38 protein-coding genes (1 of these 38 only partly in view) are annotated in these 47288 nt (G+C 57.4%); 13 read left to right on the top strand and 25 right to left on the bottom strand.

Annotation, left to right across the window (positions count from 1 at the left end; genetic code table 11):
* Window positions 1-11 precede the first annotated feature (11 nt).
* From B347_RS0106095 to B347_RS0106055, 8 genes are all read right to left on the bottom strand, one after another.
* Complete coding sequence (locus B347_RS0106095) at window positions 12-2102, bottom strand: TonB-dependent copper receptor (RefSeq protein ID WP_019408817.1); 2091 nt, start codon at window positions 2100-2102, stop codon at window positions 12-14.
* Between the two features lie 104 nt (window positions 2103-2206).
* Entirely contained in the window at window positions 2207-2587 is a 381-nt protein-coding gene (locus B347_RS0106090) for a DUF2946 domain-containing protein (RefSeq protein WP_019408816.1), read from the bottom strand.
* Between the two features lie 48 nt (window positions 2588-2635).
* Window positions 2636-3130 carry a copper chaperone PCu(A)C gene (locus B347_RS0106085; protein WP_019408815.1) on the bottom strand — a complete coding sequence of 165 codons (495 nt, stop codon included), beginning with the start codon at window positions 3128-3130 and terminating at the stop codon, window positions 2636-2638.
* Between the two features lie 47 nt (window positions 3131-3177).
* Complete coding sequence (locus tag B347_RS0106080) at window positions 3178-3576, bottom strand: DUF2946 domain-containing protein (RefSeq protein ID WP_019408814.1); 399 nt, start codon at window positions 3574-3576, stop codon at window positions 3178-3180.
* A 110-nt stretch (window positions 3577-3686) separates the two neighbouring features.
* Window positions 3687-3977 carry an addiction module antidote protein gene (locus B347_RS0106075; protein WP_019408813.1) on the bottom strand — a complete coding sequence of 97 codons (291 nt, stop codon included), beginning with the start codon at window positions 3975-3977 and terminating at the stop codon, window positions 3687-3689.
* A gap of 176 nt (window positions 3978-4153) precedes the next feature.
* Window positions 4154-4882, bottom strand: coding sequence for a cobalt-precorrin-6A reductase (locus tag B347_RS0106065; RefSeq protein ID WP_019408811.1), 729 nt, complete (start codon window positions 4880-4882; stop codon window positions 4154-4156).
* Complete coding sequence (locus B347_RS0106060) at window positions 4879-5976, bottom strand: cobalt-precorrin-5B (C(1))-methyltransferase (RefSeq protein ID WP_019408810.1); 1098 nt, start codon at window positions 5974-5976, stop codon at window positions 4879-4881. The genes B347_RS0106065 and B347_RS0106060 overlap by 4 nt, the downstream gene beginning before the upstream one ends.
* Window positions 5969-7180: a bifunctional cobalt-precorrin-7 (C(5))-methyltransferase/cobalt-precorrin-6B (C(15))-methyltransferase gene (locus B347_RS0106055; protein ID WP_019408809.1), complete on the bottom strand. Its 1212-nt coding sequence runs from the start codon at window positions 7178-7180 to the stop codon at window positions 5969-5971. Before B347_RS0106055 ends, B347_RS0106060 begins: the two co-directional genes overlap by 8 nt.
* A gap of 231 nt (window positions 7181-7411) precedes the next feature.
* On the opposite strand from B347_RS0106055, the gene B347_RS0106050 reads away from it, so the two are divergent.
* The 8 genes from B347_RS0106050 to B347_RS0106015 all read left to right on the top strand — a co-directional run bounded on the left by B347_RS0106050 (window position 7412) and on the right by B347_RS0106015 (window position 19876).
* Window positions 7412-12676, top strand: a complete 5265-nt coding sequence (locus B347_RS0106050; RefSeq protein WP_019408808.1) for a dermonecrotic toxin domain-containing protein — start codon at window positions 7412-7414, stop codon at window positions 12674-12676.
* Between the two features lie 74 nt (window positions 12677-12750).
* Window positions 12751-14127: a precorrin-3B synthase gene (gene cobG / locus B347_RS0106045; RefSeq protein WP_019408807.1), complete on the top strand. Its 1377-nt coding sequence runs from the start codon at window positions 12751-12753 to the stop codon at window positions 14125-14127.
* Complete coding sequence (locus tag B347_RS0106040) at window positions 14120-14746, top strand: precorrin-8X methylmutase (protein WP_019408806.1); 627 nt, start codon at window positions 14120-14122, stop codon at window positions 14744-14746. Before cobG ends, B347_RS0106040 begins: the two co-directional genes overlap by 8 nt.
* Window positions 14746-15477 (top strand): precorrin-2 C(20)-methyltransferase, encoded by a 732-nt coding sequence (locus B347_RS0106035; RefSeq protein ID WP_019408805.1) that lies wholly within the window; start codon window positions 14746-14748, stop codon window positions 15475-15477. Before B347_RS0106040 ends, B347_RS0106035 begins: the two co-directional genes overlap by 1 nt.
* Window positions 15474-17141, top strand: coding sequence for a precorrin-3B C(17)-methyltransferase (gene cobJ, locus B347_RS0106030; protein ID WP_019408804.1), 1668 nt, complete (start codon window positions 15474-15476; stop codon window positions 17139-17141). Before B347_RS0106035 ends, cobJ begins: the two co-directional genes overlap by 4 nt.
* A gap of 316 nt (window positions 17142-17457) precedes the next feature.
* The gene (locus B347_RS0106025; protein WP_019408803.1) at window positions 17458-18240 is read left to right on the top strand and encodes a hypothetical protein; all 783 of its coding nucleotides are present in this window, start codon (window positions 17458-17460) and stop codon (window positions 18238-18240) included.
* Between the two features lie 124 nt (window positions 18241-18364).
* Window positions 18365-19081, top strand: coding sequence for a hypothetical protein (locus tag B347_RS0106020; protein ID WP_019408802.1), 717 nt, complete (start codon window positions 18365-18367; stop codon window positions 19079-19081).
* A 141-nt stretch (window positions 19082-19222) separates the two neighbouring features.
* Window positions 19223-19876 (top strand): hypothetical protein, encoded by a 654-nt coding sequence (locus B347_RS0106015; RefSeq protein WP_019408801.1) that lies wholly within the window; start codon window positions 19223-19225, stop codon window positions 19874-19876.
* Between the two features lie 42 nt (window positions 19877-19918).
* On the opposite strand, the gene B347_RS0106010 is transcribed toward B347_RS0106015, so the two are convergent.
* From B347_RS0106010 to prmA, 8 genes are all read right to left on the bottom strand, one after another.
* Window positions 19919-20515: a MarC family protein gene (locus B347_RS0106010; protein ID WP_019408800.1), complete on the bottom strand. Its 597-nt coding sequence runs from the start codon at window positions 20513-20515 to the stop codon at window positions 19919-19921.
* An 81-nt stretch (window positions 20516-20596) separates the two neighbouring features.
* A complete protein-coding gene (locus tag B347_RS0106005; protein ID WP_026014012.1) occupies window positions 20597-23374 on the bottom strand; it encodes a hybrid sensor histidine kinase/response regulator in 2778 nt (925 codons plus the stop codon).
* Window positions 23375-23475: 101 nt separating this feature from the next.
* Window positions 23476-24774 (bottom strand): phosphoribosylamine--glycine ligase, encoded by a 1299-nt coding sequence (purD, locus tag B347_RS0106000; protein ID WP_019408798.1) that lies wholly within the window; start codon window positions 24772-24774, stop codon window positions 23476-23478.
* Between the two features lie 168 nt (window positions 24775-24942).
* On the bottom strand, window positions 24943-26550 hold the full coding sequence (purH, locus tag B347_RS0105995; protein WP_019408797.1) for a bifunctional phosphoribosylaminoimidazolecarboxamide formyltransferase/IMP cyclohydrolase: 1608 nt from the start codon (window positions 26548-26550) through the stop codon (window positions 24943-24945).
* 81 nt (window positions 26551-26631) lie between these two features.
* On the bottom strand, window positions 26632-26952 hold the full coding sequence (gene fis, locus B347_RS0105990; RefSeq protein ID WP_019408796.1) for a DNA-binding transcriptional regulator Fis: 321 nt from the start codon (window positions 26950-26952) through the stop codon (window positions 26632-26634).
* The gene (dusB, locus tag B347_RS0105985; RefSeq protein WP_019408795.1) at window positions 26949-27962 is read right to left on the bottom strand and encodes a tRNA dihydrouridine synthase DusB; all 1014 of its coding nucleotides are present in this window, start codon (window positions 27960-27962) and stop codon (window positions 26949-26951) included. The genes fis and dusB overlap by 4 nt, the downstream gene beginning before the upstream one ends.
* Window positions 27963-28190: 228 nt before the next feature.
* Window positions 28191-29459, bottom strand: coding sequence for a DUF3426 domain-containing protein (locus B347_RS0105980; RefSeq protein ID WP_026014011.1), 1269 nt, complete (start codon window positions 29457-29459; stop codon window positions 28191-28193).
* A gap of 30 nt (window positions 29460-29489) precedes the next feature.
* The gene (gene prmA / locus B347_RS0105975; protein WP_019408793.1) at window positions 29490-30368 is read right to left on the bottom strand and encodes a 50S ribosomal protein L11 methyltransferase; all 879 of its coding nucleotides are present in this window, start codon (window positions 30366-30368) and stop codon (window positions 29490-29492) included.
* Between the two features lie 417 nt (window positions 30369-30785).
* On the opposite strand from prmA, the gene B347_RS0105970 reads away from it, so the two are divergent.
* Window positions 30786-32894 (top strand): TonB-dependent receptor, encoded by a 2109-nt coding sequence (locus B347_RS0105970; RefSeq protein WP_019408792.1) that lies wholly within the window; start codon window positions 30786-30788, stop codon window positions 32892-32894.
* 99 nt (window positions 32895-32993) lie between these two features.
* On the opposite strand, the gene accC is transcribed toward B347_RS0105970, so the two are convergent.
* From accC to B347_RS0105935, 7 genes are all read right to left on the bottom strand, one after another.
* The gene (gene accC / locus B347_RS0105965) at window positions 32994-34352 is read right to left on the bottom strand and encodes an acetyl-CoA carboxylase biotin carboxylase subunit (RefSeq protein ID WP_019408791.1); all 1359 of its coding nucleotides are present in this window, start codon (window positions 34350-34352) and stop codon (window positions 32994-32996) included.
* 17 nt (window positions 34353-34369) lie between these two features.
* Entirely contained in the window at window positions 34370-34831 is a 462-nt protein-coding gene (gene accB, locus B347_RS0105960; RefSeq protein WP_019408790.1) for an acetyl-CoA carboxylase biotin carboxyl carrier protein, read from the bottom strand.
* 25 nt (window positions 34832-34856) lie between these two features.
* Complete coding sequence (gene aroQ, locus B347_RS0105955) at window positions 34857-35312, bottom strand: type II 3-dehydroquinate dehydratase (protein ID WP_019408789.1); 456 nt, start codon at window positions 35310-35312, stop codon at window positions 34857-34859.
* 130 nt (window positions 35313-35442) lie between these two features.
* Window positions 35443-37218 (bottom strand): protein-disulfide reductase DsbD, encoded by a 1776-nt coding sequence (locus tag B347_RS0105950; RefSeq protein WP_019408788.1) that lies wholly within the window; start codon window positions 37216-37218, stop codon window positions 35443-35445.
* A 105-nt stretch (window positions 37219-37323) separates the two neighbouring features.
* The gene (locus tag B347_RS0105945; RefSeq protein WP_019408787.1) at window positions 37324-37833 is read right to left on the bottom strand and encodes a hypothetical protein; all 510 of its coding nucleotides are present in this window, start codon (window positions 37831-37833) and stop codon (window positions 37324-37326) included.
* A 112-nt stretch (window positions 37834-37945) separates the two neighbouring features.
* A complete protein-coding gene (locus B347_RS27130) occupies window positions 37946-38989 on the bottom strand; it encodes a methyl-accepting chemotaxis protein (RefSeq protein WP_423812771.1) in 1044 nt (347 codons plus the stop codon).
* A gap of 970 nt (window positions 38990-39959) precedes the next feature.
* Complete coding sequence (locus B347_RS0105935) at window positions 39960-41630, bottom strand: GGDEF domain-containing response regulator (RefSeq protein WP_019408785.1); 1671 nt, start codon at window positions 41628-41630, stop codon at window positions 39960-39962.
* Between the two features lie 362 nt (window positions 41631-41992).
* Here B347_RS0105935 and B347_RS0105930 point away from each other — a divergent pair, with 362 nt between their 5' ends.
* The 4 genes from B347_RS0105930 to speA all read left to right on the top strand — a co-directional run bounded on the left by B347_RS0105930 (window position 41993) and on the right by speA (window position 46382).
* Window positions 41993-43063 (top strand): DUF2333 family protein, encoded by a 1071-nt coding sequence (locus B347_RS0105930; protein ID WP_019408784.1) that lies wholly within the window; start codon window positions 41993-41995, stop codon window positions 43061-43063.
* 3 nt (window positions 43064-43066) lie between these two features.
* Window positions 43067-43600 carry an NUDIX hydrolase gene (locus tag B347_RS0105925; protein ID WP_019408783.1) on the top strand — a complete coding sequence of 178 codons (534 nt, stop codon included), beginning with the start codon at window positions 43067-43069 and terminating at the stop codon, window positions 43598-43600.
* Between the two features lie 298 nt (window positions 43601-43898).
* Window positions 43899-44270 (top strand): translation initiation factor Sui1, encoded by a 372-nt coding sequence (locus tag B347_RS0105920; RefSeq protein WP_019408782.1) that lies wholly within the window; start codon window positions 43899-43901, stop codon window positions 44268-44270.
* A gap of 195 nt (window positions 44271-44465) precedes the next feature.
* Window positions 44466-46382 (top strand): arginine decarboxylase, encoded by a 1917-nt coding sequence (gene speA / locus B347_RS0105915; protein WP_019408781.1) that lies wholly within the window; start codon window positions 44466-44468, stop codon window positions 46380-46382.
* On the opposite strand, the gene B347_RS26540 is transcribed toward speA, so the two are convergent.
* Together B347_RS26540 and B347_RS0105905 are read right to left on the bottom strand one after the other, a co-directional pair.
* Entirely contained in the window at window positions 46376-46555 is a 180-nt protein-coding gene (locus B347_RS26540) for a hypothetical protein (RefSeq protein WP_157786880.1), read from the bottom strand. The genes speA and B347_RS26540 overlap by 7 nt on opposite strands.
* Window positions 46531-47288: the 3' portion of an MATE family efflux transporter gene (locus tag B347_RS0105905; protein ID WP_019408779.1), read on the bottom strand. It continues 592 nt past the right edge of the window; 758 of the gene's 1350 nt are visible here — the last part of the coding sequence; its start codon lies beyond the right edge, outside the window; it ends in the stop codon at window positions 46531-46533. The genes B347_RS26540 and B347_RS0105905 overlap by 25 nt, the downstream gene beginning before the upstream one ends.

Genomic DNA, 47288 nt, shown 5'->3' with positions numbered 1-47288 from the left:
CAAGCGGTGTATCAGAAACTCACATCAACCTTGGTCCATAACGTACGGCCCGGTTCGTTGATGGCGGTCGGGTCGTTCGATGGGTAGCCGTACCCCGCGTTGCCCGCCATGTTCAGGTGCTCGCTGTAGTTTTTGTCGAGGAGGTTGTCGACCCCGGCGCTGACCTTGAGGTTTTTGTTAATGCGGTACGCGCCGTTCAATGAGAACACGCCAAAACCTGCGCTCTTGCCGTAGTCCTTGCCGACCACGTTGCCTGCGTTACGGTCGATTCGGTCCTGACGCGCAACCACCCGCCATAAGGCGCCAGCGCTCCAGTCGTCTTCGCTGTACGTGAGGCCGAGGCGAGTGTCCAGCGGTGGCATTTGTGGCAGGGCTTTGCCATGCGTGGTGTTTTTGCCCCAGGCGTAGGCCAAGGTCGCGTCGGCTTTCCAACGGGAAGTCAGCTGATACGCCGCCCCCAACTCGCCGCCCATGATGCGGGCATTGATGTTTTGCGCCTGGGACGAGGTTTGGGTGTAGTCAAACAAGATGTAGTCGTGCACCACGCCTGCGTAGGCCGATACCCAGGCTTCGAGGTCTTGGGTTTTGTATTGCAGGCCGACGTCGAGCTGGGTGGTTTTTTCGGGCTTGATCGCGTCGAACGCGTTCACCGAACCCGCCGGGCCGGAGTTGGGCGAAAACAGCTCCCAGTAATCCGGGAAACGCTGCACATGGCCTAAACCGGCGTAGAACGTGGCCGGGCTGTCTGCCAGATCATGCTCATAGCGTACAAAGCCGCTGGGCAGCGTGTCGGCGCGGGTTTTGTCTTGGGTGGGATTGGGTTTGCTCATCATCCCCGAGCCCAGTCGGGCACGAAAATCTTTGGCTGACGCGCGATCCAGGCGGGCGCCGGTAATCACCCGATCACGCTCGGCGGCGTACCAGGTCAGTTCGCCAAAGGCACCGTAGTTGTGGAAGTCGGCGTCCTTGCTCCAGTTCTGGTCCTTGTAGGTGTTGATGCCCATGCCTGAGCGGGTGCGGTGCTCGTTGGTCTGTGCATCAATGCCGCTGATCAATTGCACATCCGCCCAGCGCCAAGTCGCCTTGATGCGGGCGCCGAGGGTGCGGCGGTCGACGTTGGCTGCCATGGGGCCTGCCATCATGCCGGTGCCGGACGGGGTGCGCAGGGTGTAGTTGTCCATCACGTGGTCGGCGTAGTTGTAGTAAACCTGTGCTTGGAGCGTGTCGAGCACCTCGCCGATATTGGATTTTTCAAAGCGCAGGCCAAGGCTTTCGCGCTTGTATTGGCTGCCGTCCATGCCGCGTCCGGCCGAGCGGGCTTCGCCATCGCCTTTGCCAGCGGTGAGTTCGAGCAGGGTGTCGGCATCTGGGGTCCAGCCGAGGGCCACGTCGCCGTTCCATTTGTCGTAGCGCGAGGGCACGGTGTCGCCATTGCCGTCTTTGTAATCATCAGAATGGGCGGTGTTACCAATCACTCGTACGTAACCCAGCGGGCCACCGGCAGCGGCATCGAGGGTCTTGTCGAAGCGCCCGTTGGAGCCTGCCAGCACGCTGGCATTGACCCGAGTGCCCAGTTCACCAAAGTGCTCGGGCTCGCGTTCAAACAGCACCGTACCTGCCGAAGCACCCGGGCCCCATAGCACGGTTTGCGGGCCTTTGATCACGGTGAGTTTGTCGTAAGTTTCGGGGGCGATGTAGGACGTCGGTGTGTCCATGCGGCCAGGGCAGGCGCCCAGCATCTGGCCGCCGTTGGTGAGGATGTTGAGCCGCGAGCCAAACATGCCGCGCAAGATCGGCTCGCCGTTGGTACCGCCATTACGAATCAGGGCGAAGCCGGGAATGGTTTTCAAGTAATCGCCGCCATCGCTGGCGGGTACAGGCTGACGCGGGTCTTTAGGGTTAGTGACGAGGGTTAGTGGCGAGCTGGGGGCGACTGCGGTGATCACCAGCGGGCTGATTTCATTGGCGTGCGCTGCGTGCTCGTCAACCGTCTCGGCAGCTAGGGCTGCGGGTGCCAGTAAGGCACAGCACAGTGTACTCAGGGCAAATGGGAACACCGCTTGGGCGTGAGGCAAACGGGAGGCAGCAGTAAAGCGGGACATAAGCATTCCATTATTTAAGCGAAAACAACACGGCCAACGCCCTGCGGCTGTCTAAAGCAGCGCCTGCAGGTCGGCCGGGGTTAGGGTTGTTTGTGGGGGAGGGCTTAAACGAATGCGGGTGGGGCGCGGGAGCGGGCGCCAGGGAAGATCGGTTGTTGTGCATGGCCCAGCCGCGTGTGCAGCGACAAATACCTTTTGGGGCGTGGCGCATTCAGCAGGGTGATATCCGCGGTATGGGGCAGCGCCGGGCAACTGAACAGCAAGGTGCAGTAGCCGCATTTTTCCCACAGGGCGTGGTGGTCGGCAGTCGGCTTTTGATGGTCCGCATGTTCGCCGTGCGCGGGCATGTCCATGCTCATGTCCATTGGCATAGACATGGACATGGAGCCGTGATGATCCATCGGCACCGCTTGAGAAATCAGCGGGCCGATAAAAATCATCAGCATGGCAAACAGGCTCAACCAACTGCCGCGAGTCTGCGACATGGAGTGCCTGGCGCGAGGGGCGCGCACCGGGTTCAAAAACCGTGGTCGTTAATGCGCGTGCTGGTGTTCCATGCTGTCTTCAGGCGCCTGTTTTTGCACCGAGACTTCAACCGGTACCGCGCCAGCTTTCTCAAAGTGCAGGGTCAGCGGGAAGCGTTTGCCATCTTGCAACAGGCTGCGGTCTTTAATGTCGACCAGCATCACGTGGTACGCCATCGGCCCGAAGGTCACCGTGGCACCGGGCGCCACGACGACGTCGGTGACCGGTTGCATCTTCATCAGATCGCCCTGCATCACGTGTTGGTGCAGCTCGGCGCCCCCGGCAATCGGGGTGTCGGCGCTGAGCAGGCGGTCAGTGGTACTGCCTGTGTTGTGGATCACAAAATACGCGGCCACGGTCGGCGCGTTGGGCGGTAGCTCTTGCGACCATGGGTGAGTGATTTGCAGGTCGCCGCTTTTGTATTCATGGGCGTTGGCAAAGCAGGCAAGCAACAACAAAGCCGCCGCAATAACGGCGTGCTTGAACAGTGACAGGTTCAACATGGTCATTCTCCGAAAAGATTCAGGCGCAAAAAGGTTGCGAGGATGAATCAGGCCAGAGGCGAAGCGCGGGGGTTAAGGCTCGGCCATTGCTGGCGCGGGGTGGGCCGTTTGAGGTGATCGGGGACCTGACTGTGGCCACGTTCGATGGCCGCAAAATACAACGAAGGGATATGCGCCGGTAATGCCACCAGCGGAGCCGCCCCCGAACAGCACCAGCAGTGCTGCATGGCGGAGTGATCGTCGGGTTGCGTGTCGCTCGCTTCAAACTTGCCCAGCGACACTGCCACCATCTTGGTGCCTGTCGAGGTGCAAAAGCTGCTCATCATGAACTGCTCGACGGGGCCTTCACTCGATTGCGCCATTGCCCCGGAAAACGACATGGCGAGCATGTTGAACAGCACTGCAAAGCAGGCGATCCAAGCAAATGCAAACCGTTGTCGGGACATGATTAATTCCGTAGTGGAGCGATCAAGGCGGCTATTTAGCCTGAATCAACGGTGTAAGTAAAAAGGCCGTGCGTGTGGCGAAATGTCGCGCTGTATCAGTGGTGATGGTGTCACGCCGCTGTGGCGTGGAGTTTAAGCCCCAATGCTTTCATGACTTTGATGATAGTTGTGAACTCAGGGTTGCCTGTGCTGCCTAGTGCTTTGTAGAGACTCTCGCGTCCCAGCCCTGAGTTACGTGCAACTTGGCTCATGCCTTGGGCACGGGCAATATCGTTGAGCGCTGCGCGGATCAAGCTACCATCACCTTGATCCTCCTCAAAACAAGCGTCCAGGTAAGCCGCCATGTCTTCAGGTGTTTTAAGGTAATCAGCAGTATCAAAGCGGATATTTTTTTCGGTCATGGTTTAGTCCTCACTGCCCAGTGTCTGCACCATATTTTTTGCGCGTTTTATGTCTCGCGCTTGGCCAATTTTGTCTTTCAGTGTGCTTAGCCACTGAGCGAACTCATGTGTTTGTTCGAAATTAATCATGTGGTGAACGTATCTCGAAGGATACATTATTGCCAGCGGTTACACATTCACAAATATCTTTGCCTGTTAATTGCCGCCAACACCTCTCCAACCGTCCCAAAAGTCCGATCAACCTCAGGCAACGCCGGTCGTTTGAGAATCAGCACCGGCACCCCGCGCTCACGGGCGACTTGCAGTTTGGGTTCGGTGGCGCTGCTGCCGCTGTTTTTGCTGATTAGGACGTCGATGTTGCGTTGGTCAAAAAGTGTACGTTCTTCTTCGATCAGGAAGGGACCGCGGGCGCCAATAACCTCGCAACGCGCATTGCCGGGGTACATGTCCAAGGCGCGCAAGGTCCAGAACTGGCTCTCGGGGATTTCATCCAGGTGCTCCAGCGGTTCTCGCCCAAGCGTGAACAGCGGGCGGCGAAATGCTTGCAGGGCGTCGACCAGTTCGCTCCAGTTAGCCACTTCGCGCCAGTCATCGTCCGCCTGCGCGACCCACGCCGGGCGGCGCAACGCCCAGCACGGGACGCCGCTGAGGGTTGCTGCACGGGCTGCGTTCTGGCTGATTTGCGCGGCGTAGGGGTGAGTGGCGTCGAGCACCAGGTCGATGCGCTGTTCGTGGATGTACTGCGCCAGCCCTTCGGCGCCACCATAACCGCCGACCCGTACTTCGCAGTGTAAGTCGGTGGGTACGCGGCCCACGCCGGCCAAACTGTAGACGTGTTGCGGGCCCAGCGTGCGGGCGATGGCCAGGGCTTCGGTGACGCCGCCCAGCAGTAAAATTCGCTTCATGCAAACTCTCCGGCATGGCCGACAACCGCGCCTTGGCGGTCAATGGCAAAGACTTCAACCTGCACCGACGCGGGGACCACGCTGCGTGCGAAATTCAGGGCGTGCTGGCACACCGCGTCACCCAAGGCGACACCTTGTGCGCTGCACATCGCCAAGGCCTGCTGGCTGGTGTTGGCCTCACGGATGGCCTGTTGTAACGCGGCATCGGCGCCGAGAGCAGCGGCCCAATCGGCCAACTGCGGCAAGTCGATGCTGGAATGGCGACTGTGTAAATCCATGTGCCCAGCCGCCAACTTGCTAATTTTTCCAAAGCCGCCGCAGATGCTCAACGTCTCTACAGGAACTTTGCGCAGGTGCTTGAGCACGGCGCCGACAAAGTCGCCCATTTCGATCAGGGCGATTTCCGGCAGGCCGTAGACACGGCGCATGGTGTCTTCGCTGGCATTGCCGGTGCAGGCGGCAATGTGCAGGTAGCCGTTGGTTTTGGCCACGTCGATGCCCTGGTGGATCGAGGCGATGTAGGCCGCGCAGGAAAACGGGCGGACGATGCCGCTGGTGCCCAGAATCGACAGTCCACCGAGAATCCCTAAACGCGGGTTCATGGTTTTCAACGCCAGCGCTGCGCCGTCCTGCACATTCACGGTCACTTCAAATCCGCCGTTGTAGTGGTGTTCGGCAGCCAGTTGCAGCAAGTGTTCGGTCATCATTTTGCGCGGTACCGGGTTGATCGCCGGTTCGCCCACGGGCAACACCAGGCCGGGACGGGTCACAGTGCCAACGCCTTGGCCTGCGACGAACACGATGCCCGCGTCGGGCAGCAGGCGAACACGCGAGTACAGCAGCGCGCCATGGGTCACGTCCGGGTCGTCGCCCGCGTCCTTGAGGGTGCCTGCCTCGGCGCCATCGGCCTGCGTGCGGCAGAATTCGAGGCGCATGGTCACCACTTTGCCCTTGGGCAAGGTGATTTCCACGGCGTCATGGCTGACACCGCTGAGCAAAAGGCGAGCGGCAGCCAAGCTGGTGGCCGTAGCGCAACTGCCGGTGGTGAGGCCGCTGCGCAAGGGCGCGGGTTGTTCGGCGGTTTCGTCACGCATCGAAGGGTTTGGTCATATCGAGAAGAGTAATGGGCAACGCCTGACGCCAGGTGTCGAATTCGCCCAGCGGCTGAGCCTGGGCTATATGGACGCGTGTGAGCTCGCCGCCGTGGCGGTCCCGCCAGTTCATCAACAGCATTTCGCTTTGCAGGGTCACGGCATTGGCAACCAGCCGTCCGCCGGGCTTGAGTTGCTGCCAGCAGGTGTCGAGCACGCCTTCGCGGGTGACGCCGCCGCCGATAAAAATGGCGTCCGGGCGCTCTAGACCTTCCAGCGCGTGCGGTGCCTTGCCGCGGATCAATTGCAGGCCCGGCACGCCCAGCGTGTCACGGTTGTGTTCGATCAATTGCTGGCGGCCTTCGTCAGCTTCAATGGCCAAGGTGCGGCAGCTTGGGTAGGTACGCATCCATTCAATGCCAATCGAGCCGCTGCCCGCGCCCACGTCCCACAGCAGTTGCCCCGGCAAGGGCGCGAGGCGGGCGAGGGTGATGGCGCGTACATCGCGTTTGGTCAGTTGACCGTCGTGCTTGAAGGCGCTGTCCGGCAAGCCGCCGACGCGGGACAACGGCTGTGCATGGGCGGTGGCGATACATTCAATGGCAATTAGGTTCAAGGCTGCGATGGGCGGGTCGCTCCAGTCATCGGCACTGGCGTCGACGCGTCGTTCAGCCGGGCCGCCCAAATGTTCGAGGACACCCATACGGCTCGGGCCAAAGCCGCGTTGGCGTAAAAGCGCCGCGACGGCAGCCGGGCTGCTGCCGTCATTACTCAGCACCAGCAAGCGTGCGCCGCTGTGCAGATGAGCATTGAGCGCAGCAACAGGGCGGGCGACAACTGACAGCGTGGTCACGTCTTGCAGGGCCCAGCCCAAACGCGCAGCGGCCAGTGAGAAGGATGAGGGCGAGGGCAACACGTGCATCTCGGCGTTCTCGACGATGCGCGCCAGGCTTGCGCCGACGCCGAACAGCATCGGGTCGCCGCTGGCCAGCACGCACACCGGCTTACCGCGCAACGCCAGCACGGGAGCCAAAGAAAAGGGGCTTGGCCATGCTAGACGTTCGGCACGGATACACACGGGCAGCAAATCCAGTTGGCGTTTCCCGCCAAACACACAGGTCGCGTTCAACAAGGCGTGCCGGGCAGTTTTGCCCAAGCCGCTGAAGCCGTCTTCACCGATTCCCACAATTGTTAGCCAGGGCGACATGCCAGTCCTCTTTAAATACAGCGGGGTGTCCATCCGGGAGGGGGTATGAGCCGGAGCGGATAAAGGCCGCATGATAGCGCGCCTTGACCCGCATAGGCCCTGCGCCTGGGGCCTGATTGATAGATGGCATGACCCTAACTATGTAGCTCCTTGCAATAAAACAGATGGCGTAGCGTTCAACCCATCGGCGGGTGGCCGCAATGGGTGCCCATTACCTTTTGCGAGATCAACATGAATGCGACTGCTTTAGCGTTTTATGTCGCCCAGGCCTTGCACGACACCTACATCAAACGCTTGAGCCAAGCGCAATCTGCTGGTGTCATCACTGGCGAGGAGCAACGCCGTCTACTTACGGTTTTAGAGCCTGATCGACGCAGGGCAGAGCTTCACGTCTATCACCCGCTCTTGTCTCGTCAACAGGGGCGGTCAGTACCCTGTGTCGGGGCTTTGATCGTGGGTCAAAACCAGCAACTGGACGGTGTGGTCTACGTTTTCACTCTCTGGGGCATGTTTGAGCGTTACCCCACCCAGCGGGATCTGCGCTTCGCACTGCAAACGCAAATGGATGATCCGGCTCTCAATAACGAGTGGCTACGGTTTTGCCCCGTTCAATGGCGCCCTCTTTTAACTGAAGCAGGGTTATTGACGCTTAGCCTCAGTGAGGTTTCAACCCCTGTCATGGCGAGTGCCAGTCAGGCGCTGGAGAACTTCTTACGCGTTTGTCAGGAGCAGGTCCTGGAACGCTTGAGTAACCTAACGACGCTGCGTTCGGACATTGATATTTACTTGATGACTGCGATGCTGCGCGAGTTGCCAGGGCCACAGGTGCCAGTTGCGAACATTCAGGTGCGCAGTACTCGGTTGGGCCAACACCCTTTGCGTGAAGGGGATGTGATGACTAGCAGTTTGAGCGCAACAGCGATGGATTATTTTCTTAAGGGCAGGTTCCCGGCGCAGTACAGTCGCGAATACCTCGGGGTATCGAGCGAGGCCGTGGCTCTCCCCGCCAGCGAGCTTGAACAGTGCTTTACGCGTGTGATGGCTAATGCCACTGAAAACTTACCCGAGCGCTTGCAAGCTTCTTTGCAGAGCCAATGGCTTGTGCTCCCATTTGCGCAGTTAGAACTTCAGGGCTACTGCGCTACCCGGCAAAGGGATATTTTTTTCCACGACATGCTTCAGGCTCGCCATGACGAGCAAATAACCCAACAGCAGTTCAGTCAATTGCAGCAGGTGCTCTGGGGCACTAATAGCGATAACCAGATGAAGGCCACCCGGCTGGCAGTATTTGATCCCTATCGCGGACCGGTGGATTTGTGTGGTTTGTTCTGCCTGTTTTTGCCGGGGCAGAATGCTCCGGTTTTCTTGTTTGGCGGGGCAGAGGGGCTTGTGCAGTACGAGACGCGGGCACGGTTAAAATCGGCAGTGTTGTCAGCACTTAGATCACCCACAGCCTACGGTTTCATCGCGCGCCACGCACCCTTGGACCAGCACGAGTTATTGGCTGGCATGCTCGAATTGCGGTTGAGCGTCGAGCTGATTGATACGAATCCGTTTGACGATGTGTTGCAATCGATTGCTAAAAAACAAATCAGTGATTTCGGGTTTTTACTGAGGCAATTCAAGGCAGGGCGCATTGGGCTGGCGGCTGTGGATCATGCGCTGGATGTGCGCGAGCTGGTTGATCGTAACCTGTTGACCCTCAGCAACCAGAGTCGCTGGAGCACTCGCTTTGTCCCCACCGACCATGGGCTAACTTTGTCACCGCGCAGCAGCGCAGATCAGGCCGACTTGTTGAGCCTAAAACTGCCCCAGATCGACGCCCAATTGAAGAGTCTGTTACGTCAGTGGCCCACGGTGCGAACCTTTGCGGCCGCTCGGCTGCACTCGGTGCTTGTTGCAAGTGGGCAGGTACAGCTGGACGCGTCACGTCTGAGGGTTCAAGTTTTTGATCGGGAACCTCAGCCAGAGTTAGCCCCTGTACGCACTCTGACGCTGGTAGATGCACTGCTCGAACGTGTGACAGGTTATTTACCGTTGCCGCTCAATCTCGCGCTGACTCAGGTGGCGGTGCAGTCCTTGAGCAATGATGAGCTCAAACCCCTCAGAAGCCTGGCGGGTACAAAATTGCTTAACGTCTTGGAGCAGGCTGCGCGCTCTTTTGAGCAACAGCTTGAACAGCATCAAAGGGCGTTTTTTTTCGCCCCGTTCTCATCCCTGAACCCCAGTGCATTGGTTGACCGGCTCAGCACGTTAAGAATGGTGATGTTGCGTGCCGAACTGCGGCTGATACGTCTTGAAGGCCGTCTCCAGACCGCTGATCGGGAGGTACTCAACAGGGTGTTGGATTACCCGGTTGGTGAACAACGCCCGGCGCTGGATCAATTTGTGCCTGATGTGTTTGGCGTGATTGTGTCGTTCGACGCGGGTATCAGTTCGCTGGATATTGCTAATTGTTTGCTGATTACTCAGCGCGGCGGGCTTGAGTCGGCCAACGCGGGCAGGGCGATATTCTGGAGCCCGGCGATGGGCTTCGAGAGCTTTGCCTCGCTGGATGAATGCAAGACTCAGTTGGAAGCCCGCATAATCAGCAAGGTATTGCGCTGGGACGTGTTGGCGCAGACCAAAGCTGGCGACCAGGCGCCTATCAGCCTTTATCTGGACGGTGGTGGTCAACGTAAGCCGGGCGGGCAAAATGGCTGGCTGTATTTTGAGCGCCTAGAGCAAGACTTCACACGGCTGAGCCAGAGCACCGTGCTGAACATGGGGCTCGCGGATGCCCTGACTTTGTGTCGCACTGCGAAACGAATACCGTTGTCGGCGCAGGGTTTCGAAAACAGTTTTCGCAGCGCGTTACTGGTTAGAGAGGCTGGAGTGAATCTGGCTCGAGTCATTGAGATGGCACATCTTCAACTGTTTAACGCTTCTCTACCGGATTGGTTGAGGTCGGCAAGCCCGGCCGAACAAATGACCTACGCGCACGTGTTGCAGCGTTATCAGCAAGCCGCACAGCCGCAGCACAACTACCTGCATGACATCCCAGAAATGGCGGTCTATGCCAACGCCGTGCTCACCGCACGCCTGGACCTCGATTATCCGGGGCAGGGGTTGGACCCTGATCTCATTGAGATTGTGGTCGACACTTACCTCGCCGCGCCTGTTCCGGTGGGCAGTGTGCCGTCTTTTATACCGGCGGCGGCCACCCACAGTGTTCAATCATTGAGTGAGTTCGTGTTGAACGGACTTCATCTTTTAAACGAGGGCGTGATGTTCGTGCGTCTGCGCGACAACGGTTCGTTACCCGTTGCCTTGAATGCGGTGTATGTGCGCCGACTTACCCGTGAGCTTGATCTGGGCCAGCACTATCGCACGCTTCTGGAAACCAAACTGGCGCCCGGTAAAGAGGGCGTGGCCTTGCGCCAACAACAGTTTGCCGAGCAATTGGCGGTCCAAGTGATTGAGCAGGCATTGAAAGAGAAGCTGCAAAACCCGGGCTTTGAGACGGCCTATCACTGCTTGTGCCATGTGATGGACATGCCCGATGGCACGGCACGAGAAGCCTTGAACGGTGTCACTGTCATCGCCCGCCCGTTTCAATTGATTGCCGAGCCGGGCGTCGACCCAGACCCGGTGCAGGGGGTCTATATCATCGGCCCTGCGGACCCTTTGGCAGGGCCGCAGATTATGTGGATCAACTACAGCAAGCGTTTCACTTTTAAGTCTTATGCCAATGAAGCAGCCTTGCTTGGGGCTCTGCACACTGATGCGCAACTTGGGGTAGAAATACTGCAACGCATCGCGCCTTATGACCGTAAAACCTATGACCGTGGCGGCTTTGCAGAACCCCACCTAGCGCGTTACGTGGATGCTTCGTTGAACTGGTTTTTGCTCAAGCCGGCGCCCCCCACTCTGGCGCAGTCACCGATCATGGGTAACCTGTTTATTGAGATGTACAAAGACAACTACAAATCGCTGCTGGACATGGCTGCGGCGCAGGCCGAATCCACGGCGCAGGCCGATTGGGAGTCGTTCAAGTATCTGATGTCGCTAATCATCACCAGTGCCCTGATGCTTTTACCGGGCAGGCTGAGTATTCCACTGGCTGTCTGGCAGTCGCTCGGCTGGTTGCGTCAAGGGGTTGAGGCGGCAAAAAGAGGTGAGTGGGGAGAATCAGTGACCGAATTTGCAACGATGCTGATCTTGATCGCCAGCGGCGCCGGTGCTTTGCGTCCCGCTTCCAGCATTAAGTTGCTAGCGCCTCCTGTGGTTGAAAGCGGTATACGGGTGCGCCTGACCCCTGAACAAAGTGCTGGACTACAGCCCTTTCAAGCCCATGAAGTGAACCTGCAGGACTTGCATAAGGAACCTGGCACACAGTTGCATCGCGACCCGCGTTCCGGGCTGCGTTATGTCCATCTGGCGGGGCGGCTGTTTTCGGTTGAGCCGTGGCGCGAACGCTGGCGTATTTACATCGGCGCCGAGCGTGAAGGCCCGCTGGTTAAACTCAATGGGCAAAATGTTTGGGAGCTGGACCTCAAGGAACCGCTGCCCGGTGGCGGGCCGCTGCTCTCGGCCACTGCAGCATTGGGGGGGCGTATCTCCCATGACATACAGGCAACAGGAATGGAGAGCATCCAGCGGCACTTTCCGGAAAAAGCGCTGATTATTCGTGAGGCTCATGCCCACGCGCTGTCGTACCTGCAGCGGTGTCAGAACGCTCTGCACACCTTGAATGAGCCTAGTGCCGAAAGTGTGGGGCATCGTCACCTGCTGCAAACATTCTTTGAGGTAAGCAGTATTAATCAACCCCTGCTTGATCGCCTCAACCAAACCGTTGAGCCAATGTTGACCCGGTTTTTACACCCCGACCTGTCACCCCATACGTCAAACAAATACCTGGTGTGCCGCTCGCGCTTCAACGACAAATCCATTGCGTGGATACATCGTTGGGACTCGCAGCATCGCATCTACCTGAGTGATCGCTTTTTCAATACCTTGTTTGAATCACCAGAGGCCTTAAGCCAACCTTTTATCAAGCCCACGGTGCCGCCTTTTCCGGTCAATGCGCATTACCGATCATCTTTCCTGCTGCACGAAATCAGCCATCTGGTGCTCAATACCGAAGACATCAACTACTTAAACCCTGGCTTTCCCTATGATGATTTATTGGATGAAAATACCGCGTTCGGCGAACGGCTGAAGTCGTTCAACCAGATCGTCCAGGAATGCCATTCGCCCCACATCCTGCAAGACAATCTGTTTCAGCAATTAGATCCCGTTGACCTGACCTGGTCAGATATTGCCAGTGGCCCCGGTAAAGCTCGGATTAAACAGATCGCTGGCGTCCAGACCTTGGAACAAGCCAGGCCAATATTTGTAAACAACCCCGAAAAGCGGATCGAAATGATGTTGGCCAATGCCGATACGGTGGCGTTGTTGATCACTCAATTGGGCAGAGAACACCCGGTTGTGCCTGCGGTGCCCGACAAACCGTAGGCTGCCATGACGCATAAACGGCCCAGTGCATTCCGTCCGGCAAGCTTTTCATGCAATTGCCTAAAGCAGGCATAATGCGCGCCACGTGCAATAGCGCATTGCCTGCTCTGGATGAACCTTTGACCTTGCCTCCTGAACTTTCTGTCACAACGCCTGTGCGGCCTACGGCTTGCCCTGGGTTGCTGCGCATTGTGCAAGCGCTGGATGGCGGTATTTGTCGGATCAAACTGGACGGCGGTGTGATTACATCAACCCAAGCCCGTTCCGTGGCCGATGTTGCGCAGCGCTATGCCAGCGCAGTGATCGAGGCCACCAATCGTGGCAACCTGCAGATTCGTGGCGTAGGGCCGAATCATCGGGCATTGATTGAGCCGTTACTGGCGGCAGGCCTGGGGCCAGCGACTGCGGCAGGCGATGATGTGCGCAACCTGATGCTGAGCCCGAGTGCGGGCATCGACCCGCAGATGCAGATCGATACCCGTGATTTGGCGCGGCAAATACTCAGCAGTGTGCAAAGCGTTCCGCGTTTGGCTGAGTTGTCGGCGAAGTTCGCCGTGCAATTGGATGGCGGTGAGGCGCTGGCCATGCTGGAGCATCCGCACGATCTTTGGCTGTCGGCCTTTGACCATGCAGGTCAGGCATTTTTGGCGTTTGGCCTGGCGGGTTGTCCGGCTCATAACCGCGCGTTGGGTGCGGTGCCTGTCGCACAGGGGCATGAACTGGTGATGGCGGTTCTTACGCTGTTTCTGGATCTGGCCCGCCCCGAACACACCCGTATGCGGCACCTGCTGGGTGAAGTACCCGTCGAACGTTTTATTGAACAGTTGGCAGAGCGCCTGAGTGTGCCGCTGATGGCTTTACCCCAATGGCGGCGCAACGTGCCAGCCACTGCGATGCACATTGGTACGTATCCACAGCATAAGTCGGGCCGTGTGTACATTGGTGCAGTCCCGGCATTGGGGCGACTTGATGCCGCCACACTGGTTGGCTTGGCGCAGCTTGCCGATACGTTCGCCAGTGGCGTTGTGCGGTTTACGCCTTGGCAGAGTGTGTTGTTGCCCGATGTGCGACTTGAAGATGCGCCGCTTGTGACGCGGCAGTTGCAGGCGCTGGGATTGTTCTGTGATGTTCGCGAACCGCTGGCGCGATTGATTGCCTGTACCGGCGCCAGTGCTTGCGCCAAAGGGTTGGCAGATACCAAACAGGATGCGCGCCAACTGGCGACTCTTTTGTCACAACCACACACGATTCACCTGACGGGCTGCCAGCGTTCCTGCGCGGCAGCCCATGTGGCGCCGGTCACCTTGCTGGCCGTGGCGCCCGGTCATTACGACCTTTATTTACGCGCACCAGAACACGCCGGTTTCGGTGTTCTGCGCGAACGCAATCTTACTATTGAAGCGGCGGGTGCTTGGCTTGAAGCCCGCCAACGGAGCAACACCGATGATTGATTACATCCGCGACGGTCAAGAGATCTATCGCAATTCGTTCGCCATTATTCGTGCCGAGGCCAACCTTGAGCACATTCCGGCGGACCTTGAAAAACTGGCCGTTCGGGTGATTCATGCATGCGGCATGGTAGATGCCGTCCAAGACCTGTGCTTCTCGCCAGGTGCTGGCAAGGCCGGGCGCGATGCGCTGGCCGCTGGCGCGCCGATTCTGTGCGATGCACGCATGGTGCTCGAAGGTGTGACGCGCACGCGTTTGCCCGCCAACAATCAGGTGATCTGCACACTCAAGGAAGACGGCGTTGCCGAGTTGGCGCGCGAGGTGGGCAATACCCGTTCGGCAGTCGCTCTTGAACTGTGGCGTCCGTACCTGGAAGGCAGCGTGGTGGTGATCGGCAATGCGCCGACCGCGCTGTTTTACCTGCTAGAAATGATCGATGCCGGCGCACCAAAACCTGCGCTGATTCTCGGCTTTCCGGTGGGATTTGTCGGTGCCGCAGAATCCAAGGCCATGCTCGCAGCAGACAGCCGTGGCATACCGTTCGTGGTGATGCAGGGCCGTCGTGGCGGCAGTGCGATGGCCGCTGCTGCGGTCAACGCCTTGGCGACGGAGATCGAATAATGGCGCAACCAGGACGTTTGATCGGGCTGGGTGTAGGCCCCGGCGATCCAGAGTTGATCACCGTAAAAGCCTTGCGCCTGTTGCGTGAGTCGCCGGTGGTGGCGTACTTCGTGGCTAAAGGCAAAAAAGGTAACGCGTTCGGCATCATCGAAGCCCATCTGCAAGACGCCCAAAGCCTCATGCCGCTGGTGTACCCGGTGACCACAGAAGTGCTGCCAGCACCGTTGTCGTATGAGCAAATCATCAGCGACTTTTACGATCAAGCCGCTGACGATGTCGCTGAGCACCTGCAAGCTGGGCGTGACGTTGCGGTGATCTGTGAGGGCGACCCGTTTTTCTACGGCTCCTACATGTACCTGCACGACCGCTTGGCACAGCGTTTTGAGGCGCAGGTGGTGCCGGGCGTGTGTTCAATGCTGGGTGGCGCTTCGGTGTTGGGCGTGCCGCTGGTGTATCGCAATCAAAGTCTGAGTGTGCTGTCGGGCGTGTTGCCCCACGACGAACTCAAGCGCCGCCTGGCCGATGCCGATGCGGCGGTGATCATGAAGCTGGGACGCAACTTCCATAAAGTCCGTGAAGTGCTGGACGAATTAGGCTTGGCCGAGCGTGCGCTGTACGTTGAGCGCGCGACCATGAGCAATCAGAAAATCGTCCCGCTCAATGAAGTGGAGCCGATGTCTTCGCCTTACTTCTCGCTGATTATCGTGCCCGGTGAACGGTGGCAAGGATGAGTCGCTCAGCTCCGGCCATTGTGATCCTGGGCAATGGCAGCCTGAACACGGCGCGGCGTATCCAGCAGTGCTACCCCCAGGCGAAGATTCACGGTCTGACCGAGCGTGTTGACGGCGCAGACCTGACGTACAGCGATTTTGGTGCCACAGTCCGTCAGTTGTATCAGCACGACACGCCGATTATTGTGCTCTGCGCGGCGGGCATTGTGATTCGCACGCTGGCGCCGTTATTGCTGGAAAAGGGCGCCGAGCCGCCAGTGCTGGCGGTGGCGGAAGATGCCAGCGCAGTGGTTCCGCTGCTCGGTGGTTTGGGCGGGGTGAATGACATGGCGCGGGAAATCGCTGCCTGCTTGAGCATCGAACCGGCCATCACCACCAGCGGCGAATTGCGTTTTGGCACCTGCTTGCTCAACCCGCCTGCGGGCTATGCCTTGGGCGACCTAGAGCTGGGCAAACGTTTCGTGTCGGATTTGTTGGCTGGTGAGTCAGTGCGTATCGAAGGCGATGCGCCGTGGCTGGCCAAGGCGCAATTGCCGGAAGACCAGCAAGCGCGTTTGGCCATTCACGTGAGCAGTGCTGCGCGTGAGCCTGCGGTTGACGAACTGCTGATCTACCCGCGTAACGTGCTGCTAAGGGTCGCCTACGAGGTCTCGGCGCATGCTATGCGTGACGCGTTGCAGGAGGCGAAACTGGCCTGGCAATCGCTGGCTTGCGTGGTCGCAGATGACAGCTTGCTGGCCAGTGCTGGGCTGCGTGACGCGGCCCGTGAACTGGGTGTGCCACTGCGTTTTGTCAGCGCGGATGCCCCTGAAGTATCTGCTGTGTGGCGTCAGCTCAGCAACGGCTTAACGCTAGGCGTAGCCGCCGCTCCCGTAGACCCGCAGCAGATTGGCCGCCCACGTGGCCGCCTGGCAGTGATCGGGCTTGGTCCGGGCGCAGCTGACTTGATGGCGCCAGCCGTCAAAGCTGAACTGGCCAAAGCCAATGATGTATTGGGTTATGAAACCTACGTACGCATGGCCGGGCCGTTCCGTACCGATCAAGTGCTGCACTGCACGGACAACCGCGAAGAAATGCAGCGCGCACGGCATGCCTTCGAACTGGCGGTCCAAGGGCGTTCAGTGGTGGTGGTGTCGTCCGGCGACCCCGGTGTTTTTGCTATGGCGGCGGCCGTGCTTGAGGCGTTGCACGCGTCCACGGACCCGCTATGGCATAGCGTTGATCTGGAAATGCTGCCGGGGATTTCTGCTTCGCTGGCCACAGCGGCTCAGGCCGGTGCGCCGTTGGGGCATGACTTCTGCGTGATGTCGCTGTCCGACAACCTCAAACCCTGGAGCATCATCGAAAAGCGCCTGGATCTTGCTTCAGAGGCTGATCTGGCCCTGGCGTTCTACAATCCAATTTCCCGCTCGCGCCCTTGGCAACTGGGCCGAGCGCTGGAAATCGTCGCTCGTCATCGTGCACCGCATACGCCTGTGGTACTCGGGCGCGACATTGGTCGTCCGGGCCAGACCTTGCGCACCACTACCTTAGGCGAGGTGACGCCGGATCAAGTCGATATGCGCACGATGGTGTTGATCGGCTCGTCTACGACCTGCTCCTTTCCCCGTGCTGAAGGGGGGGATTGGGTATATACGCCACGCTGGTATGGTGAAAAGCCCTAACGACGCTTATAAGCACTGAACACAATGGCCCTGATGGGCCATTGTTGTTTGTGTTGTGGCAGTTAACAAAGCGCTTGTGAAATATAAAAAATTCAAGTGGGAAGTTTCAGGTGCGTGCCTTAGTTGCAGTGTCTGAATTAAACGTTTCGTGTGTGCGTACAAGGGTTGTTGTTTTAATTGTTAGAGCGGAAGGCAGTATTTAGGCCTTAGTAACATTTGGTATGGGCTTGTGTTTTGCATTGTTGTGGTGAGGAGGCTAAGTTTTATTTGCCCGGCAAGGAAAGTCCGGTTATTAAATTAAATGGAGTGTGTTGCTATGGAATTCGTTAAAAATCAGTTGCCAACCGATGAAGAAACACATCTTTTTTTTAAGGCTCTACCTGTTGTTCCTCAACCTCGATTTGCAAAACTAAGAGCTGAACCGTTGGTGCCTGAAACTACGGGTGAAGACGCTTTTATCGGGGCCAAGTCTCCTATTGTTGTTGCCTTTGCGGATGGTGTATCTCTCGAAAATCGCAAGGCAGTTATGTACAGCGTACAATTTGCAGAGAAATATTCGGATACAGTAGCGTCTCGTAAATATGAGCCTATAAAGTGGTATATGGCCTATGGGGTGGCCATAAATAACTGCGGTTGGTTTACCCCCAGTTTTATCTTTACTGATCACGATACGTCGAAAATAAATGTCACGATGGACAGCCTTGTACTGGATATTATTGCGCAGGTTGCGGGTATCAATGCAGCGGCGTTCTTGCCGTTGCTGAGCAAGGTGTTTGATACGATAAAAAAAGATAATGCACTCATTACACTGTTTGACAACAATAGTAAGGGCGATAACGTAGGTAGTTTTCAGCTAGTGCCATGCTTGGAATCCAAGGAGGGTATTCCCGTTGCTGTCTTTGCCGGCTTGGAGTGTGCGTTCAAGTCTGTAGAAGGTGGAGCATGGTTCTGGAAATGGAAAAGTTCAAACCTGAAAGTGCAAAAGGCATCGTCGATGATTAATATGAACTACGACAGTTACAAACGTGTCGAGCCTATGATTCTCGACTGGTTAGGTCAAGAGCAAGATGATTTCTTTAAATCGTTAAAAAAGCCCTAAGATAATTAATCTATACGGGGTTGACGATTATTTCAGGTCGATTGGGTTTTAATAATACTTATGTTGGCAGCGTTCGTTGAGCGCTGCTTCATATCAGGTGCGCTATGAAGGGAAGCCATAAGTGATGCGTGACTATGAAATGAAGGTTGTATCAGGTCAGTTAGTTCTATTGCATAAAACGTTAACCGATCAGATTAAAAAAGATGTTTTGAATAGCCAGTTATATGCGCAGTTATACGCCAGTGTTAAGGCTGATAAGTTTTCTGAAACAATAGCGTGGGACGCGCGGCTGACTCGCGCGAGAGCAGAGTTGAAATGGTCTGCACCTTTTACACTGGCTAGACGCCCGCAGCCTGCTGACAAAGCAAATATCAATGCGACCACGCTGATCATGGAGCAGTTTGCCCATGCTCCACATTTTGATCCATCTTCGATGGAGGAGGCGATTAGGAGTGGGTTGAACGCGTTGGCTAGCTCGCTAAATGCACAGAAAGTTTTTTTTGATTCGGTGCTGCGGGTGACGAAGTCTGATTCATCGTTGAAGACCGCTGAGCGTTCAGAGGTTCTTATGTACGTTAGCGTGGTCAACCCTGAAGCCCACATGATTGATGTTCAGGTCGGCTTTTCCGTGCATCAGTTATTGGACGAACATTTATTCGATCAATGGTTCGCAGGTAAGTTTGTTATCGGGTCAATGTTGTTATCAGTCTCGGAATTTGAACTGGATACGTCAGCGTTCAGCGACATGAGAGGCAGCGTCTTGGCCGGTCTTGACGGGGCTGAGGCGACCCTGATTGTGGATCTCGATTTGCCGCCGCCTTTAGTTGGTACTCTCCCTTAGACGTTTGAGTGCATTGGCAGCAAAAGCCATAGGATGGCATCAGCACAAGGAGTGCAACATGAGTCTTATAAATTGTTCTTTCAGTAACCAAGAATCTCCCTGCTTTCGGCCAAAACAGCCGGTACTCGGGAGAGCAATCCCATGAGTAGTCGAGCAATCATTGCAGGCGGCAGTGTTGTGTCGTTTGTAGACGGCATTGTGGATCAAGATCAAACCGACATCATGAACAGTATTGGTTATGCACAGCTCATGGCCGATCGGTACTGTGATCGTGTGACTCAACTGACCGATTGGTTTGAGGTTTTCACCAACGTATTGATGGATGTAGGGTGGGAAGTGGATGAGGAGATCATGGACGCCGATGTGGTGGTCCAAAATGCCTATGACAGCCTGGAAGAGGCTGCGCTGCTCAACCTGCAGGGGCTGAAACAAGCGTCGCTGAAAAAAGGGATAAGGGAATCAATTGAGGCGTTGCGGCTTGATTCCATCGCTCAACAGATCTTTGAGGGGCATAGTCGCTCCGGCAACATTGCTTATTATCAGTTTGTGCCTTGTGAGCCTCGTAAGGAATTAGGCAATTACATATATGTGAGTGGGTTACGAGTCACATCCCGTAGGAATGTAAAAAATATATTGTTCAATGGTCGAGTCCTTCGTGAAACCGATGTTCTCGACACGCAATTAATATGGGCCGGTTTTTATCTGAAGCGAGAACATTACGACAGTCACCGGGCTAATACAGTGAAGGAGCTGGCCTCTGTTCGAGAAAATTTTTTTAGGAAGCTGAAGCACTGAGCTAACTCGATTCGTTCCTGGAGCGGGAGTGGCACAGACCGCTCAAGGCACTAAATAGCCTTTTATCCCGGTAAAGATAATCTGTGCCGCCAAGGCGCACACGAATAGCCCCATTAGGCGACTAACAATTTGTAAGCCTTGATCGCCCAGAATGCGCTCGATTCTGTTGGACAGATAAAGCACCAGACCCACCGTCAGGCTGGCCATGATAATGCTCATAATCGCCATAAGCTTATCGTCCCAGTGGGGCTGGCTGATGCCCATGACCAACAGCGCACCAATGGTGCCGGGGCCAACAGTAAGCGGGATCGTCAACGGCACGATGGTGACGTCTTGCTGAACATTGTCGCTCTGCACCGCAGACTTGCCTTGGGCCATGCCCAGTGCCGAGATGAACAACACACTGCCGGCGCCAATGCGAAATGCATCTACTGTGATGCCAAAGACGCTAAAAATTACCCGTCCAAACAAGTACAGCAATACGCTTGAAATCAGTGTGGCCAGCGCCACTTTCCAAGCCAGGCGGCGCCGTTCCTTGTTTGAATAGCCGCGGGTCAGGCTGATAAAACAGGACAGAACGAAGAACGGGCTGTAGAGCACCAGCATCTTCAAATACACACTGAACAAAACATGCAGCATGGTCTGGGCTCACATCGCAGTAGGGGGCGCCGAAAGTCTATCAGGGGTTTTGCGGTCTGTCGGTACGGCCAAGCAAGGTAGTTAGGACGGTTGAGCCTGGGATTGACGCAGCTCACGTTGAGCAACCCAAAATTCGACCAGTTCGCGCAGTTGCGACAGTTCGACAGGCTTGGCCATGTGGCCGTCCATACCCGATTGGCGCGCACGTTCTTTGTGTTCGGCCAGAATGTGCGCGGTTAACGCTACCACTGGTGTGCGTACGCGCTGATGGCTGACTTCCCAGGCGCGCAATTGTTCGGTGGCTGAAAAACCATCCAACACCGGCATTTCACAATCCATGAGCACCAGGTCGTAGCGCTGGGTTTTCATGGCTTGCAGGGCTTCGGCACCGTTACTGGCCGTGTCGGGGTGCAAGTTGAGTTTGCTCAACATGCCGCGAATGACCTTGGTCGAGATGTTGTTGTCTTCGGCCACTAGAATGCGGAAGTTGCTGGGCACGGTAATTGGTGCAGCAGGGCCATTGCCCAAGGTATGTGCCACTGCATTCCCGTTGTTGCGTTGGGTCAGTTCGTCAGCCAAGGTGGTTTTCAGGGTGTAGCCGGCCACGGGTTTGGCCAGAATGCGCTTGATACCGCAATTGCGTGCAATGATCTTGCTCGGCGCGTTGCTGATGCCCGTGAGCATCACCAGTAGGATGTCGTGATTGAGACTTGGATCTTCTTTGATTTTGGCGGCCAGCTGCATGCCAGTCATGCCGGGCATGTTCTGGTCCAGCAAGACAATGTCGAAGTAATCACGCAGGTGCGCCTTGGTGCGCAGTAGGGCGAGTGCTTCTTTACCGGAGGCGGCGGCGCTGACATTCAACCCCCAAGCCGAACATTGCTGCACCAAGACTTTACGGCAGGTGTCGTTGTCATCGACGACCAGCACTCGGGCGCCTTTGAGCGGGCCGTCCAGATCTGAGGTCGGGTGCTCAAGAAGTTGCGGGTCTAGCGGCAGGGTCAGCCAGAAATTGGTGCCTTTGGTTTGCCCGGTCTTGATCCCGAACTCACCGCCCATCAAGGTGATCAGTTGGCGAGCAATCACCAGCCCCAAATGGCCGCCCAGGCGGGTGGCCGCGAGAAAGTTTTTGCTGTGCAGTTCAGCGTTTAACAGTGCGTCGCGCTCCTCATCGTTCATAGGCTGCCCCGAGTCCTGAACGGCAATACGTAGGCGTGGCGGGTCACTGCGTTCTTCTAGGGCGACCACGATCAGGATTTCGCCCTCGTCGGTCTTCTTCAGCGCGCTTTCGAGCAGGCTCAGCAAGGTTTGGCGCAAGCGTGTGGGGTCGCCGCTGATTACGCGTGGCACTTGCGGTTGGATAAAACTGATGAGTTCGACGTTTTGCTGTTCAGCCTTGGTGCGGAAGATGCTCAGGCAGTCATCAATGAGCGCGTTAAGGTCGAACTGCACATCGTCGAGTTCGATCTGCCCGGACTCCAGTTTGGAGATGTCGAGGATTTCGTTAATCAGTGTCAGCAGTTCGTTGCCCGCACTGTGGATGGTCTGCACGTAATCGCGTTGCTTAACAGATAACGGCGTACCGAGCAGCAATTCCGTCATGCCCAATACGCCGTTCATTGGCGTTCTAATCTCATGACTGATCTTGGCCAGAAACTCGGCTTTGGCATTCACTTCGGCATTACTGGCGGCTAGGTCGCAGCTGATGCTGAATTCGTCTTCCTTGATGCTCCGGGTACGCTCGCTCAAAGCGACGCTCATTAGCAAACCGCTGACACACACCACGCTCATCAGGGCCAGTACCAGCTCTTGCGGGGCAATCAGGGTCAAGCCCAGCAGAGACGGCAGAATCACGAGCGTGCCGGTATTGAATATCACCATCGCTACAACAAATAGGCGGGCCGGTCGGTAGCCTTGTTGCCAGTGGTAAACCCCCACCAGCAGGATGCTAAGGCTTGCCAGCCCGACCAGTGCGTAAGTAATCAGGTTAAGCGGGAGGCTGTCGAAGAACAGCAGCAACAGGCCGCAAATGCCGATGATAAGAATGTCGATCAGCAGCAGTTTGTGCAGCGGGTGCGGGCCTCGCGTGGAGAAAAAGCTGTAGGCGAACATCAGTCCGCAAGGCGCAGTCAGTACAAGCGCCAGATATGCGCCCGGGGTTTGCACGCTGTGCCACTCGGGAACCCAAGGCCCCAGCAAGTTTAAAAACAGCGCGGAGCTTGTCAGTAGCAAGGTTTCGCAGAGGGCAAGCCACAGGCTGCTGACCATGCGCGATAAGCTAAAGCGCATCAGGTTGTGCAGCACCAGCATCGCCAAGCAGCCGAGCAACAGCCCATAGAGCAAGGGCATGCCTTGGTCGGCAGCGAGCATGACGGCGGTACTGAGGGTAATGTGCGGGCGCAACTGGTGCTCAGACACCATGCGCAGATAAATATCCAGAGGCTGAGTGGCCTGAGGCAAGGGCAGCAGGTAGTCGCTGCTCGATAGCGGCTTCTCGGATTGAGGCAGGGTATTGCCGGTGGTCACTTCGGAAATCAGCCCATGGTCGTCTAGGGCATACAAATCCAGACGTGCCAGATCGGGGGCGAAGACTCGCAGGATCTGCTCATGTTTATCGGGCTGTAACCGGAATCGTACCCACAGCGCTTCGCCGGGCTCGGCGGGCACCATCTGCTCAAGTTCGATGGGCGTAAATTGGTTGTTGAATCGGGCTGAGCGTATATCGCTCAGTTGCAGGTCGCCTTGAGGGTCTGAAAGCACAGACCAATTACCGCCTGGTGCAGCGTAGGCAGGTGTCAGGCAGAGCAGAGTCGTCAGCAGAGTGACGGTGATTCCTATGGCGATCCTAAGCCAGCGCACGGTGAGATCCCTTCGTAGTTTGAAGCCAGAGGCGGTAACTATGCGCGGCGCTGGAATAGTTAGGCAAGGGCGATCCGCCCCTGCCTATCCATATGGGTTGCTTATTCCTGAGACTCACCGCGTTCGCGTGCAATGGCTCGGTAGCCAATATCATTGCGATAGAAACAGCCATCCCATTCGATGGCTTTGGCCAGTGCATAGGCCTGCTTTTGTGCCGCTTCAACGGTGTCGCCCATTGCCGTTGCACACAGTACGCGACCACCTGCGGTCACGACTTCGCCAGCGGCATTCAGTGCGGTACCTGCGTGGAACACTTTGCCTTGCAGTTGTGCTGCGGCGTCCAGTCCTTGGATGACAGCGCCTTTAGCGTAGTCGCCAGGGTAGCCGCCTGCTGCCAAAACAATCCCCAGGCTTGGACGTGGGTCCCATTGCGCTTCAACCTTGTCCAGCGCCTGAGCCAGCGCTGCCTCAACCAGCAATACCAGGCTCGACTGCAGACGCAGCATTACCGGTTGGGTTTCAGGGTCGCCGAAGCGGCAGTTGAACTCGATCACTTTAGGGTTGCCAGCTTTGTCGATCATCAGGCCTGCATACAGGAAACCGGTGTAGACGTTGCCTTCTTCGGCCATGCCGCGCACGGTTGGCCAGATCACCAGGTCCATCACGCGCTGGTGAACGTCGGCAGTGACCACAGGAGCGGGGGAGTAAGCACCCATGCCGCCTGTATTCGGGCCGGTGTCAGCGTCGCCGACGCGTTTGTGGTCCTGGCTGGTAGCCATTGGCAGTACGTTCTTGCCGTCGACCATGACGATGAAGCTGGCTTCTTCGCCGTCGAGGAACTCCTCGATCACTACGCGTGAACCGGCCTCGCCAAATGCATTGCCCGCGAGCATGTCACGCACGGCGTCTTCCGCTTCCGTCAGGGTCATGGCGACGATCACGCCTTTACCGGCTGCCAGGCCGTCAGCCTTGATCACGATCGGCGCGCCGACCTTTTGCAGGTAAGCCAGGGCCGGTTCGATCTCAGTGAAGTTCTGATAATCGGCGGTTGGGATCTTGTGACGTGCCAGGAAATCCTTGGTGAACGCTTTCGAGCCTTCCAACTGCGCGGCGCCAGCGGTTGGGCCGAAGCAGTCCAGGCCGCGTGCGCGGAACAGATCAACCACACCAGCAACCAGTGGGACTTCCGGGCCAACGATAGTCAGCGAAACGTTCTTCTCGGCAAAATCAGCCAATTGCTCAAGGGCCAGCACGTCGATAGCGACGTTCTCGCACTTGGCTTCAATGGCGGTACCAGCGTTGCCTGGGGCAACAAAAACTTTAGTGACACGCGGGTCCTGAGCTACTTTCCAGGCCAGTGCGTGTTCACGGCCACCGCTGCCAATGATGAGGACGTTCAAGTCAGACTCCTTCGGAGAAGTTATAAGCTGCAAGCTGCAAGTAAAAGCAAATGTGTGGTGCTCTTACTGACCCTTGAAGCTCTAAATTATTGAGGCTGCAAGTGCCAGGAAAAGCGACACATATCCGCTCCAACTTGCCGCTTGCAGCTAAACGCTTGCCGCTTTGTCTTAATGACGGAAATGACGCATGCCGGTGAACACCATGGCAATGCCTGCTTCATCGGCGGCGGCAATCACTTCGTTGTCGCGCATCGAACCACCAGGCTGGATCACCGCGGTGATACCGGCCTTGGCGGCGTTGTCGATGCCGTCACGGAACGGGAAGAACGCGTCCGATGCCATCACGGCACCCTGTACCTGCAAGCCTGCGTGTTCTGCTTTGATCGCGGCAATGCGAGCCGAGTTTACGCGGCTCATCTGGCCTGCACCGACACCGATGGTCTGACGGCCTTTGGCGTAGACGATGGCGTTGGACTTCACGTACTTGGCCACTTTCCAGGCGAAGATCAGGTCGTTGATCTCTTGTTCGGTCGGTGCGCGTTGGGTCACTACTTTGAGGTCTTCGCTGCCGATCATCTGGATGTCACGGCTCTGCACGAGCAGGCCGCCATTGACGCGTTTGAAGTCCCAGGCCGGTGCACGGTCTGCGCTCCACTCGCCGCAAGCCAGCAGGCGCACGTTGGCTTTGGCGGCCACGATGGCGCGCGCTTCTTCGCTGACGGACGGGGCGATGATCACTTCAACGAATTGACGCTCAACGATGGCCTTGGCGGTTTCAGCGTCCAGCTCACGGTTGAAGGCGATGATGCCGCCGAAAGCCGATTCGGTGTCAGTGGCGTAGGCCAGTTCGTAAGCCTGGCGGATGCCGCCTTCGGCGTCCGGGCTAACGGCCACGCCGCACGGGTTGGCGTGCTTGACGATCACGCAAGCCGGCTTAACGAAGCTCTTCACGCATTCCAGCGCGGCGTCGGTGTCGGCCACGTTGTTGAAGGACAGCTCTTTACCTTGCAATTGGGTCGCGGTAGCGATGCCAACTTCGGCAGGCTTGGCTTCAACGTAGAACGCTGCGCTTTGATGCGGGTTCTCGCCGTAACGCATTTCCTGCGCTTTGATGAACTGGCTGTTGAAGGTGCGCGGGAATTGGCTGCGACCTTCAGTGCTCAGGGTTTCAGCCGCCTGGTTAACGGTGCCCATGTAGTTGGCAATCATGCCGTCGTAGGCGGCGGTGTGTTCAAACGCCTTGAGCATCAGGTCGAAACGTTGTGCGTAGGTCAGGCCGCCAGCCTTGAGGCTTTCTAGGACGTTGGCGTAATCACCGGCATTGACCACGATGGCCACGTCTTTGTGGTTTTTGGCAGCGGAGCGGACCATTGTCGGGCCGCCGATATCGATGTTTTCGATAGCAGTCGGCAGGTCGCAGCCTGGCTTGTTGATGGTGGCTTCAAACGGGTAGAGGTTAACGGCTACCAAGTCGATCGGCTTGATGCCGTGCTCGTTCATGATGTCGTCGTCAATGCCGCGACGGCCAAGGATGCCGCCGTGGATTTTCGGGTGCAGGGTTTTCACCCGGCCGTCCATCATTTCCGCGAAGCCTGTGTAGTCCGCGACTTCCACTGCGGACACGCCGTTGTCTTGCAGCAGCTTGAACGTACCGCCAGTGGACAGAATCTCGACGCCGAGGGCTTCCAGTTCACGGGCGAAATCAAGGATTCCGGTTTTATCGGAAACGCTGATTAGAGCGCGGCGGATCGGCAGGCGGGTAGTCTGATCGGTCATCTTGATTTCCATCAAAAGCAAAGGAGTCAGCAAAAAAGGCGGCCTGTTTTATCAGGACGCCTTTCAGGTTTGATTGAATGCTTACAGCAGATCGTACTGTTTGAGTTTTTTGCGCAAGGTGCCGCGATTGAGTCCTAGCATCTCGGAGGCTTTGGTCTGGTTGCCCTTGACGTAGTTCATAACGCACTCGAGCAGAGGGGCCTCGACTTCGGAAAGCACCAGGTTGTACACGTCCGTGACTTCAGCGCCCTCCAGGTGGGCGAAATAGTTGTGCAGCGCCTTTTCGACACTCCCGCGAAGGGTCTGACCTTCTTCGCTTGGCGTATTAAGGTGCTGTTTCAAATTGACGTTGTCGCTCACGGGCGTTGTTCCACTCACTAATGTCTCGGTCATCATCGTCATGCGGCCACCCATCCTTCGTCCCCTGTTGCCAGGCTCTTGTGTCGTTCGGCGAAAAACGCCTGAACGTTGGCGCATTGTGCTTCCGTATCTTCTAAACGATTGAAGTGGGCGCGGAACTCCTTGGCGCCCGGCAAGGTTGCGAGATACCAACCGACATGCTTGCGGGCAATACGTACCCCCAATACCTCCCCATAGAAGGTGTGCAGTGCGGCCAGATGCTCTAGCAGAATACGTTCCACTTCGCTCATCTCCGGTGCCGGCAACAGCTGGCCGGTACGCAGAAAATGATCAACTTCGCGGAAAATCCAGGGCCGCCCTTGAGCCGCCCTGCCTATTAACAGCCCATCAGCGCCGGTGGCGTTGAGCACATGCCGGGCCTTGTGGGGTGAATCGATGTCGCCGTTGGCAAACACCGGGATCGACACCGCCTGCTTGATCGCGGCGATGGTGTCGTACTCGGCGTCCCCGGTGTACAAGTCGGCACGGGTTCTACCGTGAACCGCTAACGCTTGAATCCCGGCCTGTTCGGCGATTTTTGCCACCGTGAGGCCGTTCTTGTTGTCCCGGTCCCAGCCGGTTCGGATCTTCAGGGTGACCGGCACATCAACCGCAGCCACAACGGCCTGCAGGATCTCGTTCACCAAGACTTCGTCTTTCAGCAACGCGGAGCCGGCGGCCTTGTTGCAGACCTTTTTTGCCGGGCAGCCCATGTTGATATCAATAATCTGTGCACCCAGTTCCACGTTGGCCCTGGCGGCATCTGCCAGCATCTGTGCATCGCCGCCGGCGATCTGTACCGAGCGGGGCTCGGGATCACCGTCGTGAATCATGCGCAGGCGCGATTTACGACTGTTCCAGAGACTCATGTCACTGGTCACCATTTCCGAAACGACCAGACCTGCGCCCATCCGCCGACAAAGCTGACGAAAGGGCTGGTCGGTGACACCCGCCATAGGGGCGAGAATCAAACCGTTGTGCAATGTATATGGGCCGATGCGTACCGCCGACATAGGACTTCCCTGTTGTGGGGCCGGATCTTGGGAGTTCGAAAAAGGGTTGGCATGATACCCGCTCTCGATGACTGGATAAAGACGAAATTGGATGATTTTTGAACAATTGGGGCTGAAAGCTAGCTTTCAGCCAGCTGCAAGCTTCGAGCTTCGAGCTGCAAGAAGAAGCAAATCTGCTCTTAGCTTCTAACTTGCGGCTTGCCGCTTATCGCTAAAAGCGCAGCGCGCTCATTCCGGGGAATGAAAACTCAGGCTGTAATTCACCGCTTTCGGGCCAGGGTCAAGGATGTCTAAAGCAATGTGAATAGGCGTCTGAGGCGGCATTTCAGTCTTGCCGGTCAGGTCGCCACTCAGGTATTCGCCGGGCTTGAAGCGACGACTGGCGATCATTTTTCCGTTCAGGTCGGCAAAACGCAGTTCAAGCAGCGGAAAGGGCTGAGAAAACGGGGCGCGGTTGTAGAGGATCGCATCCACCACCAGCGCTCCGGCGAACTCAGGGTGGCTACGTACCACCAGGTTGCTGCTTTTAATGCGATCTATGTCGACCTTAGTGGGCACCGTGCAGCCAATTTGCGGGCACAGTTGCTGAAACAGTGGGCGATATTGGTCTTGGCGGGCCAGTTCGTCGAAGTGATTGGCAATGTATTGCCCGGCCAGTGCTGCAGCGGCCAGCAGCACCAATAACATCCAGAACAGACGCTTGCCCCACGGCGTGCGACGTTTTTGCCAGTCCAGGTGTAAAGGGTCGTCTACCAGATCCTGCAACATGTCCTCACGCACGCCCGGCTCGCTGCGTTTGTGTGTGTGTTTGACCAGCGATGGCGGGGCCAGTGGCTCATCGTCATCGTTGTCATCAATGGCCGACAGGTGTTCGACGCGACCCCCAAGCTCATCGTGATCCTCTTTGGATAACTTGAGCGGTGGTGTGTCATCGGGCTCGTCGAGGTCCAGGGACAGAGACGGTTCAGTGCGCCCTGTGTCAGCAGGCTCGATGTCTTGCTCGATGGCTTTTTCTGCGGCCTTGGCGGCGAGGGCCGACGTCTCGGCGCGTTCTGCCGCCGAGTCGCTGAAAAGGCTGTCAGACCACTGGCCTTCTTCTGCGTCGACCGTGTCACGACGTGCGCTCAGGGCGCTGTCTCTGCTCTTGTGCGGCTGGCCAAAACTTTTGCTGGGCTGAATTTCCAGCTCTTCAAGCTTGGCCAGTTCTTTGTCCAGATCCAGATGTTCGAGGTCCAGTTCGGCCGCTTCCCAGTGCGCAGGCTTGACTGCCTTGGGCACGACTGGCGGCTCGATTACCTCGGGCTCTGCCGCAAGTGGCGTCACAGTTGTGGGCAACTGCTCTTTTTCAGTGCCTTTATTCAGCAGTTGCTGTGCGGCATTGAACACTTGCAGGCAGGCACCACAGCGCACCACTCCGCGAGCCATGCTCAATTGAGAGTGGCTGACACGGAAGCTGGTTTGGCAATGTGGGCACTGTGTTACGAAGCTATCGCTCATGCGGCCATCCGGGTTAGGCAGGCGGTCATTCTAGCGCCGACGACCACTGATGCGCACCCAGCCATCGCGATTGGCAATGGGGTCCAGATCAAAGTCTTGAGCATAAGCTGCGGCGACATCTTCGCCTTGTTCGGCGAGGATGCCGGACAGTGCTAAACGGCCACCTGGCTTGACCAGGCTCGACAGTTGTGGTGCCAGCGAGACCAGCGGGCCGGCCAGAATGTTGGCAACCAGTACATCGGCCTGAACCTGAGGCAGGTCTTCTGGCAAGTACAGCGGGAACAGCTCGGGAGCGATGTGGTTGCGCCCGGCGTTATCGCGCGAAGCTTCCAGTGCTTGCACGTCGATATCGGTGCCGACCGCTTCTTTGGCGCCCAGCAGCAGCGCGGCGATGGCCAAAATGCCCGAGCCGCAGCCGAAGTCCAGCACGTTGCAGTCTTTGAGGTCCTGACCGTCCAGCCATTCGAGGCACAGCGCGGTGGTGGGGTGGGTGCCGGTGCCGAAGGCCAGGCCCGGATCGAGCAGCAGGTTGACGGCTTCAGGCTCAGGAGCGGCGTGCCAGCTTGGGACGATCCACAAGCGCTGGCCAAAACGCATCGGCTCGAAATTATCCATCCAGCTGCGTTCCCAGTCTTGGTCTTCGATGACTTCGGCGTGGTGCTCAGGCAGCGGCGAGCCGGTCAGCAGTTCTAGATGAGACAGCACGAGCTCAGCTTCGGTGTCGCCTTCGAACAGTGCCAGCAAATGGGTGTGCGACCACAGCGGGGTGGTGTTGAGTTCTGGCTCGAAGATCGGTTGGTCTTCGGCATCCATAAACGTGACAGAAACGGCGCCGACTTCGAGGAACGCGTCTTCGTAGGTTTCGGCTTGTTCTGGGCTGATGGCGAGGCGTACTTGCAGCCAAGGCATGGCGGGCACCTTTGAAAAATAAGAGTGTGCAGCCAGAAGGGCTGCGAGAAACGCGCCAGTTTACGCGAGCGTGGGCTTGGGTGGTATGCAAAAAGAGCGCAACTAGCCGTTGTGAGACGAAGGTGATGTCAGCTGTCGCATTGATGGGAAATCTCAAGGTAACAAAGCCCGTAGGAAGCTTAAAAGCCGACCTCAAATAGCACTGATTACCATTTGATAATAATTTTCAGGCCGCGTACTCTCGCCCCGTTTTCTGTCTGGATAAGGAGATCCATCGTCAGCCTAAGGAGTTGGACGTCATGTTTTGGCCCTGGAATTAGCACAACACTTGTTGCTGCGTCATTGGGGCCGCGGGGCTTCAACGGTATCTCACGCTTTATCGACTGCTAACCACAATAACTAACCAGAGCTCAGATCATGACTCGAAGCAAACTCCCTTTTCTGATGGCAGCGTTCAGTTCCTTGAGCCTCACGGCATGGGCCGAAGACGATACTTCACCCGGTGCACTGAACATGCAGGCCACTGTGGTTTCGGCCACGCGAACTGAAGCCACTATTGCGTCGATTCCGGGCTCGGTGCAGGTCATTGACGAGCAACAAATACGCGAGCAGAGCGGAGCGGGGCGTCGGGTATCCGACATTCTTGGTCAACTGGTGCCAGGTATTGCGCCGTCGTCCGGCGGGATGAGCAACTTCGGACAGACCCTGCGCGGGCGAAGCATCCTGGTGCTGATTGACGGCGTTTCGCAAAACTCCACGCGAGACAACTTTCGCCAACTCAATAGCATTTCGCCCTCCAGTATCGAACGCATTGAGGTGGTATCGGGGGCCAGTAGTGTTTATGGCGCCGGAGCTTCGGGCGGGATCATCAACATCATTACCAAGCGCAATCAGGGGCAGGACCTCGCTTTTAGTAGCCGTCTGGGGCTGACGACGGGCACAAACCTCAACTCCAAAGGTTTTGCCTACGAGCTTTTTCAAAGTGCCACCGGGCGTAAAGATGCGTTGGACTGGTATGTTTCGGCAGGTGGGGTGCAGCGTAACGATCTGTTCGATGGTGACGGCAAGCGCATACCCCAGGACACTTCGCAGGGCAGCAACATGGACACCGAAACCTATGACCTTCAAGGTCGTTTCGGTTATGAACTGGATGCCGACAAAAAGCTGAGCTTGTCTTTGCAGGACTACAAGGATCAGCAAGACACCGGCTACACCAAAGATCCGAGTAACAAGCAGCAGGCCGTGGCGATTAAAGGTTTAGTGCTGGATGACCAGCCATACACCCACACCCAGGCCGTCAATCTTAACTACAGCGACGCGGATTTCTATGGGCAAGGCTTGCAGATAGAAAGCTATTGGCGGCGTGCCGACGCGCTGTTCTTTCCTGATTTGGCACGCGGCAAGGCCGGAATTTCGAACAACAACAGCGTGCAGGATGTGTATGGCTTGCGGGCGGCCATCGACAGCGCGCTCCCGTCCATCGGCAAGGCGACCGGCAACCTGGTGTGGGGCGCTGACTATGACAATGAGCACTCCCGCCAACGTGGCGATCAGTACACCGCCAACGGTCTGGTTTACAGCAAAACAGGCGAAACGTTTGAGCTGGGCCCGGACATTAACACCACCACCAAAGCGCTGTTCGGGCAAATGTCTTGGGACATCGGCGACTGGACGCTACGGGGTGGTGTTCGCCGTGAATGGATCGAAAGCAAAGTCGCCGACAGCATTGCCTATGGCGAAATCGTGCAAACCGGCAAGCGTGCGGTCTTGCCCGGCGACACGCTTAACTATGGCGCCACGCTCTATAACCTTGGCGCGGTTTACCACCTGAGTGGCAATCAGGATGTGTTTGCCAACTTCAGCCAGGGCTTTTCACTGCCGGACCTCCAGCGTTTTATGCGTGACGTGCAGAGCAACTTCAATATCCAAAGCCTTAATGCCCAAGCCATCAAGGTCAACAGCTACGAGTTGGGATGGCGGGGTAACTGGGATCAGTGGCAAGCCGACACCACGGTCTATGAAAACACTTCAGATGTGACGCAGTTCTACGATGCCAACGATCGGGTATTACGCTTGATCAACCAGAAGGAACGCGTGCGCGGCATCGAGAACAATTTGATCTGGCGCATGACCGACAGATGGTCGCTGGGCGGCACCTATGCTTGGGCTAAAGGTGAAACCCGGCAAAACGGCAAATGGATCGACTTGCCGGCGACCCGCGTATCGCCTGCTAAAACCACGGTGTTTGTCGGCTATAAAGAAGACGCCTACGACCTGCGCCTGCAGGCCATGCGACTTGCCAGCTACGACGCGGCGGCCAAAGACAACAATGGTCGCGAGATCAACGGCTACACCCTGGTCGACCTGTTGGGTTCGGTCGAGTTGCCGCGGGGGCGACTGGAAGGTGGCATTTACAACCTGAGCAATCGAACCTACGAAAACGCCTTCGCCCAAGCCAATGCCCGCGCACCTTATGCCAATGCACAAGGCCGGACGCTGGGCGCCAGTTATTCGATTGATTGGTAAGCCAGGGCCAAAATCAGCTTTACAGTCGGGAGGTCTACAGCCTCGCCTCCAGACACAACAAAGCCGCTCGAAAGCGGCTTTGTTGAGCAGAAAACAAACTTACTTGTTAGCCAGTTTGTGTTCCAGGTAGTGAATGTTGACGCCGCCTTTGCAGAAGCCTTCGTCATTCACTAGATCGCGGTGCAGCGGGATGTTGGTTTTGATCCCGTCGACCACGATTTCGTCCAGCGCATTGCGCATGCGGGCCATGGCTTCGTCACGGGTCGAGCCCCAGGTGATCAGCTTGCCGATCAGGGAGTCGTAGTTGGACGGAACCTTGTAACCGCTGTACAGGTGCGAGTCGACGCGAACGCCGTTGCCGCCCGGTGCGTGGAAGTGCTTAACCAAGCCAGGGCTCGGCATGAACGTTGCCGGGTCCTCAGCGTTGATCCGGCATTCCAGCGAGTGACCGTGAATATTCACGTCAGCCTGGGTGAACGACAGCTTGTTACCTGCGGCGATGCTCAACATCTCTTTAACGATGTCGATGCCAGTGACCATTTCGGAAACCGGGTGCTCAACTTGCACGCGAGTGTTCATCTCGATGAAGTAGAAACGACCATTTTCATACAGGAACTCGAAAGTGCCTGCGCCACGGTAGTTGATGTCGACGCACGCCTTGACGCAACGCGCCAATACTTCTTGGCGAGCCTTCTCATCGATACCCGGTGCCGGTGCTTCTTCCAGCACCTTTTGGTGACGGCGTTGCAGCGAGCAATCGCGGTCGCCCAAGTGGATGGCGTTGCCTTGACCGTCGGAAATAACCTGGACTTCCACGTGACGTGGGTTGGTCAGGTATTTTTCGAGGTAGACCATCGGGTTGCTGAACCAAGCGCCGGCTTCTTCGCGGGTCTGCTTGGCCGCTTCGATCAGGTCTTCTTCACGGTTTACAACGCGCATGCCACGACCACCGCCACCGCCAGCGGCTTTGATGATCACTGGGTAGCCGACTTCGCGGCCAATGCGCAGTGCGGTTTCTTCGTCTTCGGGCAGCGGGCCGTCAGAACCCGGAACCGTCGGAACGCCAGCAGCGATCATGGCGTGCTTGGCCGATACCTTGTCGCCCATCAGGCGAATGGTGTCAGCTTTCGGGCCGATGAAGGCAAAGCCGGATTTCTCGACTTGTTCGGCGAAATCGGCGTTTTCAGCCAAGAAGCCGTAGCCTGGGTGGATCGCCGTGGCGCCAGTCACTTCGGCCGCCGCGATGATGGCCGGGATGTGCAGATAAGACAGGTTGGCTGGTGCCGGACCAATGCAGACGGTTTCGTCTGCCAGACCCAGGTGCATCAGTTCTTTGTCAGCAGTGGAGTACACCGCGACGGTCTTGATGCCCAGTTCCTTGCACGCCCGCAGGATGCGCAAGGCGATCTCGCCGCGGTTGGCGATCAGGACTTTTTCCAGCTTCTGAGGCTTCAACATCGTTGGCTCCCCGTGGTTCAAACGATGGTGAACAGCGGTTGGTCGAATTCAACCGGCTGACCGTTTTCTACCAGGATGGATTCGATTACACCGGCTTTCTCAGCGGTGATGTGGTTCATCATTTTCATCGCTTCAACGATGCAAATGGTGTCGCCGACTTTAACGGTCTTGCCGACTTCAACGAAGGCAGGCGAAGTTGGCGCTGGGGTGCGGTAGAAAGTGCCGACCATTGGCGACTTGACCACAAAACCGTTCAGTTTTGGTGCAGCAGGTGCTTCAGTCACGGTAGCAACCGGTGCTACAGCTACTGGAGCAGCAGCTGGCGCCTGTTGCATTGGCGCTGGTGCGTAGAACTGTTGGGCTGGAGTTTTGCTGTGACGGCTGATGCGTACGGACTCTTCGCCTTCTTTAATTTCCAGCTCGTCGATGCCGGATTCTTCCAGCAGTTCGATCAGTTTCTTAACTTTACGGATATCCATGAATCGTCAACTCCCAATGGGTCGGTCAGGGGCGTTTAGCTTGTAGTTCAAGCTGTTCCAGGGCGGCCTCCAAGGCCAGTCGATAACCGCTGGCGCCAAGGCCGCAGATCACACCTACTGCAACGTCGGAGAAGTAGGAGTGATGGCGGAAAGGTTCGCGTTTGTGCACGTTAGACAAATGCACTTCGATGAATGGGATGCTCACCGCCAGCAGCGCGTCACGTAATGCCACGCTGGTGTGGGTAAAAGCAGCCGGATTGATCAGAATAAAATCCACGCCTTCATCGCGTGCGGCGTGAATTCGGTCGATCAATTCATACTCGGCATTGCTTTGCAGGTAGAGCAAATGGTGACCGGCCTCGCGGGCTCGCTGCTCCAGGTCCTGATTGATTTGCGCCAAGGTGGTCGCGCCGTAGACGCCCGGTTCGCGGGTGCCTAGCAGGTTCAGGTTGGGGCCGTGCAGAACCAGAAAAGTCGCCATCTGCTGTTCCTTATTTTCTATGTGCAATTGTTAACGCCGGGCGACTATGCCGAAAAGCTGAATCAGTGTCCAGTTGTCTACAATAGCCAGCACGATGTCCGATGTTCGCGAAAAGTTTGTGACCAAGGCTCTAGATCTGGTCATTCGCGATGGCGACACGTTCGGCGAAGTCCGCGGCATTGATTTCACCGATGACCCGTTGGTCACTTTTTTCTACGCCATTTTTACCGAAGAGCATCAGCGCTGGCGGGCCGAACAATTGGTAGCGATCAAGCAGAGCGCGTTGTTCGGCATTGCTGGCGGTTATATCGAAGCGAACCAGTCGATAGCCTTTGAGCAAATCCAGCACCTGCGGGTTGTTCAGCACCTCGTGCTCGATCACTTTGCAACTGATGCACCAGTCGGCGTACCAGTCCAGCAAGACTGGCTGCCCGGCTGCCTTAGCCTCGGCTAACGCGCTGTCGAGCTGCGCCGGGGTCGTGATGGTCTGCCATTGCCCGGTTGTTTGCGCGCTGGCGGTGGCAGGGTTGGCGGCTTGGGAATGGCCGATAGGATTGAACGGATCACTTTGACCGCTCAGCGCGCCGAACCAGCAGGCCAGCGCATACACCAGCAACAACAACCCCAGCAGTTGCGCTAGACGCTGTCTCGGGGTTTTGTAAACGAACTCCAGCGTGCCTAGAAACAGGCTCACGCCTGCCGCGAGCAAGCCGATCAGCAACAACGTGACCGGGCCGGGCAACACACGGCTGAGCAAACCGATGGCCAAGCCGAGCAGCAGCACGCCGATGGCGTTTTTTACGCTGACCAGCCATGGCCCACTTTTTGGCAGCCACGCCGCGCCGCCGGTGGCGACCAGTAACAGCGGGGCGCCCATGCCCAGTCCGAGGGCGAACAGCTTTAAACCGCCCCCCAAGGCATCGCCACTGGCGCTGATGTACAGCAGCGCCCCGGCCAAGGGGGCCGAGACACACGGCGACACCAGCAAGCTGGAAACCACACCCAGCACCGCCGCGCCCCACAGCGAACCGCCTTGGGTGCGACCGGCAATACGGTCCAGCCGATTGCTGATTGACTGTGGCAACTTCAGCTCGAACACGCCAAACATTGCCAACGCAAAAATGGCGAAGAACAGCGCAAAAGGCACCAGCACCCACACTGATTGCAGGCGGGCTTGTAGATTGAGTTGCGCACCGAACATGCCCATCAGCGCACCCAGCAGCGCAAAACAGGCAGCCATCGGCAGCACATAGGCCAGCGACAGGCTAAAGCCACGCAACCCCCCGACTTGGCCGCGCAAGACCACACCCGACAAAATCGGCAGCATCGGCAACACGCATGGCGTAAACGTCAGGCCTAACCCCGCGAGGAAGAACAGCGCGAGTTCGCGCCAGTTCCAGGACGTTGCGGGCGCATTGCCACTCGTGGCCACTGGCGAAGCGGGTGCGCCGCCAATGCTCAGGCGTTCGGTTTCCGGTGGGTAGCACAAGCCTTTGTCGGCGCAGCCTTGGTAGGTGACCACTAGGGTGAACGGGCGTTGATCATTGGCCGGGCGCGGGATGTCGACATCGAGGATGCCGTGATAGACCTCGACGTCACCAAAGTATTCATCGTGTTTTTGCTCGCCGGGCGGCAGTTGTGCCGCGCCCAGAGCGATGTCGGCAGGTTCGGTTTTGAAGGCGAAGCGGTGCTTGTAGAGGTAATAGCCTTCAGTTGGCACGAAGCGCAGCTTGATGCTATCGGGCGTCGTGTCGATCAGATTCAGCTTGAAAGCTTCGCGAACCGGCAAAAAGTCGGCACTGTTATTAATAGCACCTAGGGTTGCGCTGGGACGGGCGTCCAGCAGGCTCGCGCCCAAGGTAGGCAGGGCGAACAGTAGGCACAGGGTAAACAACAAACGGCGCATAACACTCTCGCTAATAAAACCTGCGCGCATGATAGCGGAGTGAAGAAGTGTGTGCCGCCCCGGCTTTTGTAGGCGTTCGGTTCCTCCTGCCGAGAACGAGGCGTTTTAACGCTGTTTGGCGGGAAGGTCTTTAACGATGAATTTCAAATTAACGTCATTGCGTTTGTAGACCCATGAAATATGTCGATCAGTGGCGGTTGAGCAGGTCACGTCCATCACATCAACCAACACAATGTTAATGCTGACGCCTTCGTTCATCGGCGTTTCACACCGCACTTGTTCATACCTCAACGGCCCCACAGGTTGGTAGGTAAAGTCGCTGACACTTTTAAAGGCATGTTTTTGCAGGCTGCTCATGTCTGTCTCGTGGGCTTGAGGCAATGAAATAAGGCGTAACGTTGCGCTCAAGGCCTGTGCGTCTGACAACGCATAGGCGCGCCTCGAAAGTGGCAGGATCAGGCAGGGCCGCAGTTGCTGCTCATTCGGCGTGCACAGAGAACCGCCCGCTGACGTAATTAGAATGGCTAAATAGTTCGACTGATTTTCAACCTGCAGCGTTGCGCTTTCGGCGAGCGGCAAGTAGAGAACAAACAGAATGAAAACAGTGGGTCGCATGGGGGAGCGCCTATTGATGCCGTACGGGTCGCAGACGTTTATCGAGTCTGTTGGTACGGCATCAATTTAATATCACTCCCGCTTAGTCCGGATACTGTCAGAAGTGACAGGGTCACACCCGAAACGCTTGCACCGCCGTATTCAGTTCTGCGCCCAGTTGCAGCAGTTGCTGACTCTGCTTGCGGGCAATGCCGATGCGTTGCAAGTTGTCGTCACCCAGCAGGTGGATACGTTCACTGTGGTCACGAATGTCACTGACCGCCGCGCTTTGTTGGGCGGTGACGTCTGCAATACGCACGGCCGTGTCGGAAATGGTAGTAATCGCCCCGACAATTTCATCCAGCGCGCCGTCGGCCGCCTGCGCCTGTTGGGCGGTGGCCTGGGCGTGCACGACTTGGGCGCGCATGCCTTCAACCGATTGGCGGGCCGCCAGTTGCAGCCCCGCAATCAAGGTCTGGATCTCGCTGGTCGCCCCCGTGGTGCGCTGCGCCAAAGAGCGGACTTCTTCAGCGACTACGGCAAAACCGCGGCCCATTTCACCTGCGCGTGCGGCTTCGATGGCGGCGTTGAGTGCCAGCAGGTTGGTTTGATCGGCGATGGAACGAATCACCGTCAGCACGCCGCCAATGGTGGCTGACTCTTCGGCCAGCCGCTCAACGGTCTGGGCGTTGCCTTGTACTTCACCGACCAGAGCGTGCAGCCCGGTGAGGCTTTGGCCGATGACGCGCTGGCCTTGAGCAACGGCGGTGCCAGCACTGCGACTGGCGTCGGCGGCATGGCTGGCGTCGCCCGCGACCTGCGAAATGGTCGCCTCCAGTTCGCCCAATGCATCGCGAATTTGGCCGGTGTCTCCGGCCTGACGCGCGGCGCCGCTGTGCAGGTCGGTACTCAGTTGGGCCAAGGTTTGGCTGCTGCCCGCGACTTGCTCGGCGTTGAGGCGAATGGTGCCCACCAGGTTCACCAGATAGGCGCGCAGGCGATTGAGCGATGCCTCGATGTCCTGTAGTTCGCGATTGGTTTTACCCAGTTGAATGTCGCGGCTGAAGTCACCTTCGGCCCAGGTCGACAGCAACGGCGCTAAATACGTCAGCACCCGTGCCAACTTGCGTTGCAAGGTGTCGATTAACAGCGCAATCAGCAGGATCAGGCCGATCATCAACACTTGAATCAAGCGCACTTCGTCTTGAATCTGCCCGTGTTCGGCGCGAACCACGGGCTCCAGTTCGGCGATGGCGTGTTGAACGGCGCCGAGCTTGAGGTGAGTGGTGGTGCTGAGTTGGGTGCGTTGTTCGATTTGTGCTTGGGTGCGTTTGAGTTCGGCCGGGTAACGGGCCAGCAGGTTGCTCAACTCGCGTTTGAGATTGACCCCCGCATCTTCTGTTTGCGCGGTTTGAGTGGCATCAAGCCCCATCAGCACCGCGAAGTCGTCGTTGCCCGAGGTGCTTTTGCTGCTGATTCCGAGCAAGGGAAGGGCGTCGATTTGCTGCGCTTGAGCCTGGATGCTGGCCAGTTCGCGCTCAACGTCACCGGCCAACTCACTGCGTCCGCTGCTGACCAGTTTGTCGCGGTTGAGCGATAGCTTGGCCAGGTGCAGAGAGGCCGTGAGCAGCGGCGGTAAGTAGTGCGCAGCTTCAGGAGTGTTGGCCTCGCTGGCGTATTGGTTGAGCTGCTCAAGGCTGGCTGCTAACTCGCGTTCGGCTTGCAGCAGCAAGGCTTGCGGGTCGCCCGCCAATTTGCCAGCCGCCAGCAGTTCGGTGTTGCTGAAGGTGCTCAGGTTTTCAAGGCTGGGGCGCAGTGCATTGGCCAGCGCGGGCGGCAGCGGATTGAGTTCGGTCTTGAGTGCGTCGAGGGCGCTGTTGGCCTCGCTTAGGCGTACAGCATCGCCGCTGGCTAGGTAGTCTTCAATGTTGCGTGCGACTCGGTTCTGGAAGTGTTGCGAGAGGCTCAGATAGCGCTCCATCAACACGTAAGGCCGTTCCAGCGCCTGTTGTGACCACCATAAAGTCGCGCCTAGCGCGAGACACACGGCGACCAACAACAGTGTGTTGAGGTTGGTTAGCAGCTTCAGACGCATGTGGATTCTGCCTACTACGCAGTTAGAAGCGGCTGAAGTTATTGCACTTAGGTTACAGCGGTGTGACGAAGTCGGAGGAGTCAGATGAAATAGTGGCAATTTGCCTTAATTGGTCAAAACGCTGGACCTGGTTGCGTCCGTTTTTCTTGGCAAGGTAAAGCGCTTCATCAGCCTGCGCGGCCATTAACAGACTATCGGCCTCACCTTTGAGTTCTACCACTCCGGCGCTGAACGAACAGCGCAAGTCTGACGGTTGGGCGGGGTAGTGAATCTCCGAGAAGCGCTCACGAATCAGATTGAGCACCGCGTAAGCTGATTCTTGGTCGGTGTCAGGCATGACAATCGCAAATTCTTCACCGCCGTAACGGCCAATAAAGTCGGTTTTGCGCAGGCGCTGTTTGAGGTACAGGGCCAGGCTTTTAATGACCCTGTCGCCCATAGGGTGGCCGTAACAGTCGTTAACGCGCTTGAAATGGTCGAGGTCGAGCATCGCAAAACTCAGCGGGTTATTTTCGCGGCGCGCGCGGTAGGTGCAGTCTTCGAGCAATTGCAGGATATGGGTGTGGTTGTACAGTCCGGTCAGGCTGTCGCGCACCATGCGCGCTTTTAGGTTGCGGGCGCGGGCAGCGCGGTTACGCACAGTAGTAATGAGGTGGCGCGGCTTGATCGGCTTGGTCAAGAAGTCATCGCCGCCTTCGCTCATGGCGTCGAGCTGTTTGTCCATGTCGTCTTCGGCCGACAGATAGATGATCGGCACGCTGACGTAGCGCTCATTGTGGCGAATCACCTTGGCCAGCTCCGTGCCGGTGCAAGCTGGCATGTACATATCGAGGATGATCAGATCCGGCTGGAATTCAGCCAGTTCGGCCATCGTCTGAATCGGGTCGGTGAGCGTACGGGTGATGATGCCTGCGGTGTTGAGCAGGCGCTCGGTGTGCAGTGCCTGCGCCCGCGAGTCGTCAATGATCAGCGCCTTGTACGGCTCGTATTGCGCCACGCAGGTCAGCACTTCAATTTTTTCCATCATGCTGGAGACTTCGAGCGTGCCGGTCAGAAACGCTTGGCCACCTGCGCGCACAGCGGCCAGCCGAGTTGGTGTGTCGGTCTCGTGCTGGCTGAAAAACAGCAAGGGCAGTTTTTGTTCAAGGCCGATTTGGGCCTCGGCAGCCAGTTCCAAGCCTTGGCCGGCTTCGGCGAAATCAACGTCCATCACGATGGCGGCCGGATGGCGTTCGGCCATGGCGTGACGGAAGGCGTTGGGGCTGGCGAATGCCAAGGTGTTGAGTTCGAAAAACTCCAACTGCTTGGCCAGGCGCTCTGCCCGCTCAATGTCTTGCAGCAGGATGTAGACCGGTTTGCGCAGCGGCGGCAATGCCGTCTGTGACAGTTGATCGCCTTGGCGCAGGCCGGTGCGCGACAGGCGTTGCATCAAACGGTTGAGGTCGGTGATCAACGCGCTGCTGAGTCGGCCACGGTTGGTGGCTACCAGTTGCAACACCTCGTCGATGGCTCGCGCCAATTCCGTGTGCTCGGGCTGCTCAAAGCGTTCGGCAAAACGCAGCAGGCGCAGGTTGGCTTCGCTAAATTCAGCGAGGCCTGGGGGCGACCATTCCTGAGTCTGCAAACGCTGCCAAATTTCAAGAATTTGTCGGGCCTGATGAGTAACGCGCTGGGCGAAGTGGTGCTTTAGGCGCTCTTGGCTGGTGTCTTCTTGCTCGGTCATATCCTGGCTGCTGGGTAAGGGGCATGCTGGGGTCGAGTGGTGGCTCTATGCTAGCACCTCATTTTCAATAGAACTTATCCCTGCACGAAATTAACTCGCGCATGCCCCAAAATAGCCATCGTCCGGCCGTTCGTAGGCGAGGCTGTGCATTTGTATAGTGCCGCGTGTAAATGACCCCTGCATTGCTGCAGGTCAGCTTAGGCCCTGTACGAAATGTATCTGCGCTCGGTTATGCTGCGTTAAAAACAGGCTCGACAGCATTTCGTACAGCGCCTAGCCTCGATTTAAAGTCGTGCAAGCAAGGCACGATGAGGTAGGGTTGCGGTCGAACTGTTGACTTAAGCATCTGAAAGGACATAGCCATGCTGGACTGGAAAAAACGTGAGGGCGACGGTGCCCGCGAGTCGGTCAAGGACACTCATACAAAGCCGCGTGGCTATTTCAAAAGTATCCTGTTGAGCCGTTCCATCGCTGTGCTGGTCGGTATTTATGCCGTGGTGTGCCTAGGTCTGGGTTGGTACTGGAGCCAGGAGCCGGACTTGTTCCCGGTGCAGCAAAACGCTCAGTTGGCGGCCGAGAAAAGCGGTCAGCAAATGGTGCCGGGGTTCACCACAGTTGAAACCTTGAAAACGGTAGCCGGTACCTTGCTCAACAAGCCGGGCGGTTATCTGTCTAACGATCGTTTTCCGCCGGGTGTGCTCCTAGACAACATTCCGAGCTGGGAATACGGCGTGCTGGTTCAGGTGCGTGACCTGACCCGTGCCCTGCGCAAAGATTTCGCTCGCTCGCAGTCGCAATCGGCCGAAGACGCTGATCTGGCTAAGGCCGAGCCGCGCTTCAACTTCGACAACAAGAGCTGGATGCTGCCGTCCAGTGAGTCTGAATACCAGGAAGGCATCAACTCCCTGAGCCGTTATCAGGCGCGCTTGTCCGACCCGAATCAGAAAAACGCCCTGTTTTACGCACGTGCCGACAACCTGAACAACTGGTTAGGTGATGTGGGCACGCGCTTAGGTTCGCTGTCGCAACGTCTGTCGGCCAGCGTTGGCCGGGTCAAACTCAACACCACGCTGAAGACTGAAAGCCTGCTACCGGGCCAAGTACCGGTGGTGGATGAAGAAATCGTTGAAACCCCATGGATGCAGATCGACAACGTGTTTTACGAAGCCCGTGGCCAAGCTTGGGCGTTGTCGCACTTGCTGCGCGCCATCGAAGTCGACTTCGCGGATGTGCTGGCTAAAAAGAACGCCACCGTGAGCGTGCGTCAGATCATTCGTGAGCTGGAAGCCGCTCAGGAACCCGTCTGGAGCCCGATGATCCTCAATGGCAGCGGCTACGGCGTGCTGGCGAACCACTCGTTGGTCATGGCCAACTACATTTCCCGCGCGAACGCGGCAGTCATGGACCTTCGTCAATTGCTGTCACAAGGTTAAGTGATGGCTATTTCAGCGCTTGAGGCCGCACACCGTGCGGCCTCAGATGTCGAACAGGTTGCCTGGGTGGATCGCGATGATCGCGTGCTCGGGGCAATGCCTCGGCATCAGCTGCGTGAAAAAGGCCTGATCGGGCGCGGCACTTTTATTCTGTTATTCAACTCTGCCGGTGAACTGTGCGTACACCAACGCACCCTCAGCAAAGCGCTGTACCCGGGGTTTTGGGACGTGGCGGCGGGCGGTATGGTCGGCGCCAACGAAACGTATGCCGAGTCGGCGGCCCGTGAACTGGCAGAAGAGCTGGGTGTGAGTGGTATCCCATTGACCGCTCACGAGCGGTTCTACTTTGAAGGCCCGCAAAACCACCTGTGGTGCGGTGTTTTTTCAGGCGTCTGGGACGGCCCGTTGCAGGTGCAGCCGGAAGAAGTTCAGCACGCCGTGTTTATATCGGTGGCTGAGGCGTTGCGCCTAAGCGAGCAACAGCCTTTTTGCCCGGACTCACTGGATGCCCTGAGGCGTTATCTGGAAACGTTGTAGCCGCTGCCGCAGGCTGCCATCGGTTGCGTAGCAGCCCCGCCTTTAAAATGAAAGCGAAGGTCCTGCGGCCCTTATCGCAGCCTGCGGCAGCGGCGACAGGATTTAGATGTTTTTTGCGCTGATTGGCTATTGGGCAGCGGCCATTTTGTCGTTACACTGCGCGACCTTTTTCAGGCTCAGGCGCTTTTCCCGCCTGAGTTGCGCTGCCCCTGCCAGAGTGGGGCTTCGCGGTCGGTACACCTTGGCGCAACAGCGTCATGCACCGGCCAATTCTTTGTCCTCCATATGAGGATTGCCGGTGGCCAAAAAAGCCGCATCCTTCGCCGCCCTGGGTGGCTTGGTATTTTCCACCGACGCAGGTCGTCACTGTCCAGACTGTCGTCAGCCAGTAGACGCCTGTACCTGCAAACAAACCCTGATCCCTGCCGGTGATGGCATTGCCCGCGTGCGCCGTGAAAGCAAAGGCCGTGGCGGCAAGACGGTCACGACCATTACGGGCGTGCCGTTAGCCGAAGAGGCCCTCAAAGAACTGGCCACCGCGTTAAAAAAACGCTGTGGCACAGGCGGTGCGTTGAAAGACGGCATCATCGAGATCCAGGGCGACCACGTAGAACTGCTGTTGGCAGAGCTGGTCAAGCACGGTTTCAAAGCCAAAAAATCCGGCGGCTAGCAGCCTCTGTGAAAACCACCGCTGGGCGTGTTTTGTCGCTCGCCATGGTTTTCACAGAGCCTGTTATCGCGGGTTTCTAAACTCGGCGCCGTTGTCAGGGTCTACCCCTGTGCAGACTAAACGTCACTTTCACTCTTTAGACTGCGCCTGCCTGCTCTCAGGTTGGGCTATTTGACTTATATATAGGGGACTTCGATGTCCGTACGACGCACACGCAAAGACGATGGCAGCCAATGGACAGTTGCGGACAGCCGCAGTGTTTACGGGATTCGCCATTGGGGGGCCGGGTATTTCGCGATCAATGAAGCCGGTCGCGTTGAAGTCCGTCCGAACGGCCCGAACAGCTCGCCCATCGATCTGTACGAGCAAGTCGACGAACTGCGCAAAAGTGGCTTGTCCTTGCCATTGCTGGTGCGTTTTCCAGATATTTTGCAAGATCGAGTGCGCCAACTGACCGGCGCTTTCGATACCAACATCGAACGCTTGGAATACCAAAGCAAGTACACCGCGCTGTACCCCATCAAGGTGAACCAGCAAGAAGCGGTGATCGAGAACATCATCGCCACCCAAGACGTGTCGATTGGCCTTGAAGCCGGCTCCAAGCCTGAGCTGCTGGCCGTGCTGGCGCTGGCGCCGAAAGGCGGCACCATCGTCTGCAACGGTTACAAGGACCGTGAATTCATTCGTCTGGCACTGATGGGCCAGAAGCTGGGTCACAACGTGTTCATCGTGATCGAGAAAGAGTCCGAAGTGGACTTGGTGATCGAAGAGGCGGCCTCGCTCAAGGTTAAGCCACAGGTTGGCCTGCGCGTGCGCCTGTCGTCTTTGGCGTCGAGCAAATGGGCTGACACCGGCGGCGAAAAATCCAAGTTCGGTTTGTCGGCAGCGCAATTGCTGTCCGTGGTTGAGCGCTTCCGTGAAGCCGGTCTGGATCAGGGTATTCGCCTGCTGCACTTCCACATGGGTTCGCAGATCGCCAACCTGGCGGACTACCAGCACGGCTTTAAAGAAGCGATTCGTTATTACGGCGAACTGCGCAACCTCGGCCTACCGGTTGACCACATCGATGTGGGCGGCGGTCTGGGCGTTGACTACGACGGCACCCACTCGCGCAATGCCAGCTCGATCAACTACGACATGGACGACTACGCCGGTGTTGTGGTCGGCATGCTCAAAGAGTTCTGCGACGCGCAAGGCCTGCCGCACCCGCACATCTTCTCGGAAAGCGGCCGCTCCCTGACCGCGCACCACGCCATGCTGGTGGTGCAAGTGACCGACGTCGAGAAACACAACGACGACGTGCCAGTGATCGAAAACAAGGAAAACCTGCCCGAGACCGTGCAATGGCTGGTGGACCTGCTAGGTCCGACCGACATTGAAATGGTCACCGAAACCTACTGGCGCGCGACGCACTACATGAGCGACGTGGCCACCCAGTACGCTGACGGCAAAATCACCTTGTCGGAAAAAGCCCTGGCCGAGCAATGCTACTTCGCCGTGTGCCGCCGCCTGCACAACTCGTTGAAAGCGCGTCAGCGTTCGCACCGCCAAGTGCTGGACGAACTCAACGACAAGCTGGCCGACAAATACATCTGCAACTTCTCGGTATTCCAGAGCCTGCCCGACACCTGGGCGATTGGCCAGGTATTGCCGATTCTGCCGCTGCACCGTCTTGATGAAGAGCCGCTGCGCCGTGCCGTATTGCAAGACCTAACCTGCGACTCCGACGGCAAGATAAAGCAATACGTCGACGAGCAGAGCATCGAAACCAGCTTGCCGGTGCACGGGCTCAACGAAGGCGAAGACTACTTGCTGGGTATCTTCCTGGTGGGCGCTTACCAGGAAATTCTGGGGGATATGCACAACCTGTTCGGTGATACCGACTCGGTGAACATCTACCAGAACGCCGATGGCAGCGTGTACCACGCCGGCATCGAGACCCACGACACCATCGAAGACATGCTGCGTTACGTGCACTTGTCGCCGGAGGAGTTGATGACTCACTACCGCGACAAAGTAGCCAGCGCCAAGCTCACGGTTAAAGAGCGCACGCAGTACCTAGACGCACTGCGTCTGGGCCTGACGCGTTCGTCGTACCTGTCGAGTCACTGATTGCCCGACACCGTACTTGCTGAGTGAACAACGCTGACCTGTGCATCGCCCTGGTCAGCGTTTTTTTTGCCTGCTAGGTCGTGGTGCATGTCGAAAGTCATCAGGCGTGTCATTGGGTTGGCGTGCGCTGGCTGGCGCCCGTACTGGATCACGTCAGCGGATTCGAAAACCACTGATCCTTGCGCTGCATGCGCCACGCATACAGGCACAGGACCACGCTGCGCAGCACCATAAACAACAGAAAACTTATCCACAGCCCGTGGTTGCCATGACCATGCAGCGCCCAAGCGACGGGCAAGGCGATAACGACGCTGATCAGCATGGCATTGCGCATTTCGCGGGCGCGGGTGGCGCCGATAAACAGCCCGTCGAGCAAGTAACTCCACACGGCAATCAGCGGCAATACCGCTAAGTACGGCAAGTATTTGAAGGCGGTTTCGCGCACGCTCGCAATGTCGGTTTGCATCGTGATAAACAGGTGCCCGCCGAACACAAACAACAGGGCAAACATCACGCTGGCCAACAACGACCAACCGCAGGCCACCACCATGGAACGGCGCAAGGCGGTGCGATCACGGGCGCCGATGGCATGCCCGCACAGCGCTTCTACCGCGTGGGCTAAACCGTCCAGTGCGTGAGCCGTCAGCAGCAACCCATTGAGCAGCAGCGCATTGGCCGCTACGGTGGCATCCCCCAAGCGCGCGCCTTGCACCGTGATGGCAAAAAACACCGATTGCAGCAGCAGGCTGCGGATAAAAATATCGCGGTTAACCCCCAGCAGCGGTTTCCAGTTGAGCCAAACGCGCAATGCGGCCCAGACCAACTTGCCTGGGTACGCCCGCAATGCGCCACGCGTTAGCCACAGGCCGAGCAGTGCACCGCTCCATTCGGCAATCACGGAGGCGC

Source organism: Pseudomonas psychrophila HA-4 (genome assembly GCF_000282975.1).
Lineage (GTDB): Bacteria > Pseudomonadota > Gammaproteobacteria > Pseudomonadales > Pseudomonadaceae > Aquipseudomonas > Aquipseudomonas psychrophila_A.
Note: the sequence above shows the minus strand (reverse complement) of the source record. Positions and strands in the feature narration are given on the sequence as shown.

Bases quoted from the DNA above. Each gene is read 5' to 3' on its own strand.
- B347_RS0106095 (WP_019408817.1), bottom strand. From the start codon at position 2,102: ATGTCCCGCTTTACTGCTGCCTCCCGTTTGCCTCACGCCCAAGCGGTG.
- B347_RS0106090 (WP_019408816.1), bottom strand. From the start codon at position 2,587: ATGTCGCAGACTCGCGGCAGTTGGTTGAGCCTGTTTGCCATGCTGATG.
- B347_RS0106085 (WP_019408815.1), bottom strand. From the start codon at position 3,130: ATGTTGAACCTGTCACTGTTCAAGCACGCCGTTATTGCGGCGGCTTTG.
- B347_RS0106080 (WP_019408814.1), bottom strand. From the start codon at position 3,576: ATGTCCCGACAACGGTTTGCATTTGCTTGGATCGCCTGCTTTGCAGTG.
- B347_RS0106075 (WP_019408813.1), bottom strand. From the start codon at position 3,977: ATGACCGAAAAAAATATCCGCTTTGATACTGCTGATTACCTTAAAACA.
- B347_RS0106065 (WP_019408811.1), bottom strand. From the start codon at position 4,882: ATGAAGCGAATTTTACTGCTGGGCGGCGTCACCGAAGCCCTGGCCATC.
- B347_RS0106060 (WP_019408810.1), bottom strand. From the start codon at position 5,976: ATGCGTGACGAAACCGCCGAACAACCCGCGCCCTTGCGCAGCGGCCTC.
- B347_RS0106055 (WP_019408809.1), bottom strand. From the start codon at position 7,180: ATGTCGCCCTGGCTAACAATTGTGGGAATCGGTGAAGACGGCTTCAGC.
- B347_RS0106050 (WP_019408808.1), top strand. From the start codon at position 7,412: ATGAATGCGACTGCTTTAGCGTTTTATGTCGCCCAGGCCTTGCACGAC.
- cobG (WP_019408807.1), top strand. From the start codon at position 12,751: ATGCGCGCCACGTGCAATAGCGCATTGCCTGCTCTGGATGAACCTTTG.
- B347_RS0106040 (WP_019408806.1), top strand. From the start codon at position 14,120: ATGATTGATTACATCCGCGACGGTCAAGAGATCTATCGCAATTCGTTC.
- B347_RS0106035 (WP_019408805.1), top strand. From the start codon at position 14,746: ATGGCGCAACCAGGACGTTTGATCGGGCTGGGTGTAGGCCCCGGCGAT.
- cobJ (WP_019408804.1), top strand. From the start codon at position 15,474: ATGAGTCGCTCAGCTCCGGCCATTGTGATCCTGGGCAATGGCAGCCTG.
- B347_RS0106025 (WP_019408803.1), top strand. From the start codon at position 17,458: ATGGAATTCGTTAAAAATCAGTTGCCAACCGATGAAGAAACACATCTT.
- B347_RS0106020 (WP_019408802.1), top strand. From the start codon at position 18,365: ATGCGTGACTATGAAATGAAGGTTGTATCAGGTCAGTTAGTTCTATTG.
- B347_RS0106015 (WP_019408801.1), top strand. From the start codon at position 19,223: ATGAGTAGTCGAGCAATCATTGCAGGCGGCAGTGTTGTGTCGTTTGTA.
- B347_RS0106010 (WP_019408800.1), bottom strand. From the start codon at position 20,515: ATGCTGCATGTTTTGTTCAGTGTGTATTTGAAGATGCTGGTGCTCTAC.
- purH (WP_019408797.1), bottom strand. From the start codon at position 26,550: ATGACCGATCAGACTACCCGCCTGCCGATCCGCCGCGCTCTAATCAGC.
- fis (WP_019408796.1), bottom strand. From the start codon at position 26,952: ATGACGATGATGACCGAGACATTAGTGAGTGGAACAACGCCCGTGAGC.
- dusB (WP_019408795.1), bottom strand. From the start codon at position 27,962: ATGTCGGCGGTACGCATCGGCCCATATACATTGCACAACGGTTTGATT.
- B347_RS0105980 (WP_026014011.1), bottom strand. From the start codon at position 29,459: ATGAGCGATAGCTTCGTAACACAGTGCCCACATTGCCAAACCAGCTTC.
- prmA (WP_019408793.1), bottom strand. From the start codon at position 30,368: ATGCCTTGGCTGCAAGTACGCCTCGCCATCAGCCCAGAACAAGCCGAA.
- B347_RS0105970 (WP_019408792.1), top strand. From the start codon at position 30,786: ATGACTCGAAGCAAACTCCCTTTTCTGATGGCAGCGTTCAGTTCCTTG.
- accC (WP_019408791.1), bottom strand. From the start codon at position 34,352: ATGTTGAAGCCTCAGAAGCTGGAAAAAGTCCTGATCGCCAACCGCGGC.
- accB (WP_019408790.1), bottom strand. From the start codon at position 34,831: ATGGATATCCGTAAAGTTAAGAAACTGATCGAACTGCTGGAAGAATCC.
- aroQ (WP_019408789.1), bottom strand. From the start codon at position 35,312: ATGGCGACTTTTCTGGTTCTGCACGGCCCCAACCTGAACCTGCTAGGC.
- B347_RS0105950 (WP_019408788.1), bottom strand. From the start codon at position 37,218: ATGCGCCGTTTGTTGTTTACCCTGTGCCTACTGTTCGCCCTGCCTACC.
- B347_RS0105945 (WP_019408787.1), bottom strand. From the start codon at position 37,833: ATGCGACCCACTGTTTTCATTCTGTTTGTTCTCTACTTGCCGCTCGCC.
- B347_RS27130 (WP_423812771.1), bottom strand. From the start codon at position 38,989: ATGATCGGCCTGATCCTGCTGATTGCGCTGTTAATCGACACCTTGCAA.
- B347_RS0105935 (WP_019408785.1), bottom strand. From the start codon at position 41,630: ATGACCGAGCAAGAAGACACCAGCCAAGAGCGCCTAAAGCACCACTTC.
- B347_RS0105930 (WP_019408784.1), top strand. From the start codon at position 41,993: ATGCTGGACTGGAAAAAACGTGAGGGCGACGGTGCCCGCGAGTCGGTC.
- B347_RS0105925 (WP_019408783.1), top strand. From the start codon at position 43,067: ATGGCTATTTCAGCGCTTGAGGCCGCACACCGTGCGGCCTCAGATGTC.
- speA (WP_019408781.1), top strand. From the start codon at position 44,466: ATGTCCGTACGACGCACACGCAAAGACGATGGCAGCCAATGGACAGTT.